Annotated in this window: 62 protein-coding genes and 1 tRNA gene (2 of these 63 running past the window's edge); 38 read left to right on the top strand and 25 right to left on the bottom strand. The window is 68.4% G+C overall.

Annotated features, from left to right (window positions below; all coding sequences use genetic code 11):
- On the top strand, positions 1–439 hold the 3' portion of the coding sequence (locus tag N5095_RS09755) for a hypothetical protein (protein WP_267622587.1). 71 nt of this gene lie to the left of the window's left edge; the window shows 439 of its 510 coding nt (coding positions 72–510); its start codon lies off the left edge, out of view; its stop codon occupies positions 437–439.
- Between the two features lie 178 nt (positions 440–617).
- Here the strand turns inward: N5095_RS09755 and N5095_RS09750 are convergent, their stop codons facing one another.
- Positions 618–1076 (bottom strand): Lrp/AsnC family transcriptional regulator, encoded by a 459-nt coding sequence (locus N5095_RS09750; protein WP_267622586.1) that lies wholly within the window; start codon positions 1074–1076, stop codon positions 618–620.
- A gap of 360 nt (positions 1077–1436) precedes the next feature.
- Between N5095_RS09750 and N5095_RS09745 the strand changes: the two genes are divergently transcribed.
- A complete protein-coding gene (locus tag N5095_RS09745; protein ID WP_267622584.1) occupies positions 1437–2501 on the top strand; it encodes an Mrp/NBP35 family ATP-binding protein in 1065 nt (354 codons plus the stop codon).
- Positions 2498–2836 (top strand): DUF7976 family protein, encoded by a 339-nt coding sequence (locus N5095_RS09740; protein ID WP_267622582.1) that lies wholly within the window; start codon positions 2498–2500, stop codon positions 2834–2836. Before N5095_RS09745 ends, N5095_RS09740 begins: the two co-directional genes overlap by 4 nt.
- Positions 2837–2906: 70 nt before the next feature.
- On the opposite strand, the gene N5095_RS09735 is transcribed toward N5095_RS09740, so the two are convergent.
- Positions 2907–3209 carry a hypothetical protein gene (locus tag N5095_RS09735; protein ID WP_267622581.1) on the bottom strand — a complete coding sequence of 101 codons (303 nt, stop codon included), beginning with the start codon at positions 3207–3209 and terminating at the stop codon, positions 2907–2909.
- A 249-nt stretch (positions 3210–3458) separates the two neighbouring features.
- Here N5095_RS09735 and N5095_RS09730 point away from each other — a divergent pair, with 249 nt between their 5' ends.
- Entirely contained in the window at positions 3459–4094 is a 636-nt protein-coding gene (locus tag N5095_RS09730) for a uracil-DNA glycosylase (RefSeq protein ID WP_267622580.1), read from the top strand.
- A 24-nt stretch (positions 4095–4118) separates the two neighbouring features.
- Here the strand turns inward: N5095_RS09730 and N5095_RS09725 are convergent, their stop codons facing one another.
- Entirely contained in the window at positions 4119–4337 is a 219-nt protein-coding gene (locus N5095_RS09725) for a hypothetical protein (RefSeq protein WP_267622578.1), read from the bottom strand.
- Between the two features lie 465 nt (positions 4338–4802).
- Between N5095_RS09725 and N5095_RS09720 the strand changes: the two genes are divergently transcribed.
- From N5095_RS09720 to N5095_RS09710, 3 genes are all read left to right on the top strand, one after another.
- Positions 4803–5573 carry a hypothetical protein gene (locus N5095_RS09720; RefSeq protein WP_267622577.1) on the top strand — a complete coding sequence of 257 codons (771 nt, stop codon included), beginning with the start codon at positions 4803–4805 and terminating at the stop codon, positions 5571–5573.
- A 128-nt stretch (positions 5574–5701) separates the two neighbouring features.
- Complete coding sequence (locus N5095_RS09715) at positions 5702–6505, top strand: ZIP family transporter (RefSeq protein WP_267622576.1); 804 nt, start codon at positions 5702–5704, stop codon at positions 6503–6505.
- 52 nt (positions 6506–6557) lie between these two features.
- Positions 6558–6641, top strand: a tRNA-Ser gene (locus N5095_RS09710).
- Between the two features lie 481 nt (positions 6642–7122).
- Here the strand turns inward: N5095_RS09710 and N5095_RS09705 are convergent.
- Entirely contained in the window at positions 7123–7917 is a 795-nt protein-coding gene (locus N5095_RS09705) for a DICT sensory domain-containing protein (protein ID WP_308203530.1), read from the bottom strand.
- Positions 7918–8031: 114 nt separating this feature from the next.
- Here N5095_RS09705 and N5095_RS09700 point away from each other — a divergent pair, with 114 nt between their 5' ends.
- The 8 genes from N5095_RS09700 to N5095_RS09665 all read left to right on the top strand — a co-directional run bounded on the left by N5095_RS09700 (position 8032) and on the right by N5095_RS09665 (position 15736).
- Positions 8032–9018, top strand: coding sequence for an aldo/keto reductase (locus tag N5095_RS09700; RefSeq protein ID WP_267622575.1), 987 nt, complete (start codon positions 8032–8034; stop codon positions 9016–9018).
- A 153-nt stretch (positions 9019–9171) separates the two neighbouring features.
- The gene (locus N5095_RS09695; RefSeq protein WP_267623027.1) at positions 9172–10650 is read left to right on the top strand and encodes a substrate-binding domain-containing protein; all 1479 of its coding nucleotides are present in this window, start codon (positions 9172–9174) and stop codon (positions 10648–10650) included.
- A 21-nt stretch (positions 10651–10671) separates the two neighbouring features.
- Positions 10672–11667 (top strand): carbohydrate ABC transporter permease, encoded by a 996-nt coding sequence (locus tag N5095_RS09690; RefSeq protein ID WP_267622574.1) that lies wholly within the window; start codon positions 10672–10674, stop codon positions 11665–11667.
- 1 nt (position 11668) lies between these two features.
- Positions 11669–12610 carry a carbohydrate ABC transporter permease gene (locus N5095_RS09685; protein ID WP_267622573.1) on the top strand — a complete coding sequence of 314 codons (942 nt, stop codon included), beginning with the start codon at positions 11669–11671 and terminating at the stop codon, positions 12608–12610.
- Between the two features lie 3 nt (positions 12611–12613).
- Positions 12614–13798 (top strand): ABC transporter ATP-binding protein, encoded by a 1185-nt coding sequence (locus N5095_RS09680; RefSeq protein WP_267622571.1) that lies wholly within the window; start codon positions 12614–12616, stop codon positions 13796–13798.
- Between the two features lie 169 nt (positions 13799–13967).
- On the top strand, positions 13968–14171 hold the full coding sequence (locus N5095_RS09675) for a DUF8005 family protein (RefSeq protein WP_267622570.1): 204 nt from the start codon (positions 13968–13970) through the stop codon (positions 14169–14171).
- A 67-nt stretch (positions 14172–14238) separates the two neighbouring features.
- Entirely contained in the window at positions 14239–14676 is a 438-nt protein-coding gene (locus tag N5095_RS09670) for a hypothetical protein (protein WP_267622569.1), read from the top strand.
- 88 nt (positions 14677–14764) lie between these two features.
- The gene (locus tag N5095_RS09665) at positions 14765–15736 is read left to right on the top strand and encodes a sugar phosphate isomerase/epimerase family protein (RefSeq protein WP_267622568.1); all 972 of its coding nucleotides are present in this window, start codon (positions 14765–14767) and stop codon (positions 15734–15736) included.
- Between the two features lie 21 nt (positions 15737–15757).
- Here the strand turns inward: N5095_RS09665 and N5095_RS09660 are convergent, their stop codons facing one another.
- Positions 15758–16225: an NUDIX domain-containing protein gene (locus N5095_RS09660; RefSeq protein WP_267622567.1), complete on the bottom strand. Its 468-nt coding sequence runs from the start codon at positions 16223–16225 to the stop codon at positions 15758–15760.
- A 130-nt stretch (positions 16226–16355) separates the two neighbouring features.
- Here N5095_RS09660 and N5095_RS09655 point away from each other — a divergent pair, with 130 nt between their 5' ends.
- On the top strand, positions 16356–17483 hold the full coding sequence (locus N5095_RS09655; RefSeq protein WP_267622566.1) for a Gfo/Idh/MocA family protein: 1128 nt from the start codon (positions 16356–16358) through the stop codon (positions 17481–17483).
- Between the two features lie 231 nt (positions 17484–17714).
- On the opposite strand, the gene N5095_RS09650 is transcribed toward N5095_RS09655, so the two are convergent.
- Positions 17715–18563 (bottom strand): eIF2B alpha/beta/delta subunit family protein, encoded by an 849-nt coding sequence (locus tag N5095_RS09650; RefSeq protein ID WP_267622564.1) that lies wholly within the window; start codon positions 18561–18563, stop codon positions 17715–17717.
- Positions 18564–18764: 201 nt separating this feature from the next.
- Here N5095_RS09650 and N5095_RS09645 point away from each other — a divergent pair, with 201 nt between their 5' ends.
- Both N5095_RS09645 and N5095_RS09640 read left to right on the top strand, forming a co-directional pair.
- Positions 18765–19196: a DUF7969 family protein gene (locus N5095_RS09645; protein WP_267622563.1), complete on the top strand. Its 432-nt coding sequence runs from the start codon at positions 18765–18767 to the stop codon at positions 19194–19196.
- Between the two features lie 99 nt (positions 19197–19295).
- Positions 19296–19490 (top strand): DUF7556 family protein, encoded by a 195-nt coding sequence (locus N5095_RS09640; RefSeq protein ID WP_267622562.1) that lies wholly within the window; start codon positions 19296–19298, stop codon positions 19488–19490.
- Between the two features lie 227 nt (positions 19491–19717).
- Here the strand turns inward: N5095_RS09640 and N5095_RS09635 are convergent, their stop codons facing one another.
- The gene (locus N5095_RS09635; protein ID WP_267622561.1) at positions 19718–21178 is read right to left on the bottom strand and encodes an RtcB family protein; all 1461 of its coding nucleotides are present in this window, start codon (positions 21176–21178) and stop codon (positions 19718–19720) included.
- Between the two features lie 175 nt (positions 21179–21353).
- Between N5095_RS09635 and N5095_RS09630 the strand changes: the two genes are divergently transcribed.
- Positions 21354–21632: a hypothetical protein gene (locus N5095_RS09630; RefSeq protein ID WP_267622560.1), complete on the top strand. Its 279-nt coding sequence runs from the start codon at positions 21354–21356 to the stop codon at positions 21630–21632.
- Here the strand turns inward: N5095_RS09630 and N5095_RS09625 are convergent.
- A complete protein-coding gene (locus N5095_RS09625; RefSeq protein ID WP_267622559.1) occupies positions 21610–22725 on the bottom strand; it encodes a DoxX family protein in 1116 nt (371 codons plus the stop codon). The two genes, N5095_RS09630 and N5095_RS09625, sit on opposite strands and share 23 nt — an antisense overlap.
- Before the next feature lie 146 nt (positions 22726–22871).
- Entirely contained in the window at positions 22872–23288 is a 417-nt protein-coding gene (locus N5095_RS09620) for an archease (protein WP_267622558.1), read from the bottom strand.
- 180 nt (positions 23289–23468) lie between these two features.
- Between N5095_RS09620 and N5095_RS09615 the strand changes: the two genes are divergently transcribed.
- The 7 genes from N5095_RS09615 (at position 23469) to N5095_RS09585 (ending at position 28759) form a co-directional block, all read left to right on the top strand.
- Entirely contained in the window at positions 23469–23945 is a 477-nt protein-coding gene (locus N5095_RS09615) for a GNAT family N-acetyltransferase (protein WP_267622557.1), read from the top strand.
- 159 nt (positions 23946–24104) lie between these two features.
- Positions 24105–25139 (top strand): 2-phospho-L-lactate transferase, encoded by a 1035-nt coding sequence (gene cofD / locus N5095_RS09610; protein WP_267622556.1) that lies wholly within the window; start codon positions 24105–24107, stop codon positions 25137–25139.
- On the top strand, positions 25136–25960 hold the full coding sequence (locus N5095_RS09605) for a beta/alpha barrel domain-containing protein (RefSeq protein WP_267622555.1): 825 nt from the start codon (positions 25136–25138) through the stop codon (positions 25958–25960). Before cofD ends, N5095_RS09605 begins: the two co-directional genes overlap by 4 nt.
- A 101-nt stretch (positions 25961–26061) precedes the next feature.
- The gene (locus N5095_RS09600; protein WP_390203051.1) at positions 26062–26919 is read left to right on the top strand and encodes a triphosphoribosyl-dephospho-CoA synthase; all 858 of its coding nucleotides are present in this window, start codon (positions 26062–26064) and stop codon (positions 26917–26919) included.
- A complete protein-coding gene (locus N5095_RS09595) occupies positions 26919–27563 on the top strand; it encodes a DUF447 domain-containing protein (RefSeq protein WP_267622553.1) in 645 nt (214 codons plus the stop codon). Before N5095_RS09600 ends, N5095_RS09595 begins: the two co-directional genes overlap by 1 nt.
- A 179-nt stretch (positions 27564–27742) precedes the next feature.
- Positions 27743–27937 (top strand): 30S ribosomal protein S17e, encoded by a 195-nt coding sequence (locus tag N5095_RS09590; protein WP_267622552.1) that lies wholly within the window; start codon positions 27743–27745, stop codon positions 27935–27937.
- A gap of 147 nt (positions 27938–28084) precedes the next feature.
- A complete protein-coding gene (locus tag N5095_RS09585) occupies positions 28085–28759 on the top strand; it encodes a hypothetical protein (protein ID WP_267622551.1) in 675 nt (224 codons plus the stop codon).
- Between the two features lie 31 nt (positions 28760–28790).
- On the opposite strand, the gene N5095_RS09580 is transcribed toward N5095_RS09585, so the two are convergent.
- Complete coding sequence (locus tag N5095_RS09580; protein ID WP_267622550.1) at positions 28791–29663, bottom strand: PHP domain-containing protein; 873 nt, start codon at positions 29661–29663, stop codon at positions 28791–28793.
- 112 nt (positions 29664–29775) lie between these two features.
- On the opposite strand from N5095_RS09580, the gene N5095_RS09575 reads away from it, so the two are divergent.
- Positions 29776–31569 (top strand): Rieske (2Fe-2S) protein, encoded by a 1794-nt coding sequence (locus N5095_RS09575; RefSeq protein ID WP_267622549.1) that lies wholly within the window; start codon positions 29776–29778, stop codon positions 31567–31569.
- Between the two features lie 416 nt (positions 31570–31985).
- On the opposite strand, the gene N5095_RS09570 is transcribed toward N5095_RS09575, so the two are convergent.
- The 5 genes from N5095_RS09570 to N5095_RS09550 all read right to left on the bottom strand — a co-directional run bounded on the left by N5095_RS09570 (position 31986) and on the right by N5095_RS09550 (position 36868).
- Positions 31986–32168 (bottom strand): hypothetical protein, encoded by a 183-nt coding sequence (locus tag N5095_RS09570; protein WP_267622548.1) that lies wholly within the window; start codon positions 32166–32168, stop codon positions 31986–31988.
- Positions 32169–32175: 7 nt separating this feature from the next.
- Positions 32176–33240: a zinc-dependent alcohol dehydrogenase family protein gene (locus N5095_RS09565; protein WP_267622547.1), complete on the bottom strand. Its 1065-nt coding sequence runs from the start codon at positions 33238–33240 to the stop codon at positions 32176–32178.
- Positions 33222–34145 (bottom strand): hypothetical protein, encoded by a 924-nt coding sequence (locus N5095_RS09560; RefSeq protein WP_267622546.1) that lies wholly within the window; start codon positions 34143–34145, stop codon positions 33222–33224. Before N5095_RS09560 ends, N5095_RS09565 begins: the two co-directional genes overlap by 19 nt.
- Positions 34146–34255: 110 nt before the next feature.
- Positions 34256–35230 (bottom strand): TIGR03557 family F420-dependent LLM class oxidoreductase, encoded by a 975-nt coding sequence (locus tag N5095_RS09555; RefSeq protein ID WP_267622545.1) that lies wholly within the window; start codon positions 35228–35230, stop codon positions 34256–34258.
- A 138-nt stretch (positions 35231–35368) separates the two neighbouring features.
- Positions 35369–36868 carry a replication factor C large subunit gene (locus N5095_RS09550; RefSeq protein ID WP_267622544.1) on the bottom strand — a complete coding sequence of 500 codons (1500 nt, stop codon included), beginning with the start codon at positions 36866–36868 and terminating at the stop codon, positions 35369–35371.
- 231 nt (positions 36869–37099) lie between these two features.
- Between N5095_RS09550 and N5095_RS09545 the strand changes: the two genes are divergently transcribed.
- Both N5095_RS09545 and N5095_RS09540 read left to right on the top strand, forming a co-directional pair.
- Positions 37100–38107, top strand: a complete 1008-nt coding sequence (locus N5095_RS09545; protein ID WP_267622543.1) for a sodium:calcium antiporter — start codon at positions 37100–37102, stop codon at positions 38105–38107.
- Positions 38108–38263: 156 nt separating this feature from the next.
- Complete coding sequence (locus N5095_RS09540; protein WP_267622542.1) at positions 38264–38722, top strand: pyridoxamine 5'-phosphate oxidase family protein; 459 nt, start codon at positions 38264–38266, stop codon at positions 38720–38722.
- A gap of 73 nt (positions 38723–38795) precedes the next feature.
- Here N5095_RS09540 and N5095_RS09535 read toward each other — a convergent pair whose 3' ends face one another.
- Together N5095_RS09535 and N5095_RS09530 are read right to left on the bottom strand one after the other, a co-directional pair.
- A complete protein-coding gene (locus N5095_RS09535; protein WP_267622541.1) occupies positions 38796–39137 on the bottom strand; it encodes a hypothetical protein in 342 nt (113 codons plus the stop codon).
- A gap of 115 nt (positions 39138–39252) precedes the next feature.
- Positions 39253–39588, bottom strand: a complete 336-nt coding sequence (locus tag N5095_RS09530; RefSeq protein WP_267622540.1) for a hypothetical protein — start codon at positions 39586–39588, stop codon at positions 39253–39255.
- A gap of 162 nt (positions 39589–39750) precedes the next feature.
- Here N5095_RS09530 and N5095_RS09525 point away from each other — a divergent pair, with 162 nt between their 5' ends.
- Together N5095_RS09525 and N5095_RS09520 are read left to right on the top strand one after the other, a co-directional pair.
- Positions 39751–40431, top strand: coding sequence for a GNAT family N-acetyltransferase (locus N5095_RS09525; RefSeq protein ID WP_267622539.1), 681 nt, complete (start codon positions 39751–39753; stop codon positions 40429–40431).
- Positions 40424–41062 (top strand): GNAT family N-acetyltransferase, encoded by a 639-nt coding sequence (locus tag N5095_RS09520; protein ID WP_267622538.1) that lies wholly within the window; start codon positions 40424–40426, stop codon positions 41060–41062. The genes N5095_RS09525 and N5095_RS09520 overlap by 8 nt, the downstream gene beginning before the upstream one ends.
- A gap of 29 nt (positions 41063–41091) precedes the next feature.
- Here N5095_RS09520 and N5095_RS09515 read toward each other — a convergent pair whose 3' ends face one another.
- From N5095_RS09515 to N5095_RS09505, 3 genes are all read right to left on the bottom strand, one after another.
- Positions 41092–42261 carry a metal-dependent hydrolase family protein gene (locus N5095_RS09515; RefSeq protein WP_267622537.1) on the bottom strand — a complete coding sequence of 390 codons (1170 nt, stop codon included), beginning with the start codon at positions 42259–42261 and terminating at the stop codon, positions 41092–41094.
- 66 nt (positions 42262–42327) lie between these two features.
- Complete coding sequence (locus N5095_RS09510; protein ID WP_267622535.1) at positions 42328–42915, bottom strand: GNAT family N-acetyltransferase; 588 nt, start codon at positions 42913–42915, stop codon at positions 42328–42330.
- A gap of 117 nt (positions 42916–43032) precedes the next feature.
- Positions 43033–43692: a metal-dependent hydrolase gene (locus N5095_RS09505; protein ID WP_267622534.1), complete on the bottom strand. Its 660-nt coding sequence runs from the start codon at positions 43690–43692 to the stop codon at positions 43033–43035.
- A 237-nt stretch (positions 43693–43929) separates the two neighbouring features.
- Between N5095_RS09505 and N5095_RS09500 the strand changes: the two genes are divergently transcribed.
- The gene (locus N5095_RS09500) at positions 43930–44649 is read left to right on the top strand and encodes a helix-turn-helix domain-containing protein (protein ID WP_267622532.1); all 720 of its coding nucleotides are present in this window, start codon (positions 43930–43932) and stop codon (positions 44647–44649) included.
- A gap of 71 nt (positions 44650–44720) precedes the next feature.
- Here the strand turns inward: N5095_RS09500 and N5095_RS09495 are convergent, their stop codons facing one another.
- Positions 44721–44951: a hypothetical protein gene (locus N5095_RS09495; RefSeq protein ID WP_267622531.1), complete on the bottom strand. Its 231-nt coding sequence runs from the start codon at positions 44949–44951 to the stop codon at positions 44721–44723.
- Positions 44952–45235: 284 nt separating this feature from the next.
- Here N5095_RS09495 and N5095_RS09490 point away from each other — a divergent pair, with 284 nt between their 5' ends.
- Positions 45236–45619: a helix-turn-helix domain-containing protein gene (locus tag N5095_RS09490; protein WP_267622530.1), complete on the top strand. Its 384-nt coding sequence runs from the start codon at positions 45236–45238 to the stop codon at positions 45617–45619.
- A gap of 83 nt (positions 45620–45702) precedes the next feature.
- On the opposite strand, the gene hmgB is transcribed toward N5095_RS09490, so the two are convergent.
- The 4 genes from hmgB to N5095_RS09470 all read right to left on the bottom strand — a co-directional run bounded on the left by hmgB (position 45703) and on the right by N5095_RS09470 (position 51158).
- Positions 45703–47040, bottom strand: coding sequence for a hydroxymethylglutaryl-CoA synthase (gene hmgB, locus N5095_RS09485; protein ID WP_267622529.1), 1338 nt, complete (start codon positions 47038–47040; stop codon positions 45703–45705).
- 87 nt (positions 47041–47127) lie between these two features.
- Positions 47128–49485: a LamG-like jellyroll fold domain-containing protein gene (locus tag N5095_RS09480; protein WP_267622528.1), complete on the bottom strand. Its 2358-nt coding sequence runs from the start codon at positions 49483–49485 to the stop codon at positions 47128–47130.
- Between the two features lie 111 nt (positions 49486–49596).
- Positions 49597–50181 (bottom strand): DUF2150 family protein, encoded by a 585-nt coding sequence (locus tag N5095_RS09475; protein WP_267622527.1) that lies wholly within the window; start codon positions 50179–50181, stop codon positions 49597–49599.
- Between the two features lie 113 nt (positions 50182–50294).
- On the bottom strand, positions 50295–51158 hold the full coding sequence (locus tag N5095_RS09470; protein ID WP_267622526.1) for a TatD family hydrolase: 864 nt from the start codon (positions 51156–51158) through the stop codon (positions 50295–50297).
- A gap of 268 nt (positions 51159–51426) precedes the next feature.
- Between N5095_RS09470 and N5095_RS09465 the strand changes: the two genes are divergently transcribed.
- The 5 genes from N5095_RS09465 to sucD all read left to right on the top strand — a co-directional run.
- Positions 51427–51639, top strand: a complete 213-nt coding sequence (locus N5095_RS09465) for a hypothetical protein (protein ID WP_267622525.1) — start codon at positions 51427–51429, stop codon at positions 51637–51639.
- A 55-nt stretch (positions 51640–51694) separates the two neighbouring features.
- Positions 51695–51976 (top strand): hypothetical protein, encoded by a 282-nt coding sequence (locus N5095_RS09460; RefSeq protein WP_267622524.1) that lies wholly within the window; start codon positions 51695–51697, stop codon positions 51974–51976.
- A gap of 57 nt (positions 51977–52033) precedes the next feature.
- Positions 52034–52333 (top strand): hypothetical protein, encoded by a 300-nt coding sequence (locus N5095_RS09455; RefSeq protein WP_267622523.1) that lies wholly within the window; start codon positions 52034–52036, stop codon positions 52331–52333.
- Positions 52334–52495: 162 nt separating this feature from the next.
- Entirely contained in the window at positions 52496–53641 is a 1146-nt protein-coding gene (gene sucC, locus N5095_RS09450; protein WP_267622522.1) for an ADP-forming succinate--CoA ligase subunit beta, read from the top strand.
- Positions 53638–54379: the 5' portion of a succinate--CoA ligase subunit alpha gene (sucD, locus tag N5095_RS09445; protein WP_267622521.1), read on the top strand. Its footprint extends 128 nt past the window's final position; the window shows 742 of its 870 coding nt (coding positions 1–742); the start codon lies at positions 53638–53640; its stop codon lies off the right edge, out of view. The genes sucC and sucD overlap by 4 nt, the downstream gene beginning before the upstream one ends.

The raw sequence follows: 54379 nt of genomic DNA, 5'->3' as shown, positions 1-54379 counted from the left end.
GTTCTTCGCACTCGGCGCGTACGTCGTGGCCGTCGGCACCGATGCCATCACCCTCGAATTCGTTCTGTTCGCGGTCGCCCTCCTGACCGGACTGTTCGGATTCGCGTTCGCGTTCGTCCCGGCGGTCGTGGGGTGGCTCGCGCGCGGCGTCTCCGACGCGTTCGTGGCCCGGACCTCGACGGCCGGCCTCGTGTTCGCGGGGCTCAGCGTCTTCGGCGTCGCGCTGGGTGGCCTCACGGCGACAGCAGTCGCCGTCTCGGCGGCCGTCGCCGCCCTCCTCGCGATTCCACTCGCCCTCAACGTGCTGGTCGTCCGCTCGGCGGCCCGCCGGGACGCCGGCGGCGACGACCGCGACGACGATGACGACGACGGCGGCGGCGGCGACCCCCTCGTCGAGTCGGGGACCGGCGCCGAGAACGGCCTCCGGCCCTCGGTGTGAGTCGGACGCGTCCTCCCCGAGCGTCTCCCGCTCCGCCCCCTCGCCCGTCGGCACCGCCCGCCCGGTCCGGGCCTCTCTCTCTCTTCGCCCGTAGCTCCGTTTTAGCCGCGTCTCCCGGCCCGTTCGCGTCTCTCGACTCGTTCTACCGAACCGACCCGACGGTCGGGGTGCCGGCGCGTCACTCGTCTTTGAGCGGCAGTACCGGGTCGTCGTAGTCGGTGCCGAGCACGACCATCGTCTGGGAGCGCGCGAACCCGCCCATCCCGGCGATGCCCTCGAACATCAGTTCGCGGAGCTCGTCGGTGTCGGCCGCGTACACCCGGAGGAGCACGTCCCACTCGCCGGTCGTGAGGTGGACCTCGCGGACGCCCTCTATCTCGCGGAGGCGTTCGAGGGTCTCCTCCTCGTGGCCCTGTTGGACCCGGAGGCCGACGAACGCCGACGTGCCGAGGCCGATTTCGCGAGGGTTCAGCTTGGCGTGGTACCCCTCGATGACACCGGCCTCCTCCAGCCTGCCGACCCGGTCGTGGACGGTCGCGCTCGACATGTCGATGCGACGCGCGATCTCCGAGAAGGGGGTCCGGGCGTCCTCCTGGAGGATGCGGAGGATGGCCCGGTCCGTGTCGTCCAGTTCCATGTGTCGGTGGTTGCTTCCGTGGGTCTTTGGCCTTGCGAATGGCGCGATTTCGCGTGGTCGTTCGTGTGAGTTCGGTTCGTGGGTTGGGTGACGTAGTGGCAAGCTCCCTCGTTCAGCTACGGAAAGACCCGCTACGTCGCCGGCGGCTTCACCGCCGGCTTCCAGCGGGACAGAAGGTCCCACTCTGCTCGCGAAGGCGGCCACGGAGGGCGCGAGCCGCGCCGACGCGACCTCGTGTCGGACGAGGGGGTTGCTGGGCCACCGTCGTCACCAGTTCCCGACGGATACCGGCTTCTGCAGCCACGGGGAATCGGACCCGAGGACACAACCCTTATTCGCCACACACCCGGACCTCGAAGCATGAACGAAGCGGACGTGCGCGAGCGGCTCCGGGCCGTCGAGGACCCCGACCTCGGCGACGACATCGTCTCCCTCGGCCTCGTCAACGCGGTGGAGGTCTCGGAGGACGGCGACACCGTCAGAATCTCCCTCGCCCTCGGTGCCCCGTACTCCCCACACGAGACCACCATCGCGGCCCGCGTGCGCGAGGAACTGGCCGACGAGTTCGCGGAGGTGGACCTCTCGGCGTCCATCCCCTCCGACCTCGGCACCGAGGAGCAGGTGCTGCCGGGCGTGAAGAACGTCATCGCCGTCGCCTCCGGGAAGGGCGGCGTCGGCAAGTCCACCGTCGCGGTGAACCTCGCGGCCGGCCTCTCGGCGCTCGGCGCTCGCGTCGGCCTGTTCGACGCCGACGTGTACGGCCCGAACGTCCCCCGGATGGTCGCCGCCGACGAGGCGCCGAAGGCCACGGCCGACGAGACCATCATCCCGCCGGAGAAGTACGGGGTGAAGCTCATGTCGATGGCCTTCCTCGTCGGCGAGGACGACCCCGTCATCTGGCGCGGTCCGATGGTCCACAAGGTGCTGACCCAACTCACCGAGGACGTGCAGTGGGGCGAACTCGACTACATGGTGCTCGACCTCCCGCCGGGGACGGGCGACACCCAGCTCACGGTCCTCCAGACGCTCCCGCTCACCGGCGCGGTGGTCGTCACGACCCCGCAGGACGTGGCCGTCGACGACGCCCGGAAGGCCCTCCAGATGTTCGGGAAGCACGAGACCAACGTGCTCGGCATCGCCGAGAACATGGCCGGCTTCCGCTGTCCCGACTGCGGGTCGACCCACGACATCTTCGGCACCGGCGGCGGCCGCGCGCTCGCGGACGAGTCGAACATGCCCTACCTCGGCGGCATCCCGCTCGACCCGCAGGTCCGGGCCGGCGGCGACGGCGGGAAGCCGGTCGTCCTCGAAGGGGGCGAAGAGGAGGGTGAGGAGAACGAGACCGCCGACGCCTTCCGCCTGCTCGTCGAGAACGTCGCCAACAACGTCGGCGTCGTCAAGCGCCGCCGGGTGACCGGGCGATGAGCGACGGGGGCGACGACGGTGCCCCGACGGCCGGGGATGGAATCGAGGCGAGTGCCAACTCAGGCGACTCGGCGGAGGACGACGAGGTCGACTGGGAGATGGCACCCGACTCCGAGAGGAGTTTCGAGACCGACCCCGAGACGGTCCGCCTGCTCCGGGACGTCGGCGACGACATCTACGGTGACTCCTCGGAGAGCCGACAGCTGTCGGCCATCGTGTACCGCATCTCGGACCTGTACGACGCGGAGGGCGACACCTCACCCGAGGAGATATATCTGAACGTCCGCCACATCATGAACATCAAAGAACAGGGCGGCCTCCGACCCGACTCGTAGTCCGGGAGCCCCACGCCGGCGCCGCGGGTAGTTCGTTCTCACACGCCCGCCGTCCGGTTCGCCGTCCCTCTCAGCCGACGGGAACGAACCGTCGTCGCGAGAGGCTCTCCTCGTCGAGCAGGTCGAACAGCGTCCGCACCGCCGAATCCTCCTCCTCCAACGTCGTGGCGGCGTCGGCGTTCTCCGGGCGCTCCCAGTGGACGACGTCGAGGTACCCGTCCTCGCCCTTGAACACCTCTCGCGAGACGTAGCCGGGACACTCCTTCATCGCGAGCTGCGTCTGGGCCGAGGCCGCCATGAACGCCTTCTCCTCCACACCGTCACCGAGTCGGTACTCCCGGACTTCGACGACGCCGGTGTCGGGATTGAGCACAGAAGAGGTATACCACCCACCCGAATAGGGATTCACCCTAATCAACCAACTCGGCCGCGTCGCCGACGGCGTGAGGCGCTGAATCGCCGGGGCGACGGGTCGGCGAGCCGTCCTGCCGTCGGATTGGTATCCGCCGGTCGGGTGTCGGCGTACCGCCGAATCGGCGTCCGGTGGCAGAGGTGTCGGCGTGCTTACAAGCACGGTGTCGCCGACCCCGCTCGTTTTTCCGCTCCCGCTCGAAGACCGACTATGGACGCCCACCAGGAGAGCCTCGAGAACCCGTTCAACATGGACGAGGACTGTCGCAACTGCCCGGCACTCTGTGAGACGCGGGAGTCGGTCGTCCACGGGTACGGGGACGTCGGCGGCGAGTTCGTCTTCGTCGGCGAGATGCCGAGCGAGGGGGCCGACGCGGCCGGCGTCCCGTTCGTCGGCGACGCGGACGGCGAGCGTCTCCAGCGGATGCTCGGCGAACTCGGCTTCTCCCGGTCGCCGCCGGACGCGCTCGAACCGGAGCTTCAGAACTGCGTCCTCACCTACCTCTCCCGCTGTCGACACCCCGACCGCGACCCCACCGCCGAGGAACTCGCGAACTGCGAGCCCTACCTCAACGCGGAGCTGCGGATGATAAACCCGGAGATAATCGTCCCCATCGGCCAACGGGCACTGGAGGCCCTGGCCATCGAGTACACGACCCGCGCCCCGGAGTCGTTCGACGTCGAGGCCGAGCACGCGACGACCGTCCGCGGGCGAGGGTTCGAACTCCTCCCGATGCTCGAACTCGACCGGCAGACGGACGCCGACAGCGAGGCGTGGGTCGACCACGTCCGCGAGAACGTGTTCGGTCGGGACTACAGACAGACGAAGGGTCGACGGAGCCGCTGAGCGTTCGACTCCCGCGTGGAGGGGTTACCAGTATACGGTGTCGTCGCGGCCGGCCCCCTGCTGTCCGAGTCGGTAGAGGCCGAAGACGGCCCCGGCGAGGAGCCAGAGGACGAGCAACGTCGGAGTGAAGAATGCCCTGTTCTCGGAGCCGGCGAACCCGGTGAAGAGGGTGAACAGCCCGCCGAGCAGCAGGACTGCGATCGCCGCCACGACCAGGCGCGAGAGGAGGCCTGCGAGGGTCATCGGTGGGACAGACGGCACTGCCGAGGTTAAGTCCCGGGGTCGCTACATAAAAACCCCGTACTGACAGGCAGGGAGGCTACCTGCACGCCGCCTCCCGTTTCGGACGGTCGCGATGCCGGCGGACGCGACCGCAAGCGAAGCGTCGTCTCGGGGTGGTGCGCTCGGGAATCCCAGGAGCCCATCGTCATCGCCCTTGCCGCCGGATTTCGGTCGGCACGTCGTCACCGCCGACCACGTCTCTCTTCGCCGACGGGTTCTCTGTCCGCTTCCTTCCTTCGCCACTCTTCGCTTCCCGTCCCCTCGGGGTCGAATCGACTCGCAGTCCCTCGGTTTCGCCGGTCACCCGTCCCGACCGTTCGCGCCCGTCACCACCGTCGGGCGCTACCGTTCGGACCCGGGTCCGACGGCCGGCGTCGGCTCGACCGGACCAGCGGCTTCAAGGCGGGGCCGACCCCACGTCGGGACATGACCGTCATCGCCGTTCTCGCGTCGCCGCCCCGCCCCGGTCTCGTCCTTCCGGAACTCGCCGCCGACGGACCTCTCACGGAGTCGGAGGCCGCGAAGCTCTACGCCGCGATGCTCCGAGACACCTTCGCGGCCGTCGACAACTCCGGTGGGGACCTGCTAGTGAACTACCGTGCCGACGAGGGCCTCCCCGAGGAGTACGCCGCCGGCGACGACGAGGAGTCCGCCGAGGCCGAACTCCGGGCGCTCGTCGCCGACGAACTCGGCGGAACCGGGGACGCCCGCTTTGAGGTGCAGGTCGGCTCCTCCTTCGCCGCCCGCGCTGGCAACACCGTCACTCACCTCCTGCGCGACGAGTCGGTCGCCTCCGCCGCCGTCGTCCGGGGGACCGCGCCGTTTCTCTTCCGGTCCGTCGTCGACTCCGCGGCGATGAAGCTTCGCCGGAGCCCGGTCGTACTCGGTCCGAGCACGGAGGGGCGGACGTACTACGCCGGGTTCACCGAGCCGATAGACTTCGACGGGGCCTTCGCAGTCCCCGAACTGGAGACCCTGACGACCCGCGCGGCCGACGCCGGCCACGCTGCCGACTTCCTCCAGACCGTCCCGACACTCGAACGACCCGAGGACCTTACGACGGTGCTCCCGTTGCTCGAATCCCGGGTCGCCGCCGAGCGAATCGTCCCGGTCAACACGGCCACGTGCGTGCGGGACCTCGGCCTGCAGGTCGTCGACGGCGACGACGGGCCCGAGGTCGTCCGCGCCGACAACTGAAGGGAGCGAGTGAAACGGGAGACGCGACCGAGGCCGGTACAGGTTAAAACGGACCGGACGTAGGCACGTTCAGCGATGGACGCGCGAACATCGACCGTGAGCCGTTCGCTCGGAGGTGAAGGCGACCGGTGACCGCCGTCGAGTTCCCGCCGGCTCTCTTTCTCGCGGCCGCAGTCGCGCTGGCGCTCGTCCACCTCTTCGCCGGACGGTTGACCGTCCTCGATCGCATCCCGCGGAGCGGGTGGCTCTCCTTCGGCGGCGGAATCTCGGTCGCCTACGTGTTCGTCCACCTGCTCCCGGAGGTCGAAGCGGGCGGCGAACACGTCGCCGAGTGGCTCCCGCTCGCCTTCCTCGAACACCACGTCTACCTCGTGGCGCTCGCCGGGTTCGTCGCGTTCTACGGGTTGGAGCGGATGGCCGTCCGGTCGGGGGGGAGTCGGGGGGACCCCGACGGAGACACCGCCGGCGGTCGCGGCGGACCCGGGGACGAGAGCGAGGGCGACGGGGTCGGAGGGGCCGAGGAGGCCGAGAAGAGCACGGGCGTGTTCTGGATTCACATCGCCTCGTTCACCGTCTACAACTTCCTCATCGGGTACACCCTCCACCACCGAAGCGACGCCGCGTCGCTCGCGCTGTTCACCGTCGCGATGGGGTTGCACTTCGTCGTCAACGACGACAGCCTCCGGGAACACCACCGACACCGCTACCACGAAGTCGGGCGGTGGCTGGTCTCGGTCGCCGTCGTCGCCGGAACGGCCCTCGCGTTCGTCTACCCGCTCGACGACGCGTTGTTCGCGACCGTGCTCGCCTTCCTCGCGGGCGGAATCGTCCTGAACGTCATCAAAGAGGAGATTCCGGAGGAGCGCCAGAGCCGGTTCTCGGCCTTCGCGGTCGGTGCCGCGGCGTACACCGCGGTGTTGTTGCTCGTCTGAACCGAGGGACGACCGGTAGGCATTTGGCCGACCCATCGGTACACGGAGACGCGGTGGGATGGCAGAGTGGCCTATTGCGCCTGCCTTGAAAGCAGGTAGCCTTTCGGCTTCCTGGGTTCAAATCCCAGTCCCACCGTCTCAGCGCCGCTCCGCGGCGAACGAAGTGAGCCGCCAGCGGCGCGTGCGAGGTATCGGCTGGTGATTTGAACCGGAGAGTGTAGCGAGCGCAGCGAGCGGAACGACCGTGGTTCAAATCCCAGTCCCACCGTTTTCGAGGCGCTACGCGACGAGCCGTGCGGGACGGCGACGCCGTCCCGCTGGAGGCCGGCGGGCGAGGCCGACGGCGACGCAGCGAGTCGCCGGCGCCGAATCGAAGGTGCCGCGGGGACTTGAATCAAGGAGCGTCGCGAACGAAGTGAGCAGCGCGACCGTGGTTCAAATCCCAGTCCCACCGGTTCTGCGCGACAGTACGTGGCGAGCGCAGCGAGCCACCCTGCCGTGCTGAGAGGAATGTACTGGCGATTTTAACCCTGCCAGTCGCAGCGCGCGAACGAAGTGAGCGCGACCGTCTGGCTCCGGTTCAAATCCCAGTCCCACCGGCTCGCTCGAAAGACGACTCACAGCCGGCGCGCGACGTACCTGTCGACTCGCTCGACGCGGTCGCGGTCGAAGGTCCACATCCCGTGCCACTCGTTGGGTGCGAGTTCGGTGGCGACGAGCGCGGCGTGGCGGCAGTCCGGCTCCTCGGGGACGTAGACGACGAACCACGAGCGGCGGTACTCCTCGGAGTCGTTCGCGTGTACCGTCGCGTCGACGGACGGCGGGAGGTCGCAGTCGGGGACGCCGTACACGTGAACGTCGAGGTCGGTGGCGCCGAGCTGTGCGTACACCTGTCGGGTCCCGCGCTCGTCCTCGATGCGGGAGAGCCGCTGGAACGCCGAGCGCAGACTTCCCGACCCACCCTCCCACGCGAGCCGTTCGACGTAGCGCGAGAGCAGTATCATGGGGAGCTTCTCCGAGTTCGACGCCGGGTACCCCCTGACGCGGAACGCCGTGTCCCGGAGCGCGGTGAGGACGGCCGGCGGGTCGGTGGCGCCGACGCCGCCGGTTCCGGTGATGTAGCGGTCCGAGTTGACGAGCAGTACCGACCGTTCGAGCGCGTCGAGCGTCGAGGCGGCGACGACGGCATCGTCCCTGAGAAGCAGGACCACGTCGTCGTCGAGGTCGGCGACGGCCGCCTCCCGAACCGACACCGACTGTCCCTCGAACAGGGAGTCGAGCATCCGCTGGATGGGGTCGGGCTCCGTCCGGTTGACCACGACGAGTGTGGGACCACAGCCCTCACCCCCGCCGCCGTCGTCGTCGGCCGCCTCCACCTCGTCGACGAACTGGTTCAACGCCGAGTGTGACACGGGTACACTCCTCGTCGGAATGGTAGGATAATATACCTGTCGTCTGCCGTACTTTTCGGTGTGTACTCTGCCGCCTGACCCACCTTTTTCGGTGGGCCGGGTGAACTCCGGAACATGACCGACATGGAGTACACCAAGCTCGGGAGCACCGGCCTCGACGTCTCCCGGTTCTGTCTCGGGTGTATGAACTTCGGCTCCGGCGCCGAGTGGATGATGAACGACCGCGAGGCGAGCGTGGACCTGATTCGGGAGGCCATCGACGCCGGGGTGAACTTCCTCGACACCGCGAACGTCTACTCTCGGGGCGAGAGCGAGGAGATAGTCGGCGACGCCATCGCGGAGTACGACCGCGACGAGCTCGTCATCGCCTCGAAGGTGTTCGGCCGGATGGGCGACGGGCCGAACCGACAGGGGCTCTCCCGGAAACACATCCTCGACCAGGTGGAGGCGAGCCTCGACCGACTCGGCGTCGACTACCTCGACCTGTACCAGATTCACCGCTGGGACGAGGAGACCGACATCGAGGAGACGCTGTCGGCGCTCTCACACCTGGTCGAGACCGGGAAGGTGCGCTATATCGGCGCGAGCACGATGACGTCCTACCAGTTCACGAAGGCGCTGTACACGAGCGACGTGGCGGACTACGAGCGCTTCGCGTGTATGCAACCCGAGTACAACGCCGTCGACCGCCACGAGGAGGCGAACCTCCTCCCCGTCTGTGCGGGTGAGGGCGTCGGCGTCATCCCCTGGTCGCCGCTCGCGGGCGGGTTTCTCACAGGGAAGTACGACCGCGACGAAGACCCCGAGGAGGGGCTCCGGGCGAGCGGCGACCAGTACACGCGCAACCGGTTCACCGAGGAGAACTGGGCGGTGCTCGACGAGATTCGGTCGATTGCAGAGGCGGAGGACGCGAGTCCCGCACAGGTGTCGCTGGCGTGGCTCCTCTCGAAGGAGGTCGTCGACGCCCCCATCGTCGGCCCGCGCAGTACCGAGCACCTTCGGGAGAACCTCTCCGCGCTGGAGCTCTCACTCGACGACGACCAGGTCGAGCGCATCGAGGCACCCAAGACGCCGCGGTGGCCGGCGCCCGGAAAAGACTGACAGGCGGCCGAGTATTTACTCGAATCTGAAAACTCCTCCTATACTAAGCGGGAAAATCGGCAGACGGAATCGGTGTCGGAAATGAAAACACTCGAAAGAAATAACAGATTTTGTCATTAGTTATAAATAATCATGCCCCGTGGTCACAAAGTGATGGACGGAGGTGATTCAGCGGACGGACGGCAGCGAACCGTCTCGAGACGGCGTTTCGTCGAGGCTGCTGGCGCGACGGGCGTCACAGCGGGGCTGGCGGGCTGTACAAGCCTGCACCCCCTCGCGCTCACGGAAGACGAGACGTCGAGACGGACGATTCGTTGGGCAGCAGACTCGCGTGCGGCGGACAACGCCGACGCGCTTCGCCAAGCAATGTGGGACGCTGGCCTGCCACAGGACATCTACGTAGAGATCGTGGCAGGGGCGACCCAGACGGGCGCTCGCCAGTCGCAGTACCAACGTTGGCTGTCGGCCGACTTAGAGGAGCCCGACATGCTACTGATGGACAGCGGGTGGGCGTTGACGTTCATCCAACGCGACCAGCTCCTCAATCTCGACGACAACCTGCCGAGCTCGCTCACGAACCGCATCAAGAACGAGTACTTCGAGGCCAGCGTCAACACGGCCACCGGCGAGGACGGCAGCCTGTACGCCATGCCGCTGTTCCCGGACTTCCCGACCATGCAGTACCGGAAGGACCTCGTGCGGGAGGCCGGGTACGACCCGGACGGGAACAACTGGGCGACGGAGACGATGGACTGGCAGCGGTTCTCCGAGGTCACGGCCGACGTGATGGAACAGACCGACACGGACATGGGGTTCACCTTCCAGGCGGACAACTACGAGGGGCTCTCGTGTTGTGACTTCAACGAGTTCATGACCTCCTTCGGGGGCGCCTACTTCGGCAACCCGGAGGAGTACCTGTTCGGACCCATCGGCGACCGCCCAGTCACGGTCGACGAAGACCCAGTCGTTCAGGCGACGCAGTTGATGCGGACGTTCATCAACGGCCCCGACGCCCCGGACACGCTCGACGGGTACGCGGGCCCCATCTCCCCACAGGGGGTGCTCGGGTGGGCCGAGGAGCCCTCCCGTCGCCCGTTCACGTCCGGGGACGCGGTCATGCACCGGAACTGGCCGTACTCCATCGTCATCAACGGCGCCGAAGACGTGTTCGGCGAGGACCTCGGCGTGATGCCCATCCCGTACGGCGTCACCGCCGACGAGGCGCAGTACCCGATGACGGGTGGCCCGGTCGCCGCCCTCGGGGGTTGGCACATGACCATCAACCCCAACTCGGAGAAGATCGACATGGCCATCCAGGTCTTCGAAGCGATGGCACAGCAGAGCTTCAAGCTCAGCCTCTTCGAGACCATCGGCTGGATTCCGCCGGAGCCGTCACTGCTCGACACACAGGAGGCGCGGGACGTCCCCATCGTCGGGCGATACATCGACGCGCTCAAGGTCGCCGGGCAGAACGCGATTCCCCGGCCCGCGACGGCCGTCTGGCCGCTGGAGTCGACGAAGATTGCACAGCGGGTCCACGCGGCGCTCACCGGTCAAGAGACCTCCCAGGAGGCACTGGGGACGCTCAAGAGCGAGCTGGAGCAGATCGAACAGTTCAACGCCGTCGACTGATTTCGAAGGAGAACCACACATATGTCTACAGAACAATCGACGGAACAGACTCGAAGCCGAGGCGGGTCCGGAGCGTTCTCCGGAGCCACTCGGTGGGTAGAGAACCTCAACGACACCCAGTTCGCGTACCTGCTGTTGACGCCGACGTTGCTGCTGCTGGGCGTCATCTCCATCTGGCCGCTCCTGAGCACGTTCATCATGTCGTTCCAGGCGGACAGCATCCGCGGGGCGGCGCAGATCGGCGAGTTCGTCGGACTGGAGAACTACATCGGCGTCCTCTCCGGAGCGTACAACACGGTCGTGCTTCCACAGCCGTTCTTCGACCTGAGTTCGCCGTTCACGAGCGCCCTCATCGTGACGTTCATCTTCGTCGTCATCAGCGTCTCCTTCGAGACGCTCATCGGCTTCGGACAGGCGCTCGTGCTGGACCAGGACTTCCGGGGTCGACGCTGGGTCCGAGTGGCCATCATCCTGCCGTGGGCCATCCCGCTGGTCATCCAGGGGCTCATCTTCTACCTGCTGTTCCAGCCCGGTATCAGCTTCCTCCCGGACATGCTGTACAACCTGTTCGGCGGGCTGGGCTGGTCCCAGACGCCGTTGGTGAGCAGTTCGAACGCGCTGCTCATCGTCATCCTCGCCGACATCTGGAAGACGTCGGCGTTCATGGCGCTGCTCATCCTCGCCGGGCTCCAGAGCGTCGACCGGAGCCTCTACGACGTGGCGAAGGTCGCCGGCGCCTCGAAGTGGCAGTCGTTCAAGCTGATCACGTTCCCGCTCGTGCTTCCCACCGTCCTGGTCGCGATGCTGTTCCGCACCATCCAGGCGGCGCGCGTGTACGGGCTCATCGAGACGATGGCGAGCTGTACCACCGTCCCGTCGCTGTCCTGTCTCGTGGTCTCGACGTTCAGCGTCCGGCGCTACGGCACCGCCGCGGCCATCGCGTTCATCACGGCCGCCATCATCGCCGTCATCGTCAGCGTGTACATCATCAAGTTCCGCGACGAGGGAGGTGTCTGAGATGGCGAGTGAAGGAGGGACGGCGACGAGGTCCAGCGACTCCGACTCCCAGGGCGGCTACGAGGGCTGGGTGCAGTCCTCGATTCAGAACCCCGACCGGGCGTACCGGGCGGCGTTCTACGTCGTGATGATATTCTTCCTCGTCACGACGCTGTTCCCGCTGTACTGGCTGTTCATCCTCGCGGTAACGCCGAACAACATGATCAGTAACATGGGCCTCCTGCCGAAGGGGTTCAACCCGGGCGCGTTCGTCGAGGTGTTCACGACGCTCCCCTTCCACTGGTACATGTTCAACAGCTTCATCCTGGCGCTGATCACGACGGTCATCGTCCTGATTCTCGCCAGTCTCGCCGGCTACGTGTTCGGTCGGTTCGACTTCAAGGGACGAGGAGCGTTGATGCTACTCATCCTCGCCATCTCGTACTTCCCGCCGGCGGCGTTCCTGCTGCCGCTGTTCCGGCTGTTCACCGGGAACATCGAGATTCTCGGCCTCAGTAGCCCGATGCTGTACAACACGCCGGGAGCGCTGTTCCTCCCGTTCAGCGCGCTGTCGTTGCCGCTGGCCATCTTCATCCTCACCACGTTCTACGCCCAGATTCCGGACGGGCTCGAGGACGCGGCGCGGGTCGAAGGGACCACGCGGCTCGGCGCGCTGTTCAGGGTCATCGTTCCGCTGTCGGCGCCGGGCGTGGCGACGGCGGCGGTGCTGACGTTCATCTGGGTGTACAACGAGTTCTTCTTCTCGTTCCTCATGGTGGACGGGCAGGCCAAGAACTGGGCGCCGATCGTCTGGGGCATCCTGGGGTACCAGGGCCAGTACTCGGCGTCGTACAACCTGATGGCGGCCGCGGGTCTGATCGGGGTGCTCCCCATCGCGATCCTGGTCGTCATCGCACAGGAGAAGATCGTGAGCGGACTGACTGCGGGCGCACTCAAGGAGTAAATCATGGGAGACGTCAAACTCGAGAACGTAACGAAGCGATACGAGGACGTAACGGCGGTCGACAACATGAACATCCAAATCCACGACGGGGAGTTCGTCTGTCTCGTCGGCCCCTCGGGCTGTGGAAAGTCCACGACCATGGAGATGGTCGCCGGGCTGACCATGCCCACCGAGGGGACGGTCCACATCGCCGGCCGCGAGGTGACGAACCTGCCGCCGAAGGACCGCGGGGTCGCGATGGTGTTCCAGAACATCGCGCTGTTCCCGCACATGGACGTGTACGACAACATCTCCTTCGGGCTCCGACTGCGGAACTTCGAGAAGGACGAAATCGACCGCCGCGTCGACAAGGCGGCCGAGGTCGTCCAGCTCGAGGGGATGCTCGACCGGATGCCGGACGAGATGTCCGGCGGCCAGCGCCAGCGCGTCGCCATCGCCCGCGCCATCGTGCGTCAGCCGGACGTGTTCCTGATGGACGAGCCGCTCGCCAACCTGGACGCGAAGCTCCGCGTCCACATGCGCACGGAGCTCCAGCGGCTCCACAAGGACCTGGAGACCACGGTCATCTACGTCACGCACGACCAGGCGGAGGCGATGACGATGTCCGACCGCATCGCCATCATCGACGGCGGGCAACTCCAGCAGATAGACCCGCCGCTGGAGTGTTACAACCAGCCCGCGAACCTGTTCGTCGCCGGCTTCATCGGCTCGCCGTCCATGAACTTCGTCGAGGGGGAAGTCACCGAGAACGGCTTCACCTCGGAGTACATGGACGTCGAGTTCGACCCGTCGAACTACGGCGTCTCGGCCGGCGACAAGGTGACCCTCGGCGTCCGCCCCGAGGACATCTACCCGGCGGAGTCCGGCCGAAGCATCTCCTCGCCGACCGGCGAGATTCGGACGAAGACCGACGTCATCGAGCCGATGGGTGACGAAATCTTCATCTACCTGCTCCTCTCCGAGGAGGTCGAGACGGACCTCGAGGACCCGGCCGCCAGCAACCAACTCCTCATCAGCGTCCCCCCGGACTCCGACGTCGAGGAGGACCAGGACATGTCGGTCGTGCTCGACCGAAACAAGATTCACCTGTTCGACACCGAGAGCGGGCAGGCCATCGAGCACAGCCTCGTCGCCTCCCCCGCCGCGAGTGGGGCGTCGGGTACGTCGGGCGCGGAGAGCGACGACTGAGCGCCACGACGGCCGGCGTCCGTCGCCAGCCGCCTCGCTGACGCGGTGGTGTGAGCGGCTACTACTCTCACCGAATCCGGTCGCTCCCGCGAGCGACCGGCGCTCGCGAGCACGCGCCGCCGCCGACTCGCACACAACGACTAAACGGCCGCGTGTCGAAGGCTGTCGTATGCCAACGACCGCCGGCTGGCTGTTCCTCGTCGGAGGGACGCTCCTGTTCTTCTTCTGGGCGTACGGCTTCGTCCGGTTCGTCATGGACGTGAAACAGATTTACATCCCGAAGGGTCGCCAGTTCCTCCGGGGACGTCGCCGACTCAAAGAGGAGAAACGCCGCGAAGAGGAGCGTGAGGAGCGGGAGAAGCAGCTGTACTGAGAATATATAACATTTCCTTATAGTCTCTGTCGGAACACTTTTGCGGTCGCTCGGCGACGGACCGACAGTGCCGGTACGTTCGACCGCGCGGTTCGGGGTGGCGACGGTGGGGCTGGTAGCCCTGACGTTACCGCTCGCGGTTCTCCTCCCGGCGGACCCGGTGACGACGGTCGGCGTCCGCTCGATGCTCGTCATCGGCGTCAGCCTCGTGCTCGCGGCCGGGTACGCCCGCGGGCGGCGGTCGCTGCGGCGCCTCGCAGCGTTCATCGTCGTCGTCCAGTTCCTCTCGATGACGCTCGTTCCAGGGTTCGTCCTCGGCTACGCCGCGCTCGCGGCGCTCCGGTCGGTCCCGGGCGGTCTCGTACTCCTCGGACTCATCAACCGACTCGTCTCGGTCGTCCGCCCGGTCGGGACGACGGTCGTCGTCGTCAGCCGCTACGGGTTGGCGTACTACGTGGTGTACCGCGAGGGCTCCGAGGCTCTCACTCGCTGGCTCCCGGTCTGACCGATTCGCGGCGGGTCGTCGACCTCGTCGGACGCCCCGACCGACGACGGCCCCGGACGTTTATCCTCGCCGTGCGTGTAGCGTCCACATGGACGTAGGTGTCCTCACCGTTCCCCTCGGCGACCAGTCCCGTGCCGACGCGTTCGAATACCTCGCCGGACTCGGCGTGAACGCGGTCGAACTCGGCTGCGGCGGCCACCCGGGCGACGCTCATCTCCCGCGCGAGGAGTTCCTCGACGACGACGACGCCCAGTCGGAACTCCACGACTTACTCGACGAGCACGACCTCCGCGTGTCCGCGCTGGCGACCCACAACAACCCGCTCCACCCGGACGAGGCGCGCGCGAGCGAGGCCGACACCGAACTGCGCGAGGCCATCACCCTCGCCGACCAGCTCGGCGTCGACGCCGTCACCTGCTTCTCGGGGCTCCCCGCGGGCGGACCGAACGACGAGACGCCGAACTGGATTACCGCACCGTGGCCGACCGAGCACGCCGAGGCGCTCGAGTACCAGTGGGAGGAGGTCGCGATTCCGTACTGGTCCGACCTCGCCGAGCACGCCGCCGACCACGACGTGAAGGTCGCGGTCGAGATGCACCCGAACATGCTCGTCTACGAGCCGACGGGGATGATGCGCCTGCGCGAGGCGACCAACGAGTACGTCGGCGCCAACTTCGACCCCTCGCACCTCTACTGGCAGGGCATCGACCCGATGGAGGCGGTCCGCTTCCTCGGCGAGTGGGGCGCCATCCACCACGTCCACGCGAAGGACACGCGGGTGTACGAGACCAACGCCGAGTTGAAAGGCGTTCTCGACACGGAGCCGTACACCTACGAGACGGACCGCTCGTGGCTCTTTCGAACGGTCGGCTACGGCCACGACGAGAACCACTGGAAGGAGATGGTCTCGACGCTCCGGATGGTCGGCTACGACGGCGCGCTCTCCATCGAACACGAGGACTCGCTCACCTCCTCGCGTGAGGGCCTCGAGAAGGCCGTCGACGTGCTCCAGCGGGCGGTGTTCCGTACGACGCCCGGCGAGGCCTACTGGACGGAGTGACGGCGCGGCTCGGAGGCCGCCTCAGAGGCGCCCCGCCAACCCCTCGGGGTGCAGCGTCTCGCCGCCGTCGGTGAACGCCGAGACCGGTTTCCACAGACAGTCGAACTCCTCGCCGGTCTCGGGGTCGGCGGCCGGGAACGAATCGAGCCGGTAGGGCCAGCGCTGGGCGATGCCGGCCTCGTACACGAGTGCGACCTCGTGGTGTCGCGCTCCGCCGCAGTCGAACACGTCCTCGAACGTTCCGAACTCGCCGACACCCTCCAGTTCGACCTCCAACTTCTCGCGGAACTCTCGGCGCAGAGCGTCCACGCTGTCCTCGCCGAAGCGCACACCGCCGCCGAGTGGTCGGTAGTAGACGCCGGACTCGGGCGACTCGCCTTCGAACACCAGTATCTCGTTCCCGCTCTCCCCCTCGCTCCCGCGCCGGACGACACCGAGGGCGAGGACGCGGATGGTCCGGTCCCCGGAGCCGTCGCGCTGCTCGCTCATACTCGACAGCGAGGACGCTCCGGAACATGAGTACCGCGGTCCGGCGTGGGCCGGTCCGACGGCGCCCGACGGCCTCCCGACCGTGGTGGCCACATCAACGCATAAGCCCCCGCCGCGAACAGATACATCCATGACACTGAACGTCGGCGTCCTCGGTTACCGCTTCATGGGCAAGGCTCACGCCAACGCGCTCGCTCGCCTCCCGATGTTCTTCCCGGACGCGCCCGAGGTCAATCGCCACACGCTCGTCGGCCGCGACGAGGAGGCGCTCGCGGGAGCCGCGGACCGTCTCGGCTTCGAACACACCGCGACCGACTGGGAGTCGGTCGTCGACGAGGTGGACGCCTTCTACAACCTCGGCCCGAACCACGTCCACGAGGAGCCCTCCGTGGACGCGCTCGACGCGGGGACGCCCGTGCTCTGTGAGAAACCCCTCGCACCGACGCTCGACGGGGCCGAGCGGATGCGCGATGCGGCCGCCGCGAGCGACGCCGTCGCCGGCTGTGCGTTCAACTACCGGTTCGTCCCGGCCATCCGCTACGCACGGAACCTCGTCGAGGCCGGCGAACTCGGCGAGATTCGACACGTCCGCGGGCGCTACCTCCAGGACTGGCTCGTCGACGCCGACGCCCCGTGGTCGTGGCGCAACGACGAGGAACTGGCCGGGTCGGGCGCGCTCGGCGACCTCGGCGCCCACACTATCGACCTCGCACGCTTCCTCGTCGGCGACGAGGTCGGCGAGGTCGACCGCCTCTCCGGCCACTGCCGCACGTTCGTCGACGAGCGTCCGGTGGAAGGAGGCGACGGGGAGGGTGAGACGGAGACCCGCGAGGTGACCGTCGACGACGCCTACACGGCGCAGGTCGAGTACGACTCCGGTGCGATGGGGAGCTTCGAGGCGTCGCGGACCGCGACGGGTCACAAGAACGACCACACGGTCGAGATTCACGGTTCCGAGGGGAGCCTGAAGTTCTCGCTCGAACGCCTCAACGAACTGGAGGTCCTGACCGGGGACGCTCGCGGCTACGAGACCGTCCTCGTCACCGACGCCGACGACCCCTACGTCGAACACTGGTGGCCGCCGGGGCACGTCCTCGGCTGGGAGCACACGTTCGTCCACGAGAACTACGAGTTCCTCTCTGCCGTGGAGAGCGGCGACGAGTTCCACCCCTCGTTCGACGACGCCTACGAGGTCCAGCGCGTGCTGGACGCCGTGCAGCGCAGCGACGAGAAGGGGGAGTGGGTCGGGCTGGACTAAGCCGGAGACGAGGCGTTCTGTCCCTCGCGCCGTCGCGTCGCCCCGGCGTTCGCGCCACTCCTCGGCGAGGAGCCCGTAGTAGCGGTCGTCGACGAGGTCGTGGAGGAAGGGGCGGTCGTCTTCCTCGACCACGTGGGGGGAGACGGACTCGCCGTCGAGAGAGGGCGAACCGGACACGAGAGCGGTACGCGCGGGAGACGGGTAACCGCCGCGTCAGCGAGAGCCGACGCCTCAGAACTCTCGGACGCCGTCGTCCGTGAGCACTTGGTCGATGAGTTCGACCGGCGTCGCGTCGTAGGCGGGGTTCTCTATTTCGACGCCTTCGGTGGGTTCGAGCATCACCTCGTAGTTGGGACGGTCCTCGTTCTCGAAGACGAATCCCTCGGTGATGATCTTCGCGCCGCTGCCGACGACGGTGACGGGCACGTCGAGGTGGTGAGCGGTCGCGACGATGGGGAACGTGCCGACGCGGTTGTACAGCGTGTCCTCGACGATGCAGTCCATCCCGACGACGACGCGGTCCACGTCGGGGAGCACCGATCCGCAGGCCCCGTCGACGAGGAGGTGGGGTTCGACGTTCTCGATGCCGACGAGCTCCCGGACGGTCTTCCGCCCGAGGAAGCGCGGCCGTGCCTCGGTGACGTACGCCGTCAGCCCCTTGCCGTCCGCCGCGGCCCGGTCGATGGCCTCCAGCACCGTCGAGGAGTAGTCGTGTGTGAGGAACGTCTCGCCGTCGTCGAAGGTCTCGGCGGCGTGGACCGCCGCGCGGTGTTTTCCGGACTCGACGTCCTCGACGACGCGCTCGATGGTCGAGCGCGTTATCTTCTTCGCGGAGTCGACGGTGTCGGCGCGGCCGACGACGCTCCGGGTCACCTCCCGCATCGCGTTGTGGAGAGAGGCGTGTGAGGGGTTCGCCCGCCTGAGCGCCCCCGTGTTGCGTTCGAGGTCGCGTTCGAACTCCTCGACCGAGGTGTACTCCCGGTCGAGCAGCGCGGTGAGGGCCTCCGTGGCCTTCACCGCGACGACCGAGGAGGAGTGGCTCTGCATCTCGCGGATCTCCTCGATGGTCTCGTCGATCATACCTCATCGTCCGTGGGTCGGTGCAAAGGTCTTCCGGGGCCGGGCGGCGGTCGTCGGGCGTCGGTTGTCGGGCGGCGATTGTCGGACGTCGATTGCCGGGCGTCGACTGTCTGTGACGGACCGACCGACGTCGGTCGGCGTCACGCCACCGGGTCCGACCCACCACGCGCGTTAAACCCCCTGCGTCCCTACCGTCGGCCGATGAGCTACCCCGTCACCTACTACTGTCCCGCCTGTGGAACCCTCGTCGAACTCCAGCGCGAGGGGTACCTCGCGGACAAGGCGGTGACCCCCTACCCGCTGGAGGGGTGGAGCTACGCGGACCCCGACGAACCGTTCGAAGCGGACGGGTCGGGGACCGACGGTGAGGACGTGGACGCCGACGGTGTTCGCTTCGTCTGTGGCGAGAGCGAGGCCGGCGGCCTCCGCTGGACCGGCGAGCACGCTCCCGACGGCGACCCCTCGCTCGTTCCCGAGGGCGCCGACGGCTGTGGCGAGCCGTTCTACCTCAGTTTCGTCCGCTACGAGGACGGTCAGGAGGTCGACCCCGGCGACCCGACGGAGTTCGTGGAGGTCGCGAGCGACCGTCCGAGCGGTCCTCGTGGCCCCTCCGGCCCGGGGTTAGGGTTCTGAGCCGCGGTGGCGGAAGCCGGTAACGGTTGCCGCGACATCGGGGCCAAACTGTTGGGGGACAGCCCCTATCCTTCACTCGCCCTAACTAATGGGTGTAGCATGGAAGAAAAACCGGAATGCCACACGACGTCGACGGCCCCTGCTCAGGGTCGCCAGGAGCGTGAATCGTGGGTCTCGCAGAGCGTCGACGAGACCGCAGACGGCTCTCGCCTCGTCATCGCGGACCTGACGACGGACGACGCGTGGATATCGATGGACGCGGACGCCTGCCCTACGGTCGCCGAGGAGGTCTGACCGTGAGCGCCGGGACGCGTAGCCTCCCCGACTTCAGCGAGATGCAGAGACAGCTCGCCCGCCTCGACAACGACGCGGCGACGAGCGAACCCCTCCCCGAACCGTCCGGCGACGAGGAGTGACCCCCCGGACGGTCGACGCAGTTTCTTCACACCGGTGAGCGGCGTCGCCGTCGGCCGGGTCGGACGCGTTCGACCTCGGCGACTGGCGACGTGGCGAGTGCCACGTCACCCCTTGATGTTGCAGACGGGGAACGTCCGCGCGACCTTGTCGCCGATGCCGAGTTCGTCGGAGACGCGCACGACCTCGTCTACGTCCTTGTAGACGCCGGGTGCCTCCTCGGCGATGGTCGCTCCCGACTGCGCCTTCACGTAGATTTTCTGTTGGTCTTCCAGCTCCTGCTGGACCGTCTCGCCCCAGTAGTCCTTCTTCGCCTGCGTCCGGGACATCACCCGGCCGGCGCCGTGGGCCGTCGAGCCGAACGTCTCCGCCATCGACGCCGCTCCACCACGAAGAACGTAGCTCCCGGCGCCCATGCTCCCGGGGATGATGATGGGTTGTCCCACGTCGCGGTAGGCTTCCGGAACTTCGGGTCGGCCCGCCGGGAACGCCCGCGTCGCCCCCTTCCGGTGGACGTACAGTTCCCGCTCCTCGCCGTCGACGTCGTGGACCTCCTTCTTCGCGATGTTGTGGGCCACGTCGTACAGCAGGTACATCTCCATCTCCTCCCAGTCCCGGCCGAACACGCGCTCGAACACCCGTCGGGTGCGGTGCATGATGAGCTGACGGTTCGTCCACGCGTAGTTGATGGCGGCACACATCGCGCCGTAGTACTCTTCCGCGAGGTCGGAGCCGGCCGGCGCCGCCGCGAGCTCCTTGTCCGGTAACTGCGCGAGCAGGTCCCCGTGTTCCTTCTCGATGCGCCTGAGGTAGTCGTTGCAGGTCTGGTGGCCCAGCCCGCGGGAGCCACAGTGGATGAGCACGACGACCTGGTCCGGTTCGAGACCGAACGAGTCGGCCACGTCCTCGCGGTAGATGTCGGTCACCCGCTGGACTTCGAGAAAGTGGTTGCCCGACCCGAGCGAGCCGAGCTGGTTCTTCCCCCGGTCTTTGGCCTTCTGTGTGATGGCGCTCGGGTCCGCATCGTAGCGCACCCCTTCGTCCTCGCAGTGCTTGAGGTCGTCCTCGACGGCGTGTCCCTCCTCCAGCGCCCACTCCATCCCGCGGTCGAGGACGGCCTCGACCGTCGCGGCGTCTCCCTCGACGACGCCGCCGCCGCCGAGCCCGGACGGAACGTTCGCGAACAGGGTGTCGACGAGTTCCTCCTCCTTCCCCTGGAGGTCGTCGTACGACAGGTTGGTTTTCATCATTCTCACCCCACAGTTTATATCGTATCCGACAGAGCCGGGGGAGATACAGCCGGTCTCCGTGTCCGTCGCGCCGACGCCGCCGACGGGGAAGCCGTACCCCTGGTGGCCGTCGGGCATGCAGACCGCGTACTTCGTCATGCCCGGGAGCTGGGTCGCGTTCTTCAGCTGTTGGAGGGTCTTGTCGTCGCCGATCTGTTCGAGCAGGGGTTCGCTCGCGAGCACGCGGGCGGGGACGCGCATGTCGCCCTCCTTCGGAATCTCCCAGACGTGTTCGCGGACGCGCTCCAGCTCGATGCCCTGGAACTCGCGTGTGGTCATGGTGGAGCGTTGGCTCCCGGTCCCCAAATAGCGTCCCCTCTCGCGTCGGCGACCGCGAGTGTATCGACGGCCGGAGGGTCGTCCGAGACGACGGGGGGTCGACCGGTACTCGACGACGACACGGGGCGACGGTCGACGGGAGACAGTATATGCCTCCCGAGCGGCTACGGGACGTGTGGACCTCCTCGCCCTCCTCGTCGTGTTCGTCGTCGGCTACCTCGCCGGTCGGCTCACCAGCTGGCTCGCCGGGCTCGCGGCGCTCCTCGCGCTCGGCCTGTTCGTCCTCGGACTCGCCGTGCCGGCGTCCGTGACCGGTGTCGTCGACAGCGTGCTCACCGGGTTCTACGAGGGCAACGAGTTGCTCTTCCTCTCGGGGTTCCTGTTCGGCGTCGCCGGCGGCAGGAAGGTCGTGAGGCAGACGCGGACGGTCGTCAGTCGTCGGCGACGCGACTGACGGAGCGATCGGCGGCCTCTCCCCCGGTCGCCTTCTCACCCCCGGTCTCGTGCTCCGAGAGCCACGCGTCGACCGAGAGCGGGCCGGCGCCCGTCACGAGCAGTGCCGAGACGAGCCCGAACAGCGAGATGTGCGCGACGACCGGGTCGTCCGGGAGGCCGAACAGCGTCGTCGTGAAGAGGAGAAAGGCGACGAGCGACGAGGCCCGGACGAACGCCCCGACGACGAGGAGGGTGCCGACGAGCGCCTCGGTGAGGCCGGCGCCGACGACCCACAGCTCGGGGGCCACGGGGACGACGCCCGTCAGCCCGTACTTCTCGACGACGGCGAGCGCCTCGCCGGGGTTCATCAGCTTCTGGCTGATTCCGAGGTAGAGGAAGGCGACCCCGAGGCCGACGCGGACCACCGTCGGGACGTAGTCGCGATACGGCGCCACTCGCGCGGCGAACGGCTCGGCGACCTCGTGGTAGGCGAGGTCGAACCGGGAGTACACCGTCGAGTGGTCGGCCGCGAGGGTCGCGAGCACGTCGTCGGCGCTCGGGCGGCCCGGACCGACGAGAAGCACCGCCAGAAATCCCGGCAAGTACTCGACGGCGAGCAGGAGCGCGGGGTTCACCACGAGACCGACGACGTACACGAGGAGGCCCACGGCGGCGACGAACCGCGTCGCCAGTCCGAACAGCAACAGGAACCCGACCGTGATGCCGAACAGTCTGACGAAGACGGCGTTCGCCGGTTCGACAGCGGGAGAGAACAGGTATCCCGAGAAGCCGGCGCCGACGAGCGGGAGTCCGAGCGAGAGTCGGAGCAGCCACGGGAGGAGGTCCTCGTACCCCGCAAGCGACTCGCGGAAGAGGTTCACGTCGCGGCGGAGGGGCCGGACCTTGAGGTAGGCGGCGACGGTCAGGCCGACGACCACGCCGCCGGAGCCGAGGACGAACAGGTTGAACGGGTCCGACAGCGCCGTCGCGAGGAACTCGGCGACGGCGACCGGGTCGGCCCCCGGAGTCACGTACTTCACGTGGGCGCTCGCGAGGCCCGCGGTCGCGAGCAACCCAACGAGGGCGAGGCTCGCGGTCAGGGGTCGTCTCATAGCCGTAACTCGGAACCGGAGTAATAAGTCGACGACGTCCGTTCTCGGGAACTGAGAACCCGTCCGGAACGACGCGGATTTCGACCGCGGAATCGGACAGCCGTCAACATCTCTCGCGAGGACGGACACTCGGCGAGCGTCCGGCCTCAGACGTCGAAGACGACGTAGGCGCGCCACCCGTCGTCGGTCTCCTCAACGGTCATCTCCGAGTAAGTGACGGCCTTGATTTCGCGGGCCACGACCGCCGACAGAGGGACGCCGCGCGCGCTCGCCGCGACGGTCCACTCGCCGGTCGCCGGGTCCTCGGTGACCGTCGCCTCGTGGTCGACCGGGAGCACGTCTCGAACGTCCCGTTCGTAGATGAGCTGGTCGAGGTAGTCGAACAGCGCGGCCTCCAGCCCCTCGGCGGTCACCTCGACGGCGAACCGGTCGCCGTCGTCCGGCACCGACTCGCACATACAGGCGGTCAGGCCGTTCGCGACGCCCGCGAACAGCTCGTCGAGGTCCGAACCGGTCGCTTCGACCCCGACGTCTGCGGTGTGGTCGCGCAACGAGTACGGCACGACGTCGGGTTTCGTGGCGTGGGACAAGTCGGTTACGCTCGGCGGACGGAGACAATCGGCTGGGTCACTGGCTCGGGAGCTCTCTCTCTCTCTCCGATTCGTGCGCTCCGGCCCAGGCTCGCTGGCGCTCGCCTGAGCCGACGGTGGAGTTATATTCCTCTCCGTGTTACGTGCGTGGTAGTGAGCGTCAACGTCGAGAACCGGGTCGACGAGCCGGGTGCGGACGACCACGCTACCGAGGCGTGGGAGTTGAAAGAGCGCATCCGGCGAAGCGAGGGGGTCCTCAAGCAGCAGCGACGATTCTTCATGGACGCCTATCGCCGGTCGACCACCCACCTGCTGTTCGAGGAGGACGCCCTCGTCGGGTTCGCCTCCGTCCGCCGCGACGGCTACATCCTCTTTCTCGCGGTCCACCCGGAACGACGCGGCGAGGGGTACGGCGAACGCCTCGTCGCCGAAGTCGCGAAGGACCACCGCACCGTCACCTGTCACGCCCGCACGACCAACGAGTCCGCCTTGGAGTTCTACGAGCACATCGGATTCGAGGTCAAGCGCCGCATCGACAGCTACTACGAGGACGGCGGCGACGCCTACTACCTCAAGCTCGGCCCCGACAGCAGTCTGAAGGACAAGCTCTCCGAGTTCATGCGGCGGTAGTCGGGTCGACCGCCGACCGCTCGACCACCCGGGTCGGCCCTGGTTTGGCCCGCTCGCCCTCCCAGCCGGTCGGCTCGGCCCCGCTCGACCCCGCTGACCGGCCGGTCGGTGCCGTGAGAGGGGCAGATACAAGACGCGACCGTACTAACGTGTCCTGACATGGTTACGTTCCTCGCCGGCGGAACCGGGACCCCGAAGCTCCTCGACGGGGCGCTCTCGGTCTTCGACCCCGAGTCCGTGACCGTCGTCGGCAACACCGGCGACGACGTCGAACTCGGCGGGGTGCTCGTCTGTCCGGACCTCGACACCGTCCTGTTCTACGGCGGCGGCGTGCTCGACCGCGAGCGGTGGTGGGGCATCGAGAACGACACGACCGAGACCGACGACGAACTCCACCGACTCGCCGAGGCCGCCGGCCTCGACGCCGGCCCGCGCTACCTCCCCGCCGAACAGCAGGTGACGGGCCGTGAGATAAGTCAATGGCGACGCTTCTCCGGCGTCGCCGAGTTCATGGAGTTGGGCGACCGCGACCGCGCCGTCCACGTCACCCGGACGGGCCTGCTCGACGAGGGGTACAGTCTCACGGAGGTGACTCGACTCCTCGCCGACGCGTTCGACCTCGCGTTCGCGCTCCTGCCGATGTCGAACGACCCCGTCGCGACGATGGTCCACACCGACGAGGGGACGATGCACTTCCAGGAGTTCTGGGTCGCCCGCCGGGCCGAGCCGACCGTCGAGGACGTGGAGTTCCGCGGACACCAGCAGGCTAGCCCGACCCCCGCGGTGCTCGACGCCCTCGACGACCGGGTCGTCGTCGGCCCCTCGAATCCCGTGACGAGCATCGGACCGATGCTGTCGGTGTGGGGAGTCGAGGAGGCGCTGGAGCGGACGCCCGTCGTCGCCGTCTCCCCGTTCGTCGAGGACGAGGTCTTCTCGGGCCCCGCCGCGGCGTTGATGGCGGGCGTCGGCTACGAGCCGAGCACTGCGGGCGTCGCCGACGCGTACCCCTTCGCCGACGCGTTCGTCCTCGACGACGAGGACGGCACCGACCTCGACCGCCCCGTCGTCCGCACCGACACCCGAATCGACGACGCGGCCGACGCCGAGCGCGTCACCCGGGCGGTCGAGGAGGCGTTCGAACGCGTCGGGGCGACCGGCGCCGACCCGGCCGAGGTGACGGGGGTGGCCGAATGAGCGGCCCGCCGGACCGGCTCACGGTCGACGCCGACCTCCACGCTCGCTTCGACCCGCGCGTCGCCGTCGCGAGCCTCAGCGGCGAGTCCGACGCGTCGTGGGCACGCGCCGCCGCGCCCCACGTCGGCGCCGCGTTCCTCGGCGGAATCGCGCTCGACGCCGACGCCAGGGCGGCCGCCCGAGCGCTCGTCGCTCGCGGTCGGAACGAGTTCCTCCCCGACGACCCGACGGCGTTCGTCGACCGACAGCTCGCGACCCTCGCCGACGCCCCCGATGCGCCCCCGGTCGTCGGCGTCAACGTCCGCAGCGCGACCCTCGCGCCGATTCGAGAGGTCGCCGGCGTCTGTGCGGACTACGGCGCCGTCCTGGAGGTGAACGCCCACTGCCGACAGGAGGAGCTGTGTGCGGCCGGTTGCGGCGAGACGCTCCTTCGCGACACCGAGCGTCTCCGTCGGTACGTCGCCGCCGCGGGAGACGCCGGCGCGACGACGAGCGTGAAGCTCCGCGCCGAGGTCGAGGGGGTCGACCTCCCGACGCTCGCTCCCCGACTGGTCGACGCCGGCGCCGACGTCCTCCACGTCGACGCGATGGACTCGGAGGCCGTCGTCGCCGACGTGGTCGACGCCGCGCCCGACGCCGTCGTAGTCGCCAACAACGGCGTCCGCGACCGCGAGACGGTCCGGGAGTATCTCGATTACGGCGCCGACGCGGTGAGCGTCGGTCGGCCGAGCGACGACCCGACCGTGCTCCGCCGGGTCCGGGCGGCCGCCGACGAGTGGGCCGCCGAGCGCCGAGTCGAGAACGGGGAGGTGACGCCGTGAGTGACGACCGCGACGGGTCGGTCCGGGAGTTCAGCCGTTCCCTCCCGCTCGACCACCCGCGGCCGGGGTACTCGCCCGCCGACCACGCCCAACTCGCGCTCCTGCTCGAGGTCGCCGGAACGCCGAAGCCGGGGAACGTCGACCGCCGGCGTGACCTCGACGACCTCCGGTTCGAGCAGTTCCTCGCCGGGGGCGTCGGGTCGGGTCGGGGACTCCGACGCGCCGCCGGCGGAGCGCCGGTCGGCGAGGCGTTCGAACGCGCCGTGGACGGGATGAGCCAGCAGTCCGGCGGCAACACGCAGTTCGGCTGTCTCCTCCTGCTCGTCCCGCTCGTCCGAGCGGCCGCGGCGGGCGACCTCTCCCCGGCGGGCGTCACCGACGTCGTCGAGGGGACCACCGTCGAGGACGCGGCGGACTTCTACCGCGCGTTCGACCACGTCGCGGTCGCGGTCGGCGACCCGCCCGCGGACGCCCCCGACCTCGACGTGCGCCACGGGAGCGACGCGGTGTCCGCCGTCCGGGAGCGGGGGGTGACCCTCTACGACGTGATGGAGTTGGCCGTCGAGCGCGGGGACGGCTCCTCGGGCGACGGGAACGCCCGCGAGTGGGTCTCCGGGTTCCCCCGGACGTTTCGCGCGGCGGAGTCGATAGGCGCCGACGAGGGGCCGGTGCTCGACCGCGCCGCCCGGGCGTTCGTCGACCTGCTCGCCGACGACGCCGAGTTGGACACGCTCGTCGCGACCCAGCACGGCCCGGAGCGCGCCCGCGAGGTCCGGCGTCGGGCGCGAGAGGTGGGTGGCGACCCCCAGTCCACGGAGCCGCCCGTGGAGCGCATCGACCTCGACGCCGCCGAGGCGCTCGCCGAGGAGTTCGCCGCCGACGGCGTGAACCCGGGGACGACCGCCGACGCCGTCGCCGCGGCGCTGTTCGTCGCGCTGGAGCGCGGGGTCACCGTCTAATGGGTGACGACGGACACGAGACGGAGACGGCCGAGGGGTGGCCCGTTTCCCTCCGGGGTGTCACCGAGTCGGTCGTGACGACGCTCGGGCCGAACGAACTGTGGAACGCCGCCGCGCTGGGACTGCACGCGCCCGACGACGCGGACGCTCCCGTCACGGCGACGACATGGGGTCGAACCCGCACCCGCCGGAACTTCGAGCGCCGAGGGAGCGGCGTCGTGCAGTTCGTCACCGACCCCCGGGAGTTCGTCGACGCCGCGCTCACGATTCGGGAGGAAGAGGGGCCAATACTCCCGAGCGCGGACGCGTGGGTCGAAGTCGAAGTCGAGCGCCTCGACGCGGGCGTGGAAGGTGGCGCCTCGGACGACGGCACCGAGTGGGTCGAGTGGGCGCTGCACCCCGTCGAGAGCGCGGTGCTCGCGGAGCGACCCCTCACCATCAACCGGGGGTTCTACGCCGTCGTCGACGCCACCGTCGCGGCCTCCAGACTGGACGTGCCCGCCTACGACACCGACGAACTGCTCGACCGCCTCGCCTACTTCGCCGAGACCGTCGGGAAGTGTGGCGGCCCCGAGGAGCGCGAGGCGTTCGAGACGCTGGGCGAGGTGACGGGGTGGCGGGAGCGGCGCGAGAGCAGGGGGTGAACGTTGAGCGCGCGCTGGCGAGCAGTCCCGTCTGCGTTCCCGCGAGCGACGGCGAGCGTCCGGGGGCTTTCGAGGAACACCACGGAACCGTCAGCAGGCCTGAAGAGACCACGAAAGGCGCCACGCCCCAATGGCGACGGAACGAATCGTTTTAGTGCGTCTCTACGGAATCTTCCCGCATGGCTATCAAACCCAAGTACGTCAAGCAGATGGGGAACCTCCTGCTGGAGCGCTACCCGGAGGCGTTCAACACCGACTTCGAGACCAACAAGCAGAACGTCAACGAGCTCACCAACGTCGAGTCCAAGGGCGTCCGTAACCGCATCGCCGGCTACGTCACGCGCAAGAAGCAGAGCCAGGCCGCCGAAGCGTAATCCGAGCCGATTTTTCGGCTGTTCCTTTCCTCACACTATCCATTCCGAGCCGCGGGCTACTGAATATCAAAACTGCTGTTCTCAGCACATAGACACCAAGCTGAAAATATAAACCGAATTTACATCATTGGCTCATATAAGTAGACTATGCACATCAGGAATGATTTCGATAATAGTCTGGTTCGGAAAGCGCAGAACGAGTTTGAGATAGCTGAATCAAGACTCGACTCGGCTCTGAAATCCACAGGAGAGGAACGAGGTACAAGTCATAGTACTAGATTTGTTGATGCTCAGCGTTCAATAGAGCGAAGTACCAAAGCTATTTTTGAACTGATGAATGTTCAGTATCCTCCGGATCATGCGATCAACCCAAAATCGCAATCCGGTCTCAATCTACTGAACGCCATCTCAGCTGAGGTTGATAGTATCGAATATTTTGAACAGAAGAGAGGGCACATAACTCAAGAGGAACTGAAACGGATGCACACCGGTGAGGTCGGTCGTCTGATGTTCTTATGTTACATGTATGGAAACGTATACAGTCTTGTTTCGTATGGAATTAACGAGGAGAGATTCAGTTTGTCACCGGATGATTTCGTAAGTTACAGTGACCACGAATGCGCCATCGAGAGCGCGCTCGCCGGACTGAGAATATCTGATGTAATCATTGACTCAATAGCAACTGGCGAGTTGCCGTATACTGACCCTCCCACAGGAACCGGTCCACTCGAAAAGCGTTCAAAAATTAGAGGTGACTTCTATGGAGTACGGTTGCCGGAGACAGACTATGACCCAGTACCGGAGTATCGTCGAGAACTCTGACGTATAGTTTGCAGTCGCAATCTCAGACAGACTACCGCGACAGCGGCGTCCGCCGGTACAGCGACTGCATCGTCCGGAACATCCCCGTCGCCCCGCGCAGCGCGCCCGTCTTCGCGTAGTACGCACTGCGGAGACCGCCCTTCTTGGCGTAGTAGGCGCTGGTGATGGCGCCGGTCTTCGCGTAGTACGCGCTCCTGATTGCGCCGGCCTTCGCGTAGTAGCCGCTCTTGCGGGCCGCGCCGACGCCGTAGTGGTGCGCCGAGACGGGGATAGGCTGGCGCCGACCCTGTACGGCGGTGTCGCCCTCGCGGATGGCGTCGAGGAGCACGTCGGCGGTCAACTCGGCCCGCGAGACGCCCTCGACCTCGATTTCGGTGAACGCCCGCCCGATGCTCGGCACGTGGTGGGCGTCGCTGCCGGCGACGCCCGGGTAGCCGTGCTTGTCGGCGAAGCGCCGCGCGCGGCGGTTCTTGTACCCGGTGAACAGCCACGAGTTGTACACCTCGATGGCGTCCACGTCGCAGTCGGCGAGCGGACGCTTTCGCACACCGTGGCGGGAACGCTGGAACGGGTGCGGGACGATGGCGACGCCGCCGCGGTCGCGGACCCACGCGACGGTCTCGTCGAGCGGGCGCCGGCGCGGCGGCATCTCCTCGACGCCGACCGCGAGCAGGTGGCCGTCGGCGGTCGACACCTCGACGCCCGGAATCCCGACGAGCCCGTACTCGGACGCCAACTCGGCGGCGCGGAGCGATTCGTGGAGCACGTCGTGGTCCGTGACGACGACGGCGTCGAGGCCGATCTCCGCGGCCTGTTCGAGGATCAGCTCGACGGGGTCTGTCGCGTCGTACGACGCCTCGGAGTGGACGTGCGGGTCGACGCAGACGGTCAGTGTCTCGGACACGTTAGGGGAGGTAGGTCCTCGGTCGGCAATAAGTGTCGCGATTAAGAGGCAAATTTCCAACAAAAACGCCGTTCCGCGAAGCGTTTTATCCCGTCGTTCGGTACCTCGTGGCATGGCAGACACACCGAACGAACCGGCGGCGGGAACCGAGGGCCGGGGGGACGGGGAAGAGACGACGTTCGTCGAGGCCCTCCCGCTCCCCGACCTCGAAGCCGAGGGGCGGAGACTCCTGACCCGCGGCGGACACGCCATCGCACTGTTCCACCACGAAGGCGAGGTGCGCGCCGTCGACAACCGCTGTCCGCACATGGGGTTCCCCCTCACGGAGGGGACCGTCGACGACGGGGTTCTCACCTGTCACTGGCACCACGCGCGCTTCGAACTCTCCTGTGGCGACACGTTCGACCCGTGGGCCGACGACGTGCCGACCTACCCCGTCGAGGTGCGCGACGGCGTCGTCTACGTGAAACCCGAGCCGGTCCGAACGGAGCCGCCCGCCGTCCACTGGGCCGAACGGCTGGAGGACGGCCTCGAACGCAACCTCCGGCTCGTCCTCGCGAAGTCCGCCATCGGCCTGCTCGACGCCGGCGTCGGAGCCGAAGAACAGGTCGAGACGAGCGTGCTGTTCGGGACCCGGTATCGCGAGGGTGGCTGGTCCTCGGGACTCACCATCCTCACCCTGCTCGCGAACGTCCTCCCCGACCTCCGGCCCGCGGACCGCAAGCGGGCGCTGTACCACGGCCACGTCCACGTCGCGAGCGACTGTGCGGACCAGCCCCCGAAGTTCGACCAGGAGGCGTTCGCCGCCCGCGACATTCCGTTCGCGCGCCTGAAGTCCTGGTTCCGCGAGACGGTCGAGGTGCGCGACGCCGACGGCGCGGAACGCTGCCTGCGGACCGCCATCGCCTCGGGCCGTTCGGACGCCGAGCTCGCCGAACTGCTCGTCGCCGCCGGCACCGACCACCGCTACCTCGACACGGGCCACACCCTCGACTTCGTGAACAAGGCCTGCGAGGCGCTCGACCTGATCGGCTGGGACCACGCCGAGGCCGTCCTCCCGTCGCTCGTCGAGGGGCTCGCGAGCGCCGACCGCGCCGAGGAGCGCTCCTCGTGGCGCCAACCCGTCGACCTCGCGGCGATGCTGGCGGAGTCGTTCGACCGGCTGGACGCCCTCGGGGAGGAGGGCGAGAACAGCGAGTGGACCGAACCCGACGAGTTCACCGAGACCCTCCTCGCCGACGACCCCGAACGCGTCGTCGACGCCCTCGAAGGTGCGATTCGGGACGGGGCGACCGTCGAACAGCTCGCCGCCGCGGTGGCCTTCGCGGCCGGCACCCGCGTCGCGCGCTTCTCGACGGTGAACGAGTTCTCCGACTGGAACACCGTCCACCACACGTTTACGTACGCCAACGCAGTCCACCGGCTCGCCGAGCGCACCGACGCGACCGAACTCTACCGCGGCGTGTTCGACGCCGCCGCCAACGTCTACCTCGACCGGTTCCTCAACACGCCGCCCGCGGACCTCCCGGCCGAGGGGCCGGCCGACGCCGACCCCGACGCGCTCCTCGACGACCTCCTCGCGACGTTCGACGTGGAGGGTGAGGTGAACGACGCGGGACGACTCGCCGGCCACTACCTCGACGCCGGCGGCGACCCGGCCCGTCTTCGCGAGCGACTCGGCGAGGGACTGCTCCGGGAGGACGCCGGCTTCCACACCTACCAGGCGCTCGAAGCGGCGTTCTCGCAGGTCGACCGCCGGGCGGACCCCGAGGAGCGTCGAACCCTCCTCGTCGCGGCCGCCCGCTACCTCGCGGCGCACTCCCCGACGCGTCGGGAACGCGAACAGACGTTCACCATCGCCTCGCGACTCCATCGGGGTGAGAAGGTCCACGAGTCCGCCGAGTGACCGACCCGGGGATGGATTCGGCCCGCTCAACCGGCCTCATGTCAAGTGAATAATCAGCACTGTTATAATGCTAGCGTAGCGACGTGTGGGCGCAACCCGATTCGCTTCCCTGCCCAGAGGACGGTTTCGGGTTGCGGCATTCCGGCACCCGCTTCGGCGGGTGTTTCTGCTCCGAGAGACGTCCTGAGCGGCGCGTAGCGACTCGCTCCGGCCGATTCTGCGACAAAGTACTTCACAGCCGGTCGCGTACCCCATCGCGTCCGCGCGCTCGTCGCGTGGACATCTCGGAATGTCGAGCCCCCTCTGGGCAGGGGGTTTCCGCCGAACGGTGGTCGGCGTTCCGAACGGTAGGTGGGTGTTCGCTCCCGCGTCGGGACCGAACGCCTGCTTGCTGTCTCGAGGGCGACGCGCCGCAGTCAGTTTCTCCCGCCGAGCCACCGGCTCGCGAGATACGTCGCCAGCGCGGTCGACCCGCCCGTGAGCGCGCCGGTTCGGAGGGCGAGTCGGCGCTCACGGCCGACGGCGAACGTAGTCACCGTCGAGACGGCGAAGGCGACCGTTCCGTTGCGGAGCGCGCGTGAAGCGGATGTGGAGAGCACGCGTCGACTACCCCCCGAAGTCGGTGACGACCTCGACGCCCTCGGTCTCGTAGTTCGTCATCCCCGCCAGCCGCTCGGGGACCGCCGAGAGCGACACCTCCCGACCGACGAGCCGACCGGGGTCGATGGCTCCGGCCTCCAACATACCGAACAGTTCGTCGTAGCGCGAGGGTGGCATCCCGCGCGAACCGTGGAAGGAGCGTTCCGCCATCGCCAGCGTGTCGACCGGAAGCGACACCTCGCCCTTCTCGGCGTCGGTCGTCAGCCCGACCTGGACGTGTTCGCCGCGAATTCGGAGACAGCGGACGGAGTTCCGGCAGGTCTCTGCCCGCCCCAGCGCGTCCATCGAGACGTGGGCGCCGCCGTCCGTGATGCCCTTGATTTCGCGGACCACGTCGGTCTCCCGGCCGTCGACGACGGCGTCGGCGCCGAGGTCTCGAGCCCGAGAGAGCGCCGACTCGCGAACGTCGACGGCGACGACTCGGGCGCCCAGCGCGTCTGCGAGGTGGACCGCCGAGAGGCCGACGCCGCCACAGCCGTGGACGGCGACCCAGTTCCCGGGGTGGAACCCCGTCCTGTGGACCAACGCGTGGTACGCCGTCATGACTCGACAGCCGACCGTCGCCACGTCGCGGGCGGCGACCCCCTCGGGCAGGGCCATCGCGTTGTGGTCGGCCCACGGGAGGTGGACGCGCTCGGCGAACGCCCCCGGCGCTTCGGGGCCGAAGCCGAGCGCCCGCCCGTTCAGACAGACGTTGCCGTGTCCGGTGCGACACAGCGGACAGGCGCCGTCGCCGAGGTTGAACGGCAGGGCGACGCGGTCGCCCTCCCGGACCGTCTCGACTCGGTCGCCCACCTCGACGACCGTACCGGCCGGCTCGTGGCCCAGAATCTGCCCTCGCGGCACGTCGTCGCCGGCCCACTCCCCGTGGCCCTGCCAGGCGTGCCAGTCGCTCCGGCAGATTCCGCAGGCTTCGACGTCGACGACGACGCCGTGGGGTTCGAGCGTCGGTTCGGGGACCTCCTCGATTTCGAGCGGTTCGCCGTACTCTCTCAGGACCGCGGCGCGCATGGCTCGCCGGTTGGTGCGGGTGTGACAAAAAGGCGCGTGCGGGCCGCGTTCGTCGTCTCCGAGGAACCGAAGAGCGAGCCATCGCGGTAGTTGCCGACACCGGTGCGTCGCTCGCCGTCGAGGGGGAGCCAGCCGTCTTGACCGCCGCGGTAGGCCGCTCCGAAGCGTTCGTCGTACTCGTTGTAGCTGTTGTAGAGGCCGAAGCCGTACTCGTTCCAGCCGGAGAACTCCACCCGGAGGTCGACGACGGCCGCGTCGCTCGCCTCGTACTCGGCGTAGACGAGGCTCCGGACGGCGAAGCATCGCTCCACGTCGCTCACGGACGGCCCCTCACAGGCGACCGCTTCGGCCGCGCCGCGGGGGGAGAGCGTCGCCGCGTTGGCGACGGGGTCGCGCGTGTCGATGCGTTCGTCGACCGTCAGGGAGACGCTCAGCTCGTAGGTCGTCGGGAACGGTCGCACGCGGACCGTAGACGAGGCGGCGGGGCGGTTCTCGGCGTCGACGACCTCCCAGCGCTCCAGATTCCCGTCCTCGTCGAAGTAGTGGACGGCGTACCGTTCGGGGGCGATGAGCTCGGCAGCCTCGACGGCCAGCATCGGCCCCTGTTCGGTGTCGACGACGCTCGCCGCGTGGGTCGCGTTCACCCGCGTCTCCAGCCAGGGGTAGGGCTCGTCGGCCGCGAGCGTCGCGTTCGCGACGAGCGGCGTCCCGTTCTCCATCGGAACCGGGAGGTACAGCGTGACGTTCTCGAGCGTCTCGTTGGTCGAGAGCGAGACGTCGTAGTGGTAGCTGCTGTAGTAACTGTCCTCGATTCGCCAGTCGACGAAGAGATAGAGCCCCCCGACCGCGGCCGCGAGGACGAGGAGGAGGGCGCCGAGGACGGCGCCGACCGTGCGGAGTCGCATCGTGTGTCACCGTCGGATGGTACGGTTCGACGGCGTATATCGGCGCGCGCCGGTTCCCGGCGGGTGGGAACGCTCCGCGTCGGGACGGGGAGCCGGAGGCGTCCGGCACCTCACTCCGAGAACGAGGGCAGCACCTCCTCCTCGTAGAACTCGAAGAAGGACTCCTGGTCGGGGCCGACCTGGTGGACGTACACGTGGTCGAACCCGGCGTCGATGGCCTGCTGGATGCCGTCGATGTGTTCGTCCGCGTCGGGCGTCGTCGGGGTGCTCGACTCCCGAACGTCGTCCTCGCTCACCATCTCGCAGGCCTGCTCGAAGTGCTTCGGAGTCGGGAGGAGCTGGTTCAGCTCGCCTGGAAGGAAGCTCTGGGGCCAGTGTTCGTACATCGTCGACACCGCCTCGTCCTCCGTGTCGGCGTAGCAGACCGAGAGCTGGGTGATCTTCGGCCCGTCGGCGCCGCCGGCCTCCTCGTAGACGTCGAGCAAGTCGCCCGACGGGCCGGTCGTCCAGAACCCGTCGCCGAACTCGGCGGCCGCCTCCGCCGCCTGCTCGCCGAACGCCGAGATGCAGACGTTCGGGAGCATCTCCGGGTCGTCCGGCTTCGTGAAGATGGTCGCGTTCTCGACCGTGAAATGCTCGCCGCGGTGGGTGACGTTCGTCCCCTGCCAGAGCTTGCGGATGACCTCCACGGCCTCGCGCGTGCGGTCCATCCGCTCCTCGTAGTTCGGCCAGCGGTGGCCGAACACGTGCTCGTTCAGGTCCTCGCCGGTGCCGACGCCGAAGTGGAACTTCCGGCCCTCGAACATCGTCGCCGCCGTCGCCGCCGCCTGCGCGTAGAGTGCCGGGCCGAGCCGGAACGCGGGGGCCGCGACGCCGACGCCGACGGGTACCTCGTCGGTGGCCTGCGCGACGCCGCCGAGGGTGCCCCAGACGAACGGGGACTCCCCCTGCGTGCGCGTCCACGGGTGGAAGTGGTCGGAGATGGAGAGGAACTCGAAGCCCACCTCCTCGGCGCGGGCCGCGTTGTCGACCAGTTCGTTCGGTCCGAACTCTTCGCTGGAGAGGGTGTAGCCGATTCGTGTCATGGGTGGGTCGGGGTGGCCGTCGCTGTGGGTTGTCGTGGGTGTTCGGGACCATCGGTCGATTCGACGGCCACGGGGGCCGACGGCCGCTCGACCGTCGCTTCGAACGGTTCGGGCGTAAGTCTACTTGCCGCGCCGAGGTCAGAAGTCGCTGAAGCTCATCTGTCCGTCGTCCCCCTCGTCGCCGGTCTCGGCGGCGTCCGCGGTCGCTTCGCCGGCCTCGACAGCCTCGGCGTCCGTCTCGTCGGTCGGCGCCTCGGCCTCGACGGTGCCGCCCGCGCCCGCCCCGTCCTCTTCGCCCTCGTCGACCGACCGCGTCGCACCCACGAACGCGCCGCCGGAGTGCTCTTCCATCAGTTCGTCGCGTAGCTCTTGGGCGTCCTCGACGATGTCCTGCACCTTGTTCGTCGACTCGCCGCTGCCGGTGACGAAGGCGACGTGTTCCGCCTCGAACTCGTAGGCGGCGGCCATCGCGACGGTGAGTTCGCGCGGCTTGCAGTGGTGGGTCATCGCCGAGAGGAAAGGGAGCAGTTCGCGGCGGGCGGTCGCCATGCTCGTGCCGCTCCGTTCCGCGAGCTTCCGCACGACGTAGTCGGCGGTCTTGTCCGAGGAGGGCCAGAACTGCGGCGGGCCGCCGTACTGGGTCCACCCACCGGAGGTACCGTCGCGGGCGGCGGCGACGCCGGCGGCGAGGTTGTCCGTCGCGTAGCGCCAGTAGGAGTAGTTCTGGGTGGCCATCACGCGGCCGAGCCACTTGTCGGCGTTCGCGAGCGCGTCGTAGGCGCGGGCGAGTTCCGGCCCCTCGTACAGCATCGACACCTTGTCCTCTATCCACCGGGTGAGGTCGTCCGGCGTCTCGTCCACGTCGTAGGCGGTGTACAGCGCCTCCTGTGCGCCCTTCTCTTTGAGCACCGCGTCGAGGAACGTCCAGATGTCGACCGTGTCGTCACGGCCCCCGGTGACCACGTCCTCCTCGGTGAGGCGGTCTTTCCCCTCCGCCACCGCCTGCAGGTCGTTGACGGCCCCGCGCAGGTCGCCGTTGTTCATGTCGGCGATGCGCTGGAGCGCGTCCGAGTCGTACTCGATGCCCTCGCGGCGACAGAGGTCGCGCAGGACGGGGACGATGGAGCGCGCGGACACGTCGCGGAACTCGATGTCCTCGCAGGCGTTGCGCAGGCCCCGGGACATGTCGTAGAACTCGTTGGCGATGAGGACGATGGGCTGGCCGGCCTCCTTCACGAGGCGCGTGATGGCCTGTGCGCCGCCGCGGTCGTAGTTGCCGTGGATGTTGTCGGCCTCGTCCAGAATCACGAGCTGGCGGCCGGGCCCGTCGGCGCCGTCACCCGGTCCGGCCGCGGCGCCGGCGAGGGTGGTGTTCTTGGCCGCGCGGCCGGCGAACCGCTCGATGACGTCGGCGGTGCGCTGGTCGGAGGCGTTGAGTTCGACCGTCTCCCACCCCATGTCGGCGGCGAGCGCGTGGGCCGCGCTCGTCTTCCCGACGCCCGGTCTCCCGTGGAGGATGACGGCCTTCCGGTGGTCGTCCCACGAGCGCGCCCACTCGGCGAAGGCGTCGCGGGCTTTGTCGTTCCCGCGGACCTCGGAGAGCGTCGAGGGGCGGTACTTCTCCGTCCAGTCGGTCATTGTCGAAGCGAGGGGTGAAGCGCGTTTAGTGGTTGCGGAGCGCTACTCCTCGGTCGTCCCTCTCGGACCGAGTCGGGACCGAACCCTCCGTACCACGTCGTGGAACGACAACCCGCCAATGTCCGGTCCCGGTCCGTCCCGGTCCGTCCCGGTCCGGTCCGATTCGGAGAGAGAGAGAGCGCCGACTCGTTCGGACACACCTTTGAGTGAGTGTCGACAACCCTCCCTCACATGGTCGGCGTACTCGCCTCTGTGGTCATCGCCGTCGTCGCGACGGCCGTCATCTGGAAGGGGAGCGGGCTCCTCGAACGTTCCGCCGAGTCCCTCAGCAGGTACTACGGGCTCCCGGCGGCCGTCCACGGCGCCGTCGTCGTCGCCGTCGGGTCGAGCTTCCCCGAACTCAGTTCGGTCGTCATCAGCACGCTCCTGCACAGCGAGTTCTCCCTCGGCGTCGGCGCCATCGTCGGGAGCGCCATCTTCAACCTCCTCGTGATTCCGGCGCTCTCGGCGCTCGCCAGCACCCGTCTCGAGGCGACTCGCGACATCGTCCACAAGGACGCGCAGTTCTACATCATCAGCATCCTCGTCCTGTTCATCGTCTTCGCCCTCGGGGCGACCTACGTCCCCGGCGGGACCAACGAGGCCGCTATCCTGACGCCGACGCTGGCCGTCCTCCCGCTCGCCACGTACGCCGTCTACGTCTTCCTCCACCAGCAGGACGTCAGCGAACACGCGGTAGACGAATCGTTCGACGTCGACCCGCTCCGCGAGTGGGGGGCGCTCCTCCTCAGCCTCGCCGTCATCGCCGTCGGCGTGGAGGGCCTCGTCCGCGCCGCGCTGAACTTCGGTGCGGCCTTCGACACGCCGCCGTTTCTCTGGGGGCTGACCGTCATCGCCGCGGGGACCAGCCTCCCGGACGCGTTCATCAGCGTCCGCGCCGCCAGAAACGGCGAGAGCGTCACCAGCCTCACGAACGTCCTCGGGAGCAACACGTTCAACCTGCTCGTCGCCATCCCCGTCGGCGTCCTCCTGGCGGGGTCCGCGACTATCAACTTCCTGACCGCCATCCCGACGATGGGCTTTCTGGCGTTCGCGACGTTCGTCTTCATCGTCTTCACCCGCACCCACCTCGTACTCACCGACGCCGAGGCGTACGGGTTCCTCGGGCTGTACGCGCTGTTTCTCCTCTGGATGACGCTCGAATCGACGGGCGTCATCGAGACCGTCCGAGGAATCTGACCGACTCCCGGTGTCGGGCCCGAAACGGGCGGGAGGGACCTCGACCCACGGAGAAGTACATCGACCGAACGCACCGTCGATTTGAACGTTTCGCTCGGTAGACAGTCTCGGGAATCACGGCGCACCTCTTTGCCCTGTGCGGACGTACCTTCGACCATGGACGACGTACGTTCCGTCCGGATGGACGAAGAGACGCGAAACGAGTTCCTCGGCACCGGCGGCACCGGCGTCGTCTCCTTCGCCCCCGACGAGGCGGGGGAGGCGCCGTTCTCGCTCCCGGTGTCGTACGGCTACGACGCCGAATCCGGCGACTTTTACTTCCGACTGGCGACCGGTCCGGACGCGGGTAAGGCCGACTTCGTCGACCGGCGGACGCCGGTGTCGTTCGTCGCCTACGAGACGCTCGACGGGCGCTGGGAGAGCGTCGTCGCGACCGGCCGGCTGGAGGAGGTGACCGAGGCGGCTATCGATTCCGACGTCGTCCAAGCGATGCGCAACGTGGAGATTCCGCTCGTCGACGTCTTCGACCGCCACCCCCGCGAGGTGGAGTTCGGATTCTACCGGCTCGTCCCCGAGGAGGTGACGGGGAAGCGCGAGGCGCGGACGGAGGACTGAGTCGGCCGGAGGGTCGAGTCGGACCGCGCCCCTCTGAGCGGTCGGCCGAGGGGTGGCAGCCGTCGGAGGCGACTCAGCGGCGGGAGCGCCACCGACGGTTCGTCCGGACCTGACTCAGCACCGAGAGCCGCGCACCGAGCGACTGCGCCGCGACGATGACGAGCATACACGCACCGATCATCGCCGGCCAGACCAGCGCCTGCGCGAGGATTCCGTGGGGAACCATCGTGTAGAGGAAGCCGACCGCGAACACGGTCGCACCGAAGGAGAACGCCCCCATCGCGACGACGCGCCTCGGCATCTGTCGGAGTTCGTACTCGGTCGGCGGGTCGACGACACGGCCGGTGACGAGGAAACCGGCGAGCCACACCAGCGAACGGCGGACCAACGACGAGCGGTGTCTGTTTCGACTCACGGTGGGTGCTCGGAGCGACGACACTTCAACGTTTGTGGACTGTCCACACGACGCTTCCGGCCGCGTTTCCGTCGCTCGAGCGCCTCGCTCGGGCACCCTTCGCGGCGCCTCCGGCTCACTCGGCCCACCGCTCGTCGGACCGACGCCGGTGGCGAACCGAGACGCGGTAACCGACGCCCTGGACGGCGAGGACGAGGAGCGTACAGGCGCCCAGTAGCAACGGCCAGACGAGCGCCGAGGCGAGAATCCCGTTCGGAACCCACACGTAGAGGTGGTACACCGCGGCACACGTCGTCGCGAAGCAGAACGTCCCGTACAGCGCTTCGACGACCGAGGTCCGCTTGAGTTCGTACCACGTGGGCGTGTGCAGGACGCGTCCGAGGACGACGAACGCGGCGAGCCACACGAGGAGACGGCGGGGCATCGACGGCTTGTGAGGGTACCGAGCCACGAACGGCTCGTCCTGCTCCCGCCCCGAATTATAAAATTTCATATATTGATTGATGGAATCGGAATCCTGCCGCAGGCGGCCGGGCCGTGGCGCTCACGGAGCCGTGTCAGTCGAGTCCACGCCCGGGTAACGCTTTTTTGTCGGTGACACGTCGGCAGGCGCATGTTCCCCGTCGGAATCGACACCGACCGCCTGCGACTCCGCCGGCTGACGCGCGAGGAGCTTCCGCCGCTCGTCGGGTACGAACATCTCGGGCGACGCCGCAGCGACGCCGTCGCGGAGGAGACGCGGTTTCTCTCGTGGAGCCCCCACGAGACGCCGAAGGAGACCCACGACTACCTGGAGCGCGTCGAGGACTCCTGGGACGACCGCGGGGCCGCCCACTACGCCGTGTATCCGCGCGAGGGCGAGGATGGCGCGGGCGAGTTCGCGGGGACGACCGCCCTCGACGTCGACTGGGAGAAACAGACCGCGACGCTCGGCATCTGGCTTCGCAGGCGGTTCTGGGGTCGGGGTTACTCGGGTGAACGTGCCGCCGCCCTGTTCCGTCTCGCCTTCGGCCGACTGGACCTCGACCTCGTCGCCGTCTTTCACCACCCCGAGAACGAGCAGTCGAGACGGGCCGTCGAGAAGTACGTCGACGCCTACGGCGGGTGCCACGAGGGCGTCCTCCGGAACTGGGCCGTCGACGCCGACGGCGAGCCGGCGGACCGTCACCGCTACAGCGTCTCGCGGGCGGAGTGGCGCGAGGCGGTCGAAGGCGGGGGAGGAGTGGGGACCGGAGCCGACGCCGGCACGACCAGGTTCCTCGACGAGTGCGAGACGGACACCAGGGATGAGTGACCCGGCCCCACTCCTCCCGAGTCACGTCGAGACGGAGCGCCTTCGGCTGACACCTCGGACGCCAGCACACGTCGACACCGGCGCGCTCTATCGAATCTGTTCCAGCGAAGGGATGGAGGAGGTGACCAAGTGGATGCCCTGGAGCGCTCACGAGACGCCGAATGAGACCCACGAGTTCCTCGAAGACGGCCGGGAGGCGTGGGACGAGGCGACGAGCGCCGCGTACGTCGTCCGTCCGGGACCGGAGGAGGACGGCGCGGGCGAAATCGCCGGGGCCGCCGACCTCCACCTCGACTGGGAGCGTCGCGTCGGCACGCTCGGGCTCTGGCTCCGCAGGCGGTTCTGGGGCCGCGGCTACTCCGGCGAACGCGCAGCCGCGATGGTCGAACTCGCCTTCGACCGACTGGGTCTCGAGGTCGTCCGGGTGAGTCACGACCCGCGCAACGGGAACTCGCGACGGGCCATCGAGCGGTACGTGGACCGCCTCGGTGGCCGGCGCGACGGGACCTTCCGGCGCATCCACCCGGACCCGGACGAGACGGCCGTCGACCAGACGTACTACTCCATCGACCGGGACGACTGGCGCGACGCCGTGGGCGACGAGCGGGTCGCGACCGTTCGGTGGGGGTAGTCGGTCCTCAACGAACGGACGGCCGATCGCTACGCCGACGGCAGCGACCCGGAGACCACCCGTCCGTCCTTCAGAACGGCGACGGGGTCGGTGAGCCGGCTGAGGTCCGCCGTCGGGTCGCCATCCACCACGAGGAGGTCGGCGGGCGTCCCGTCGGCGAGCGTTCCCGACCCGTCGAGTCCCGCCACCGAGGCGGCGGTCTCGGTCATCGCTCGGATGGCGTCGAGCGGGCCCATCCCGTGGGTCGCCATGAACTCGACCTCGACGGCGTTCGACCCGTGGTGGTTGAACGGCGTGCCGGCGTCGGTGCCGCCGGCGACACGGACCCCGGCCTCGACCGCACGCTCGAAGGACTCGACGTGTCGCTCGTAGATGGCGCGGGTCTTCCGGGTGTCCTCCTCGGTCGCCGCCTCGACGTTGCGGACGATGTGGTGGGGCGCCGAGAGGGTGGGAACGAGCGTCACGTCGTGACGCAGGAGGGCGTCGATAGCGTCGTCGTCGAGGAACGTGCCGTGCTCGACCGTGTCCACGCCCGCCTGTGCCGCCGCGACGGCGCCCTCGGCGCCGTGGACGTGTGTCGCCGTCGGCAGCCCCCGGCGGTGGGCCTCGTCGACCAGCGCGTCCAGTTCGTCGTCGGTGAGCGCGACGCTGTCGGGGTCGCTTCCGGGCGTCGTCACCCCGCCGGTCGTCATGAACTTCACGAAGTCGGCGCCGCGCTTCGCCTGCTCGCGCACCGCCTTCCGAGCGTCGTGCGGGCCGTCTATCTCCCGACCGAGGTGGTGGCCGTGCCCGCCGGTGACGGTTATCGACCGGCAGCTCGCGGTCATCCGCGGTCCCGGGAGGTCGCCGACGGCGACGGCGTCGCGGACCACCGGGTCGACGCCGGCGGCGCCCATGACGCGGAGCCCCGTGACGCCCGCCTCCAGCGTCTTCCGTGCGTTCCGCGCCTCGACGAGCGCCAGTTCGGCGTCGCTCATCCCGACCACGTCCTCGACGCTCCGCTCGCCCGACAGCGACAGGTGGACGTGGGCGTCGACCAGCCCCGGAAGCACCGTGTAGCCCTCGAGCGAGACGACCCGCTCACCGTCCAGTCGCTCCGGGTCGCCCGTCGCCCGGATGGTTCCGGTCTCTCGGTCGACCGCGATGGCACCCCTCTCGACCTCGCCCCCGTCGACGAGCGTCGCGTTCCGCAACAACATGGCTCCGCGGTTCCGAGCGTCGCCGCTTAACGCCCTCGATACTCCTCGCCGGTCGGTGACACCGCCTCAGAGCTCCCGGGCGACCATCTCGCCCCAGTGTTCGAAGCCGTGGCGGTCGTAGAACGCCCGCGCCCGGTCGTTCTCGCGGTCCACGTCGAGGACGAGGCGGTCGAGCGGGAGCGTCTGGTCGCGGGCGGCGTCGAGGACGGCCGCCATCAGGTCGTCCGCGAGGCCCGTCCCCCGGTGCTCGGGTGCGACGAACAGCTCGTTCAACACCGCCGCGTCCCAGACGAATGCCATCGACTCGGGGAGGAGGAACGCGTAGCCGACGAGGTCGCCTCCGCTGGCGTCGGCGGCGTCGTCTTCGCCGCCGGCTCCGTCGGCTTCGTCGGCTCCGACGCCGCCGTCGCGCCCGTCGCCCGACTCCCCGGTCTCGGCGACGACGATGCAGTCCGCGTCCTCCTCGACACACCGGTCGGCCCACGCGAGCCAGCGCTCCCGGTAGTCGTCGGTGAGTTTCCCTTCGTACGTCTCGCGCTTCTCCTCGCCACCGGTACCCGAGCCGAGGCCGAGTTCGAACGCCCGCTTCAGCGCCCAGAGGCCGGCTCTGTCGTCCGGGTCGTCGCCCCGGTACGGTCGCACGTCGACGGTCATAGGCCCTCTCCGAGCGGCGGCGACAAGAGTGGTTCCGTCGGCGTCGGCGACGAGGCGGGTCGTCCCGTCCGCCGGCGTCGACGGTGTTGACGGCGGCGTAGCGAGGGGCGCAGGACGCTACCGGCGGCCGTCCGCGGTCTCCGCTCGCGTGCCGCGCGTCCCTCGTGTCTCCCACAGTCGGACGCCGAGCGTCACGGCGCCGACGATGACGAGCATGAGCTGCCAGCCGCCGTTGACCACCGGGAACACCCGCTCGACGGTCGCCGACTCGGCGCCCGGCGAGGGGTCGACGCCGGTGCGGTAGTGGAGGTTCTCCGTCGTGTGGACGGTCTCCGGCGGCCCCTGTACGAACGACTGGACGAGCCCCCGCTGATTGGACAGCGCGAGCCGTCCGTCGACGGTGTAGAACCGGTCGTGGAGCGGATAGAACGCGTTCACGCCGTTGGTGAACAGGTCGGGGAAGATACCCGCGAACAGCACCGCGGCCGCGACGACCCACGCGACCCGCACGGCGCCGGAACCCCACCGCTCCCGGAGCGCCGACCGCTCTCGGAGGCGGGTGTCGACGAGGAGCGCGACCCCGAGTACGAGCGGGAGGAGGAGCGTGTGAAAGAGCGAGCGGTGGGCACCGGGGAGGTAGAGCCCGACGAACGCGTCGGCGTCGACCAGCGCCACCGCGAGGAGGACGACGGCGACGGTTCGCGGGCGGAACTCCCGGCCGAGCAGGGCCGTGGCGAGGAGGGCGGCCACGGCGAGATGGACGACTGTCGACGGCACGACCGCCGGTTTCGACCGGGGCGGGATGAACCTTGCGCGGCGGCCGCACCGACGGCCCGTCTCGCCCGAACGGTGACTCGACGGGGACGACTCCAGCGGCCGTCGGGTTCGACGGTCGACGAACCCCGCCTTCGATACGTTTTTCGGCTCGACAGCCGGACGTGGCGGCATGGCCGAGAGGGTCGAGACGGTCGAATATGGCGAGGCACACGAGTCGAACCGACGGGGAGACGAGGGATGAGCGGGCACGGCGGTGACACCCCGCGGACGGACCTCGCGCGGCGCATCGCGGGGGAAATCACCCTCAGTGACGACCCCGGCGCCACGCTCCGGAAGTGGCGGACGGACTTCGACGTCTCCCAGACCCAGCTCGCCGACCACCTCGACGTCTCCTCGTCGGTCGTCTCGGACTACGAGAGCGGCCGGCGCAAGAGCCCCGGCATCGGCGTCGTCAGTCGGATGGTGGAGGGACTGCTCGACATCGACGAGTCCCGCGGCGGCGGGCGTATCCGGCAGTACGCCCGCGTGCTGTCGGCGGGGTTCGAGTCGGACATCGTCCATGACCTCCGGGAGTACCCGACGAGCGTCCCGCTCGACCGGCTCTGGGAGGCGATGGACGCGACCGAACTCGTGCGCGGCGACACCGACTACGTGAGCGGCCACACCGTCATCGACAGCATCCAGGCCATCACCCGACTGTCGAGCGACGAGTTCTACCGGCTGTACGGACAGAGCACGAACCGCGTCCTCGCGTTCACCGGCGTCACGCGCGGGGAGTCGCCGCTGGTGGCGATGCGCGTCGTGAACCCGACGCCGAACGCGGTCGTCCTCCACGGCGTCACGGAGGAGGAGCTGTGGCCCCACGCGCCGAAGCTGGCGCGCATCGACGGCTTCTCGCTCGCCGTCTCGACCCGCGACCTTGACGCGATGCTCGACGACCTTCGAGCACTCCCCTAACTGGGGAGCGACGCGCCGGCCTGGCGGGGCCGGCTCGGTCTGCCGGCGAGCGACGCGACCGGATGGTCCTCTCAGGCGGCCGTCCGGCCTCGGCCGATGAGCCACTGGGAGGCCATGACGGCTCCGACGACCACCGACGCCGCAACGACCGTGTACGCGAGCACGATAGCGAGGCTCGCAAACACGTTCAGCATCGCGGTGTTGTCGGGGTTCCCGGGCTCAAGGAGCGCGAGCCCGACCCCGGCCACCAGCAAGGCGGCCACGGTGAAGAGGAGCTTCACGACCACCGGATGGTCGTTCACCGCTCCTCGTAGCTGATTACGGGCCGAGTCCACGACATCGTTCGGCGAGTCGACCCCGTCGACCGTGCCACGAACAAGTTCACCCATAATCCACGCGGAGTGTCGAGCGCCAGCCACAAGAAGGCGGTTCGGAGCTTCACCGACTGAAGCTACCGTCGGGGCGCGACGCGGACCGACGCTCGGACTGACGGCTCGACTAAGCACCCTCGACGCCGACACCGACTCTGACTCGACGACCGCTGTCGTCGGCCAGCCCTTTAGTGACTCACCGCCCACGTGCCACCATGGCCCACGGGTGGGAGGCAGGGTCGCTGTTCGACCTGCTCGGCGACGGGGTGGCACGGGAGATTCTCGCGCTGACGGACGCCGAGTCGCGCTCGGCGGACGACCTCGCCGAGCACTGCGCGGCCTCGGGGCCGACCGTCTACCGGCGGTTGGACGCCCTCTGTGAGCACGACGCGCTCGCCGAGTCCGTCGCCTACGACGAGGACGGAAACCACTACCGGACCTACGAGTGTCGGCTCGAGGAGGTCCGCGTCCGCGTCGACGGTGGCTCGGTCGCGTTGGACGTGCGCTTCGACGACGGTCGAGAGGGTGCCCGTGCGGGTCGAAACGGCGACGACGGGAATCGAGACGACGACGAGAACCGAGACGAGAGGCCCGACTGAGAGCGCCGGGAGCGGTCGACCGAGTCGAACGCGCCGGCCGAGCTAGGCGGGTCGGAGAACGAGGTCGGTTCTGCGGCGGGTGGCTACTCGACGTAACTGTACTTGCGCTGGTTCATGTCGCCCCAGCCGTCGAAGACGAACTCGCCGCTGGGCTGGGTGAAGGAGTCGATGTCGATCCCCTTGTCGTGGTTGTGCACGTCGTGAATCTCCTCGTACTCCTCGTACTCGATGTCGTGGCGACGGGCCAGCTGTTCGTCGACGTTGAGGTCGGATATCTCATCCTTCCAGCCGTCCTGAACCGTCTCGGCGTGAATCTCGGCCTGCGCGCCGGAGCCGTAGGAGCCGACGAGGAGCTTCTCACCGGAGAGCTTCCGGCCGGTCTCGGCGGCGTTCTTCAGCGCGGAGGCGCGGGCGACGTGGACGGAGCCGGTGTACCAGTTGCCGACGTTGCGGGCGATGGTGAGCGTCGGGTCGATGACGCGGCCGTACCAGTCGCGGTACGCGTCGGTCTCCTTCAGGTCGTCCATGTACTCGCGGATGGCGCCCTCGTAGGCCTCCCAGGAGTCGAACTCCTCCTCGCGGGGCTGACGACCGATTTCGCCGGCCAGTTCGTCCTCGATTTCGGTGTCACGAATCATGTGCCGATATCCGAGGAGGCCGGCCCGCCGGACCATCCCCGGGAACGGGGTGTGGAAGGGGATGTACGCGAAGTCGTCGGGGTGGGTGTCGCCGGCGACGCTCTCGAAGTCCTCCAGGGCCTCGCGCATCCGGGCGAGGTACACCTGCATCGAACGCTTCCCGTCGACGCTGGGGAACTGCTGGTTGGGCTTGAGGAAGTCCGTCTCGTCGGCGCTGCCGTACCCCTGCTCGGTCGACAGCGCGGCCACGTCCGGGTCCTCGGAGATGAGCATCGCGACGGCGCCGGCGCCCTGGGTCGCCTCGCCGGGGTCCCCGCGGGCGTACAGCGCGGTGTCGGTGGCGACGACCAGTGCGGAGCGTCCTCGGTGGCGCCCGGCCTTGATCCAGTTGTACGCGTCGTCGATGGACTGCGTGCCGGCGACGCAGGCGAACTTCCGCTCGCCCTTGTTCGCGTGGTGGAGGTTCCCCTCGAAGCGCTGTTCGAGACAGCCCGCGATGTACGTCGAGACGGGCTTCGAGTTGTCGAAGGAGGACTCGGTCGCCACGTCGATGCGGCCGATGTCGTCGAGTTCCAGCCCGCGTCGCTCCATCAGGCGTTTGGCGGCGTTGGCGCCCATCGTGACGATGTCCTCGTGGACGTCCGGGAACGAGGAGGACTCCAGCCCGAGCCCCTTCGTGTACTTCTCGGGGTCCTCGTCCTTCGCGGGTGCGAAGGTGTTCGGCAGGTCCAGTTTCAGCTTGCCGGTCCAGATTTCGATGGCGTCGATGCCGACCTCGGTCATGACCGTTCACTTGCACCTGCGGTATTTGGGCCTGTCGATGGCGAGTACGTCGTCCGTCGAAACGGCGAGGGACCGTGGGGCGACCGGTCAGGCGTCGTCGACGGTCGCGCCCGAGAACGTCGGGCTCTTCGAGGGGCTCGTCGTGTCGAGTTCGACCCGCAGGCGGAACGTCCCGCTGTCCGCCGTCAGGCCGGAGACGACGTACGGCCCGCCGCTCCCGTCGAGTTCGACCGGGTCGCTCGTCTCCTCTACGACGCCGTCCCCGTCCGTGTCGCTCTCGACGTACACCGTCGCGGACGTGCCGGGCGGAATAGACGCCTCGACGTCCTCCAGTCGCAGGCTCCCGACGTCGTGTGTCCCGTCGGTGGTCTTCCAGTCGGTCCTGAACTCACCGGTGCTCCCGGCGAGGTGCATGTCCTCGACTTCGCTCGCCGAGAGGCCGCGGTCGTAGACGCGTACCTCGTCGAGATTACCGTCGAGGGACTGTGCGCCGCTGGGGTTTGCCGCGAGCGCGACCGGCACTTCGGAGTTTGTCGAGACGGTACCTGTCTTCTGCTTGACCGCGACCTGCGTTCCGTCAACGTAGATTCGCATGTGACCGCCGTCGTACGTCGCCACCATGTGCACCCACTCGCCCGCCGGGACGGTCGACGACGCCACCAGTTTCGTCGTGGAGCCGCCGGTCTTCAGTCGGAACCGCGGGTTCTTCGTCTGCGCTTCGCTCAGCATCCAGTAGTGGTCGGGGTCCTGCTCCCCGGTCGCCTTCGAGATGATACGTTGGTCGCCGTTCGTATTCCACGAGTCGGCCTTCACCCACGCCGAGAGGGTGAGCCCGGAGCCCGCGACGTCCATGTTGGTGTCGACGTCGACGCGCTCACCGGTGCCGGCGAATCGGTAGCCGTTCGAGCCGTGAGCCCCCGCTGCGCCGATCGACCCGCCCGCGTTCGTCCCGTCGTTCGAGCCGACGGCGTCGCGGACGGTCGACCCGGACGGCTCGTCGAGCGCCCAGTAGCTCACGAGACTGGAGTCCTCGGCGGTGTAGCCGAGTCGGAGCGTCCCGGCGTCCGTCCAGTCGGTGCCGGGGAGTTCCTCGTGCACGACGCTCCGCCCGTCGCCGGCGTTCCAGTCGGCCGCACTCTCCCAGCGGAGGCCGGCGACGGGCGGACTGCTGTCGTCCGTGTCGCGCAGTTCGACCTCGAAGTCGACGCGCTCTGCCGCGTTCGACCCGCGGTCACCGCCGGCGTCCGGGCCGTCGAACCCGAGCGCGAACTCGTCGGTCTGCGTGCTGTGGACGGGCCCGTCGGGTTCGTAGACGAACGTCGCGCGTCCGTCTTCGTCCGTGCGGACGACGCCGTCGTCTCCGCCGGGGGCCGAGACGGTTCCGAGCGTCGCAGGGTCGGTGACCGTCACGGGAACGCCGCTTTTCGGCCCGTTGTACGCGTCGCGCACCTCGACGGTGACCCGCTGTGTCCCGTCCTCCGGGACCGCCGCCCCGTCACCCGCCACGTCGACGGCGTACTGCGGGGGTTCGTCGCTCACCTCGCTTCCGACCCCGACCTTCGCGAGCGACAGGTCGTACTCGACGCCCTTCTCGAGGACCAGATACACGTAGTCTTGGCCTTCGTAGGTGTAGTAGTCCCAGTTCGCGACGTGACCGCCGTTCCCGGTTCGTTCCGGTTCGATGATGGTCGCCCACTCGGACTTCGGGAGTTCGGTCGGATAGTGGAGGAGGATGGGGTCGCTCCCGCCGTTCTCGACAGTCACCGTCCGCGTGTCGGCGCTGACCGGTTCGACGTCGACGTTCTCCGTCCCCGAGTGGGCGGTCGACAGCGAGCCGTTGACGAGCACCAGTCGGATTCGGCGCCCGTCGATAGGCGACCGTGACGACCGCTTGACGGGGGTCCCGTCGTACTCGCTGTAGAACCCGGGCGGGTCGAGCACGACCCGCCAGTCACCCGTGTCGGCGTGGTAGTTCGGGTGGTACTCGACCGCCCGGTGGGAGTGAATCCACCACCCCTCCTGCTCGCGTGCGAAACCCGGGTCGTGATTCTGCACCGCGTCGTAGACGTCGTGGTAGTTCGCCGCCCGCCAGAAGTCTCCGGTCTCGCCGTCCGCCTCGGCGTTGATGAGACCGACGAACCGGTCGTCGGTCGTCGAGAGCCGTCCGGCGGGGTCCGGCGGGTTGACGAAGAACGTCCGCTGTGGGTACTGAGTACCGAGGCTCACGGACACCGACCGTAGGGCGTCGGTGGCGGCCACCTCTCCGACGGTGCCGTGGAGGCGAACGAGGTCCGCCTGCACCGACTGGCTGTGCTTGAACTCCACCTCCTCGTTGGCCGCCGGGACGATGGTCGCCTGGTACATCGACATCGAGACGATGAGGAAGCCGAACAGCAACACGGCCCCGACCGTCTCCGAGACCGCACGCTCGTCTCCCCGGAACATGAGTTACCGGTGTGAAAAGGTAGAGGGGTAGAAAAGTCTTCCTTCCGTGAATGTAGTCCCCGGACCGACGGGCCCGCTCGATTTGCTCGGTCCGAGTCGGCCTGACGCGACTCAGGCCTCGTCTTCTTCGACGAGTTCGGGGTCGCTCATGGCGCTCTGGAGGCTGTCGAGTCCGTTGACCCACTCGGAGACGAGTCCGTACTCGATTTCCTCGACGACGGCCATGTCGAGCTCCTCGCCGTCGATGATGAGGGTGCCGGCCTGCACGCAGTAGCCGAGCGCGGTGTCGAGGTCCTCTTCGGCCTCGGCGCTGGCGGCGGCGCGGACGAAGTCGTCGACGGTGCCCTCCTCGGCGGGGCCGGCGGCGATGAACTCCTCGGCGGAGTAGAACGCCGGGACGAGGCTGGTCTGGACGCCGTCGATGAGCATCATCTTCTCCTCGTCGTCGAAGTCGACCTCGGTGAGGACGATGTCGCGCACCTGATTCAGCTCCTCGACGGCCTCCTCCTGGCCGAGGCGGTCGTCCTCGTAGGCCGAGACGATCTTCGCGATGGCGATGGCGGCGTCGTCCTGGAGGTTCAGGAGGAGCCGCGCGGAGTCCTCGTTCTCGGGGTCGAGTTCCTCGTCTTCGACACGCGTCAACCAGTTCTGCCACCGTTCCTCGGTGTAGAACTGCTCGGGAGCTTCGTCTGACATACCTCCACCCTCACTCTGGTCATTCAAAGGCCTTTCCTATCGGCAAAGGTCACCCATCCATCGAACCCCCCGAGACCCCGTCGACGCGACGCCTATCGCCGGAACCCAGCCGTTCACTCCGACAGCGTCGCCTCGGTGTCGATGCCGTAGACGAGTTCGGGCGTCTCGACGTGTGCGTTCCTGACCGCGTCCTCGTGACCCTCCTCCAGCAACCACCGCACGCGACGCGGGACCGTCTTCGGCCCGAGCACCGCACCCGGTCGGTCCGGGTCGTCGACGAAGTCGGTCTCCATCAAGAACGGCGCCCCGTTCTCCACCGCGTCGAGCAGGCGGTCCTTCTCGCTCATCACGCTCGGCGTGGGCCCCTTTAGCCGACCGAGCGCGTAGTGCTTGACGACCTTCTCGCGCGCGAGGCCGCGTTCCTCGGCCCACGCCGCGACCTCCGTGAGGTCGTCGGTCCCCTCGGTGTGGAGTTGCACCGCACAGTCGCCCTCGGCGCCCAACGCCAGCCCGTGTTTGAGCACGTCGTTGGAGGCCTCCCAGACGGCGTCCGTCACCTCGTAGTGCGGGCGCCCGGTCTTCAGCGCGAGCGCGTCGCAGTCGTCGTCCGCGACGTACTCCGCGGCCACGTCGAGGCCGGTCTGCATGGTGTCGCGCGCCTCCTCGGGGGTGAACCCGCGGTCGTCGACGAGTTTCGAGACGAGCCCGGGGTGGACGCCGAGGACGGGCCACGCCCTGCCTCGAAGGACCGAGTCGGCGTCGGAAACGGCGTCGAGCGTCTCCTCGAAGACGGCTCGGAAGTCGTCTCTCGGGTCGTCCTTCTCCGGCTCGACGCCGAGGAGCCAGGAAGGTTTGTTGACGACGAGCAGGTGCGTCCCTCCCAAGTGTGCGAAGTCCTCGACGGCGTCGATGCCTCTGCCGTGACGCGGGTCGAGGTGGAGGTGGTTGTCCAGTACCGGGGTACCGAGGTCTTCCATTTTGCTGGTTCGGGGTTGTCGGTGGAGGAGTAAAGGCGAGTCGGGTTCGAGTCGGGTCGGTGGCGCCGACGGCTACGAGGTCAGTCGACGTCCGGCGACGACTCTCGAGGGTCCCCGCCGCGTCGACTCCGGGGACTCGCTGTGCGCTTCGCTCCCTTCGGTCGCGCCAGCACGCGCCACGAGACCGGTGCCACGGGACCGTTCCACCGCTCGTCGACCACCTGACCCCACCATCGCCGTTTTGCTCCCGGCCCACCTCACTCGACCCATGACCACCGAACGCCGATGCCCGGACTGCGGGGTCGACATGGCGAAGACGACTCCCGTGACGACGTTTCAGGGGGACTCCCTCCGCCTGCGCACGGGGAAGTCGAGAGGCGGCGTCCTCGGCAAACTCGGCTTCGAGGAGGAGGTTCAGCCGTTCGCATACGTCTGCCCGGAGTGTGGGCTGACGCGGTTCTACGTCGACCCCGAGGAGTGACCCCGGCTCGGAACCTACCGAACCGACTTTTAGCCGAGCGCGAGTCGACCCGCCAATGGGACTGAAACGCTGGGGGATGGTGCTGTTCGGCGTGGGGTTGCTCGCGAGCAGTCTCTGGTACGTCTACCCGCTCGGGGTCTGCTCGCTCGCGTCCTACCCCGACGTCGGCCCGACGGCGACGCTGACCGGCTTCGACCCGTCGACGTTCTTCGTGCTGTACGCCGAGGGTGAGACCCGCTGTGGGTCGCCGCTGGCGACGGTCTTCGGTGCTCTCCTGGTCCTCGGTGTCGTCGTCGGTGGGGCAGGTGTCGCTCGGGACGTCTTGAACGAGGACTGAGCCCCGTCCTCGAACCCTACCGAACCGCCTTTGACTCGGGGGCGAGTCCGGCCACCAATGGGACTCAAGCGATGGGGGATGTCGCTGTTCGGCGTGGGCCTCCTCGTCGGGTCGGTCGCGTGGCTGTTCGGCGTCGAGTGGGGCTGTGAGGCCGGCACCTGCGGCGGCCGCGGCGCTCCCTCGGCGGGCACCGTCCTCGGCGTCGACCCCGGGACGCTCGCGGTCGAGGTGGCCGGCGCGAGTTGTGGCGACGTGTGTACGTACAACGCCGTCGTCGCCCTCGGCGCGGTGCTGGTCCTCCTCGGCGTTCTCGTGGGCGGGGTCGGCGTCGCCCGCGACGCGCTGGACGTGGAGTGACCGCCGCGTCGTAGTGGGCCCACCGCCGCCCGGACCCGCTCGACACCGGCCCTGACTCGGCTTCGAGTACCCTTTTCCAGAACCGGCAAGGCCCCTGTGGCGTGGCAACGCTCGCCCCGTACCGCCGGGATTTAAGCCCGGACGCCGCCCGCATAGGGACGCATGAAACTCCACGAGTACCAGGCGAAGGAGGTCTTCGCCGAGGCCGGGATTCCGGTACCGGACTCCCAGTTGGCCGAGAGCGTCGACGAGGCCGTGGCGGCGGCCGAGGAGATCGGCTACCCCGTCGCGGTGAAGGCACAGGTCCACGTCGGCGGCCGCGGGAAGGCCGGCGGTATCAAACTGGCCGAGAACGAGGAGGAGGCCCGCGAGGCCGCAGAAGCCATCCTCGGGATGGACCTCAAGGGGTACACCGTCGAATCGGTCCTCGTCGAGGCCGGCGTCGACTTCGTGAACGAACTGTACGTCGGCGTCACGATGGACCGCGGCGAGGGCAAGCCCGTCGCCATGGTCTCGACGCAGGGTGGCGTCAACATCGAGGAGGTCGCCGAGGAGAACCCGGAGGCCATCGCCCGCGAGCACGTCGACCCCGCGTTCGGGATGCATCCCTACCAGGCCCGCAAAGCGGTGTACGACGCCGGCGTCGACCGCGAGCACAGCCGCGACGTGGCCTCGATTCTCACGACCCTCTACGACCTCTACGAGGAGCGCGACGCCTCCGACATCGAGGTGAACCCGGTGATGATTACGAGCGACGGCGACGTAATCGCCGCCGACGCCGTGATGAACATCGACGACGACGCGCTGTTCCGCCAGCCCGACCTCGAGGAGATGCAGGAGGCGGCCTACGAGAACGACCTCGAACGCAAGGCCGGCGAGTACGGCTTCGACTACGTCCGACTGGAGGGGAACGTCGGCATCATCGGCAACGGCGCCGGCCTCGTCATGACGACACTCGACCTCGTGGACTACTACGGCGGACAGCCCGCCAACTTCCTCGACATCGGCGGCGGCGCCAAGGCCGAGCGCGTCACCAACGCGCTGGACATGGTGTTCTCCGACGAGAACGTCGACAGCGTCGTGTTCAACATCTTCGGCGGCATCACCCGCGGTGACGAGGTGGCGAAGGGTATCAACGAGGCGCTGGAGCAGTTCGACGAGATTCCGAAGCCCGTCACCGTCCGCCTCGCCGGCACCAACGCCGAGGAGGGGATGGAGATTCTGAACACCGACCTCGTGAAAGTGGAGAAGACACTCGAAGACGCCGTGCAGCGTGCGGTCAGCGACGCTGAGGAGGTCAACCAATGAGCATTCTCGTCGACGACGACACCCGCGTCGTGGTGCAGGGCATCACCGGCGGGGAAGGGAAGTTCCACGCGGGACAGATGATAGAGTACGGGACGAACGTCGTGGCCGGCGCGGTCCCCGGAAAGGGCGGCCAGGAGGTCCACGGCGTCCCCGTCTACGACACGGTCCACCAGGCCGTCGAGGCGGAGGACGCCGACGCCTCGGTCGTGTTCGTGCCGCCAGCGTTCGCCGGCGACGCGCTGTTCGAGGCGCTCGACACCGACCTCGACCTCGTCGTCGCTATCACCGAGGGTATCCCGACCCAGGACATGGCGAAGGTGTACAAGCGCCTCTCGGAGGTCGACACCCGCCTCATCGGCCCGAACTGCCCCGGCATCATCACCCCCGGCGAGGCCAAACTCGGCATCCTCCCGGGCAACATCTTCGAGTCCGGCAACGTCGGGCTGGTCTCGCGTTCGGGCACGCTGACCTACCAGGTCGTCTCGAACCTCACCGACCGCGGCATCGGCCAGACGACAGCCATCGGCATCGGCGGCGACCCCATCATCGGAACGGACTTCGTCGACGCCCTCGAACTGTTCGAGGAGGACGAGGACACCGACGCGGTCGTGATGTGCGGCGAAATCGGCGGCGAGGACGAGGAGGAGGCGGCCGCCTACATCGCCGAACACATGGACACGCCCGTCGCCGGCTTCATCGCCGGCCGCACGGCGCCCCCGGGCAAGCGCATGGGCCACG

It is taken from the genome of Halobium salinum (assembly GCF_026586625.1).
GTDB lineage: Archaea > Halobacteriota > Halobacteria > Halobacteriales > Haloferacaceae > Halobium > Halobium salinum.
The sequence above is the reverse complement of the archived record's forward strand: the minus strand, read 5'-3'. Positions and strand labels throughout refer to the sequence as shown.

Bases quoted from the DNA above. Each gene is read 5' to 3' on its own strand.
- N5095_RS09740 (WP_267622582.1), top strand. From the start codon at position 2,498: ATGAGCGACGGGGGCGACGACGGTGCCCCGACGGCCGGGGATGGAATC.
- N5095_RS09515 (WP_267622537.1), bottom strand. From the start codon at position 42,261: ATGTTGTTGCGGAACGCGACGCTCGTCGACGGGGGCGAGGTCGAGAGG.
- N5095_RS09645 (WP_267622563.1), top strand. From the start codon at position 18,765: ATGAGCTACCCCGTCACCTACTACTGTCCCGCCTGTGGAACCCTCGTC.
- N5095_RS09685 (WP_267622573.1), top strand. From the start codon at position 11,669: ATGGCGAGTGAAGGAGGGACGGCGACGAGGTCCAGCGACTCCGACTCC.
- N5095_RS09585 (WP_267622551.1), top strand. From the start codon at position 28,085: ATGCACATCAGGAATGATTTCGATAATAGTCTGGTTCGGAAAGCGCAG.
- N5095_RS09575 (WP_267622549.1), top strand. From the start codon at position 29,776: ATGGCAGACACACCGAACGAACCGGCGGCGGGAACCGAGGGCCGGGGG.
- N5095_RS09525 (WP_267622539.1), top strand. From the start codon at position 39,751: ATGTTCCCCGTCGGAATCGACACCGACCGCCTGCGACTCCGCCGGCTG.
- N5095_RS09560 (WP_267622546.1), bottom strand. From the start codon at position 34,145: ATGCGACTCCGCACGGTCGGCGCCGTCCTCGGCGCCCTCCTCCTCGTC.
- N5095_RS09565 (WP_267622547.1), bottom strand. From the start codon at position 33,240: ATGCGCGCCGCGGTCCTGAGAGAGTACGGCGAACCGCTCGAAATCGAG.
- N5095_RS09475 (WP_267622527.1), bottom strand. From the start codon at position 50,181: ATGTCAGACGAAGCTCCCGAGCAGTTCTACACCGAGGAACGGTGGCAG.
- N5095_RS09490 (WP_267622530.1), top strand. From the start codon at position 45,236: ATGGCCCACGGGTGGGAGGCAGGGTCGCTGTTCGACCTGCTCGGCGAC.
- N5095_RS09605 (WP_267622555.1), top strand. From the start codon at position 25,136: ATGAGCGGCCCGCCGGACCGGCTCACGGTCGACGCCGACCTCCACGCT.
- N5095_RS09470 (WP_267622526.1), bottom strand. From the start codon at position 51,158: ATGGAAGACCTCGGTACCCCGGTACTGGACAACCACCTCCACCTCGAC.
- N5095_RS09720 (WP_267622577.1), top strand. From the start codon at position 4,803: ATGACCGTCATCGCCGTTCTCGCGTCGCCGCCCCGCCCCGGTCTCGTC.
- N5095_RS09465 (WP_267622525.1), top strand. From the start codon at position 51,427: ATGACCACCGAACGCCGATGCCCGGACTGCGGGGTCGACATGGCGAAG.
- hmgB (WP_267622529.1), bottom strand. From the start codon at position 47,040: ATGACCGAGGTCGGCATCGACGCCATCGAAATCTGGACCGGCAAGCTG.
- cofD (WP_267622556.1), top strand. From the start codon at position 24,105: ATGGTTACGTTCCTCGCCGGCGGAACCGGGACCCCGAAGCTCCTCGAC.
- N5095_RS09690 (WP_267622574.1), top strand. From the start codon at position 10,672: ATGTCTACAGAACAATCGACGGAACAGACTCGAAGCCGAGGCGGGTCC.
- N5095_RS09500 (WP_267622532.1), top strand. From the start codon at position 43,930: ATGAGCGGGCACGGCGGTGACACCCCGCGGACGGACCTCGCGCGGCGC.
- N5095_RS09695 (WP_267623027.1), top strand. From the start codon at position 9,172: ATGGACGGAGGTGATTCAGCGGACGGACGGCAGCGAACCGTCTCGAGA.
- N5095_RS09680 (WP_267622571.1), top strand. From the start codon at position 12,614: ATGGGAGACGTCAAACTCGAGAACGTAACGAAGCGATACGAGGACGTA.
- N5095_RS09555 (WP_267622545.1), bottom strand. From the start codon at position 35,230: ATGACACGAATCGGCTACACCCTCTCCAGCGAAGAGTTCGGACCGAAC.
- N5095_RS09595 (WP_267622553.1), top strand. From the start codon at position 26,919: ATGGGTGACGACGGACACGAGACGGAGACGGCCGAGGGGTGGCCCGTT.
- N5095_RS09660 (WP_267622567.1), bottom strand. From the start codon at position 16,225: ATGAGCGAGCAGCGCGACGGCTCCGGGGACCGGACCATCCGCGTCCTC.
- sucC (WP_267622522.1), top strand. From the start codon at position 52,496: ATGAAACTCCACGAGTACCAGGCGAAGGAGGTCTTCGCCGAGGCCGGG.
- N5095_RS09550 (WP_267622544.1), bottom strand. From the start codon at position 36,868: ATGACCGACTGGACGGAGAAGTACCGCCCCTCGACGCTCTCCGAGGTC.
- N5095_RS09700 (WP_267622575.1), top strand. From the start codon at position 8,032: ATGACCGACATGGAGTACACCAAGCTCGGGAGCACCGGCCTCGACGTC.
- N5095_RS09460 (WP_267622524.1), top strand. From the start codon at position 51,695: ATGGGACTGAAACGCTGGGGGATGGTGCTGTTCGGCGTGGGGTTGCTC.
- N5095_RS09480 (WP_267622528.1), bottom strand. From the start codon at position 49,485: ATGTTCCGGGGAGACGAGCGTGCGGTCTCGGAGACGGTCGGGGCCGTG.
- N5095_RS09590 (WP_267622552.1), top strand. From the start codon at position 27,743: ATGGCTATCAAACCCAAGTACGTCAAGCAGATGGGGAACCTCCTGCTG.
- N5095_RS09725 (WP_267622578.1), bottom strand. From the start codon at position 4,337: ATGACCCTCGCAGGCCTCCTCTCGCGCCTGGTCGTGGCGGCGATCGCA.
- N5095_RS09520 (WP_267622538.1), top strand. From the start codon at position 40,424: ATGAGTGACCCGGCCCCACTCCTCCCGAGTCACGTCGAGACGGAGCGC.
- N5095_RS09750 (WP_267622586.1), bottom strand. From the start codon at position 1,076: ATGGAACTGGACGACACGGACCGGGCCATCCTCCGCATCCTCCAGGAG.
- N5095_RS09675 (WP_267622570.1), top strand. From the start codon at position 13,968: ATGCCAACGACCGCCGGCTGGCTGTTCCTCGTCGGAGGGACGCTCCTG.
- N5095_RS09545 (WP_267622543.1), top strand. From the start codon at position 37,100: ATGGTCGGCGTACTCGCCTCTGTGGTCATCGCCGTCGTCGCGACGGCC.
- N5095_RS09640 (WP_267622562.1), top strand. From the start codon at position 19,296: ATGGAAGAAAAACCGGAATGCCACACGACGTCGACGGCCCCTGCTCAG.
- N5095_RS09730 (WP_267622580.1), top strand. From the start codon at position 3,459: ATGGACGCCCACCAGGAGAGCCTCGAGAACCCGTTCAACATGGACGAG.
- N5095_RS09510 (WP_267622535.1), bottom strand. From the start codon at position 42,915: ATGACCGTCGACGTGCGACCGTACCGGGGCGACGACCCGGACGACAGA.
- N5095_RS09455 (WP_267622523.1), top strand. From the start codon at position 52,034: ATGGGACTCAAGCGATGGGGGATGTCGCTGTTCGGCGTGGGCCTCCTC.
- N5095_RS09745 (WP_267622584.1), top strand. From the start codon at position 1,437: ATGAACGAAGCGGACGTGCGCGAGCGGCTCCGGGCCGTCGAGGACCCC.
- N5095_RS09625 (WP_267622559.1), bottom strand. From the start codon at position 22,725: ATGAGACGACCCCTGACCGCGAGCCTCGCCCTCGTTGGGTTGCTCGCG.
- N5095_RS09655 (WP_267622566.1), top strand. From the start codon at position 16,356: ATGACACTGAACGTCGGCGTCCTCGGTTACCGCTTCATGGGCAAGGCT.
- N5095_RS09635 (WP_267622561.1), bottom strand. From the start codon at position 21,178: ATGACCACACGCGAGTTCCAGGGCATCGAGCTGGAGCGCGTCCGCGAA.
- N5095_RS09650 (WP_267622564.1), bottom strand. From the start codon at position 18,563: ATGATCGACGAGACCATCGAGGAGATCCGCGAGATGCAGAGCCACTCC.
- N5095_RS09665 (WP_267622568.1), top strand. From the start codon at position 14,765: ATGGACGTAGGTGTCCTCACCGTTCCCCTCGGCGACCAGTCCCGTGCC.
- N5095_RS09540 (WP_267622542.1), top strand. From the start codon at position 38,264: ATGGACGACGTACGTTCCGTCCGGATGGACGAAGAGACGCGAAACGAG.